The following is a 55,309-nucleotide window of genomic DNA, read 5'->3' on the forward strand; positions in this document are numbered from 1 at the left end:
AGTCGGACAGCGAGATGAAGTGCTCCGCGGAGCACTTCATCTCGCTGTCCGACTCCTACCGGCGCACCCGGCTGCGCGCGCAGCGCTACATCGCGCTGTACTTCCCCTTCGTCACCTTCCTCTCCGAGTTCGCCCAGGCGCTGGTGCTCGGCTTCGGCGCCACCTGGGTGGCCGGTGGCGGGCTCGCGCCCGGGGTGCTCGTGGCCTTCCTGCTCTACCTCGGCCAGTTCTTCGCGCCGATCCAGCAGCTGTCCAACGTGTTCGACGGGTACCAGCAGGCCGCGGTCGGGTTGCGCCGCATCGGGGAACTGCTGGGCACCCCGAGTTCGCTGCGCGAGACCGAGCATCCCGTGGCGGTGCCCGCCAAGCTGCGCGGCGAGGTGTCCTGCCGGGATCTCGGCTACACCTACACCGAGGCGCCCGAACCCGCGCTCGCGGATGTGCGCGTGGACATCCCGGCCGGGAACAGTGTCGCCCTCGTCGGCGCCACGGGCGCGGGTAAGTCCACCCTGGTCAAGCTGCTCGCGCGGTTCTACGACCCGACCGAGGGGGCGGTGCTCGTGGACGGGGTCCCGGCCAGCGACTACGAACTGTCCGGGTACCGGGGCAGGCTCGGCGTCGTCCCGCAGGAGGCGCACCTGTTCACCGGCACCATCGCGGACAACATCCGCTACGGGCGCCCCTCGGCCAGTGATACAGAGGTCGAGCGCGCCACCCGCGCGGTCGGGGCGCTGACCATGGTCGCCTCGCTGCGCGGCGGGTTCACCCATGTCGTCGGCGAGCGCGGACAGGGACTCTCCGCCGGTCAGCGCCAGCTCATCGCGCTCGCCCGCGCCGAGCTCGTGGACCCCGATCTGCTGCTGCTCGACGAGGCCACCGCGGCGCTCGATCCGAGCACCGAGGCCACCGTGCTCGAGGCCAGCGAACGCCTCGCGAACCGGCGCACCACGGTGATCGTCGCGCACCGGCTGGCCACCGCGGCACGCGCGGATCAGATCCTGGTGCTCGACGGCGGACGGATCATCGAGCGCGGCACGCACACCGAACTGCTCGAGGCGGACGGTTCCTACGCCCGGCTCTGGCGGCACGGCGCCACCGAACCGGTCAGCTGATGGAGTTCATCGAGCACTGCGCGCAGATCGGCGCGCAGACCGAACGAGTGCGGGCCGCGCTGCACGGCGCGGATCCGACCGTTCCGGTGCCCAGCTGCCCGGGATGGAACCTCGGCCAGCTGATCCGGCATCTCGGCGGGGCACACCGCTGGGTGGAGGCGACCGTGCGCACCAGGGCCCGGGAACCGCTGCCCGAGGAGGACTTCGCGTTCCGCGACCTCACGGCGTTCGCGCACGAGGATCCCTCGGTACTCGGCCCCTGGCTGACCGAAGGCGCCGAGCGGCTCACCGGAACCCTGCTGGCGGCCGGGCCGGAAAGCCCGGTGTGGGTGCCGATTCCCGGAGTGCCGAGGACGGCCGCGTTCTTCGCCCGCCGGATGGCCTTCGAGACCCTGATCCACGGCGCCGACGCACTGCTCGCTCTCGGACAGCCGGTCACCATCGAACCGGACATCGCCGCCGGGGCACTGGCCGAATGGCTCGAATCGATCACCTACCCGTTCCAGCTGGAGCGCTCACCCGAGCTCCGCGCGCTGCTCGGCAACCGGCACGCGGTGCAGCTTCGGGCAAGCGATACCGGCGGGCGGTGGTACATCGAACTCGGCGCCGAACGGATCACCGTGCGCGAAGGGGACGGCCCCGCGAGCGTCGGCCTGCACGGCCCGATCACCGAGCTGCTGCTGGCGCTCTACCGCCGCCGCCCGATCGAGTGCGTCGAGGTGCGCGGTGACCAGGCCTTCCCCGAACGCTGGCTGGATCTCCTGGCCTTCGGCTGAGCGGCCGGTCGGACACGCGAGCAGCGGCTAGTTGGACACGTGGGTGGCTCTGACCCGAACGGGTCCACAGCCTGGCTCCACGTACTACCCTGTGCACGTGGCGGATGAACTGGAGAAACGCGAGCCGAACGGGATGCGTGCCTCGGACGCGGACCGGGAGAAGGTCGCGCAGGCACTGCACAAGGCGATGGCGGACGGCCGGATCGACGTTTCCGAGCTGGATGAACGGCTGGCCACGGTGTACAAGGCGAAGACGATCGGGGAACTGACCCCGGTGACCGCGGATCTGCCGATCGAGGCCCCGCTGGCCGCGCAGCATCAACCCGCCCTGCCGAACCGGACCGGGGGCACCCCAGGCTCGCAGGTCTCGGTGGGCGTGCTGAGCGGCTTCGAGCGAAAGGGCGTGTGGACGGTCCCGCCGACCCATACGGCGGTGGCGTTCATGGGCGGCGGGGAGCTGGACCTGTCCCAGGCGAAGTTCTCCGCGGCGCACACCACGATCACCTGTGTCGCGTTCATGGGCGGGATCGAGGTGCGGGTTCCCGAGGACGTGAACGTGCACGTGAACGGGATCGGCTTCATGGGAGCCTTCGACAACAAGATCCACGAGCCGGACGCGGGCGATGACCGGCCGACCGTGAAGATCACCGGGCTCGCGTTCATGGGCGGGGTGGACGTGAAGCGCCCGAAGCGCCGCAAGCGCGACCGGGACGAGCTCGAGTCATGACGGCTCTGGAGGACGTCACCCGGGACGAGGCGAGCCTGACCCGGTTCCTGCACGGGCTTCCCGGGGTGGACGCGGTCGGACTCGAGCAGCGCGCCGCGGGCCTGGCCACCCGCAGCATCAAGAAGGCGAGCAAGCGCACCGCGATCGATCTGGCCATCTCGATGGTGGACCTGACGACGCTGGAGGGCGCGGACACGGTCGGCAAGGTGCGCACGCTGTGCGCGAAGGCGCGCCGCCCGGACCCGGACTATCCGGATGTGCCGAGCGTGGGCGCGGTCTGCGTGTACCCGGATCTCGCCGGGCTCGCGGTCGGCGAACTCGAAGGCACCGGCGTCGGCGTGGCCTCGGTGGCCACGGCGTTCCCCGCGGGCCGCGCGGCGCGGGCGGTCAAGCTCGCCGATGTGGCAACCGCGGTGGACGCCGGCGCGACCGAGGTGGACATGGTCATCGACCGCGGCGCGTTCCTGTCCGGGAACTATCGCCTGGTGTTCGAGGAGATCCTGGAGGTGAAGCGGGCCTGCGGGACGGCGCACCTGAAGGTGATCCTGGAGACCGGGGAGCTGGCCACCTACGACAACGTGCGCCGCGCGTCCTGGCTGGCGCTGCTCGCCGGGGCGGATTTCGTCAAGACCTCCACCGGCAAGGTCTCGCCCGCGGCGACCCTGCCGGTCACCCATGTGCTGTTGCAGGCGGTCGCCGACTGGCACGCGCTCACCGGGCAGCTGCGCGGGGTGAAACCGGCGGGCGGGATCCGGGACACGAAGACCGCGATCCGCTATCTGGTCGCGGTGCGCGAGGTCGCCGGGGAGCAGTGGCTCGATCCCGCCCTGTTCCGCTTCGGCGCCTCCAGCCTGCTCAACGATCTGCTCATGCAGCGGCGCACCCAGCTCGACGGGCACTACAGCGGCCCCGACTATGTGACGGTGGACTGAAATGGAATGGGAATACGCGCCCGCGCCGGAGAACCGGGACATCGCGCGACTGAAACCGGATTACCGGATGTTTGTCGACGGGGAATTCGTCGAGGGAGCCGGGCCCGGACTGAAATCGATCAACCCGGCCACCGAGGAAGTACTGGCCGAGGTGTCCACCGCCGCACCGTCCGATGTGGACACCGCGGTCGCGGCGGCGCGGCGGGCCCAGGAAAAGGTGTGGGGGCCGATGCCGGGCGCCGAGCGCGCCAAGTACATCTTCCGCATCGCGCGGATGATCGCCGAACGTTCCCGGGAACTGGCCGTGCTGGAAACCCTGGACAACGGTAAGCCGATCAAGGAATCCCGGGACTCCGACATCCCCACCGCGGCCGCGCATTTCTTCTACCACGCCGGCTGGGCCGACAAACTCGACTACGCGGGATTCGGCCCCGATCCGCGCCCGCTCGGGGTCGCCGCCCAGGTGATCCCGTGGAATTTCCCGCTGCTCATGGCGGCCTGGAAGATCGCGCCCGCGCTCGCCTGCGGGAACACCGTGGTACTCAAGCCCGCCGAGACCACCCCGCTGTCCGCGCTGGTGTTCGCCGAGATCTGCGCGGAGGCCGGACTCCCGCCCGGAGTGGTGAACATCCTGCCAGGGGCGGGCGATATCGGCGCCGAACTGGTCGGGCACGCGGGCGTGGACAAGGTCGCGTTCACCGGTTCCACCGAGGTGGGCAAACAGATTCAGCGCACCCTGGCCGGGACCGGCCGCAAGCTCACCCTCGAACTGGGCGGCAAGGCGGCGAACATCGTGTTCGAGGACGCCCCGGTCGATCAGGCGGTCGAGGGCATCGTGAACGGGATCTTCTTCAACCAGGGGCATGTGTGCTGCGCCGGATCCCGGTTGCTGGTGCAGGAATCGGTCGCCGATGAGGTACTCGGCAAGCTGCGCACCAGGATCGGGCGGCTGCGCATCGGGGACCCGCTGGACAAGAACACCGATATCGGGGCGATCAACTCCGCCGAGCAGCTGGCCAGGATCCGCGAGCTCACCAGCAGCGGGGAGGCCGAGGGCGCGGACCGCTGGACGAGCCCGTGTCCCTTGCCGGACAAAGGTTTCTTCTTCGCGCCGACGGTGTTCTCCCAGGTTTCCCAGTCGATGCGGATCGCCCGCGAGGAGATCTTCGGACCGGTGCTCTCGGTGCTGACCTTCCGCACCCCGGACGAGGCGGTCGCGAAGGCGAACAACACCCCGTACGGGCTCTCCGCGGGGATCTGGACCGAGAAGGGATCCCGGATTCTCTGGGCCGCGCAGCGGATGCGGGCCGGAGTGGTCTGGGCGAACACCTTCAACCGTTTCGATCCGACCGCCCCGTTCGGCGGCTATCAGGAATCCGGGTTCGGCCGCGAGGGCGGGCGCACCGGACTGGAGGCATACCTCGATGTCTGATCGGGTGACCGTGGCGAAGACCTACAAGCTCTACCTCGGCGGGTCCTTCCCGCGTTCGGAATCCGGCCGCACCTACGCGGTCACCGACGCCCAGGACCGGTTCCTGGCGAACGCCGCGCAGGCCTCCCGCAAGGATGTGCGGGACGCCGTCGCCGCCGCGCGCAAGGCGTTCCCCGGCTGGTCCGGGGCCACCGCGTACAACCGCGGCCAGGTGCTCTACCGGGTCGCGGAGATGCTGGAGGGCCGCAGGGAACAGTTCGTCTCCGCGGTGCGCGATTCGGAGGGCGCGCCGGACGCTGCGTCCATTGTGGACACAGCGATCGATCGCTGGGTGTGGTACGCGGGCTGGACGGACAAGATCGCGACCGTGCTCGGTGCCGCGAATCCGGTCGCCGGACCGTATTTCTCGTTCACCGTGCCCGAACCGACCGGCGTGGTCGGGGTCTTCGCCCCGCAGCACTCCTCGCTGCTCGGACTGGTGAGCGTGCTCGCCCCGGTGCTCGCCGCGGGCAACACCGCGGTGGTACTGAGCAGTTCCGCGCGCCCGCTTCCCGCGATCACCCTCTCCGAGGTGCTGGCCACCTCCGATGTGCCCGGCGGGGTGGTCAACGTACTCACCGGGGACACCGGAGAGCTCGCCGGGCATCTGGCCACGCACGCCGATGTGAACGCGCTCGATCTGTGCGGCGCCCCCGCCGATCAGGCTGGCGAACTCGAACGCGCCGCCGCGGAGACGGTCAAACGGGTGCTGCCCGCCCCGGCGAGCGAACCGGACTGGTCCAGGCGCCCGGACATCAAGCGGCTGCGCACCTTCACCGAGGCGAAAACGGTCTGGCACCCGACGGGGACGTAGCGGCGAACAACTCGTCCACATAACCCGGCCGCCCCTGCACGAGGGCTTCCGGGGCGCGGTACCGGCCGACCTCGAAGTGCCAGTCGAAATTACCGCGCACGAGCGCGCGCAGCCCCGCGATTCCGGTGCGGGTCTCGGCACGTACCGGTTCGCCGAATCCGGCCGTCTCCAGATGATCGAGCAGTATCCGCGCGGACGCGTCCAGCATCTCGATGCGTTCGGTGAGCAGCACGTTCACCGCTTCGACCGCCTCGCTGGTGCTCATTCCGGAATGCTTTTCGTGCAACAGCACCGAATTGTGCGTGTAGCCGAGCCTGCGTTCCTTCTCGCCGGAGAGCACGTCGTTGAACAGGCCGATGTGTTCGGCCGCCGCACCGCACAGCGCGCCGAATTCCGGGAGCTGGTGCACCGCGGCCGGAAGCTCGATACCGAGGGCGGCCTCCATGAGATCCACGCACCACAGGGTGCCCACCGTGTGCCGCCGATGCGCCAGATACTCCGGGATCGCCGGGAATTCCTCGCGCGATCGCTGCACGGTCTCGGTGTGATAGGACCACAGCCAATCCCGCAGGTTCACCTCGAACCGCAACCGCCAGCCGCCGGACCGGCCGCGCGTGGTGCGCTCCCACAGTTCGGCGAGCGCCACGGCGAACCCGTTGCCCGGATCCGGATTCCCCTCGACGGCGGCGAGCAGCCCCTCGATCGCCCCGCGACAGCGCGCCGCGTCCCGCCCTGCCGGTCCGTCGTCGAGCTCGTCGTCCACGATGAACGCCCAGGCGAGCCAGCGACACAGCAGGCCGAACCAGTCCGGGTGTGCCGCGGGGAAGCAGCGGGCCACCATCAGCTCCGGCCGGGTGCGCTCGACATGCTGTTCGCGCGCCGCGGCCGAGCGCAGCAGCCGGTGCCCGTCGACCCAGTCCCACAGTGGCACCGATTCCTCGCGTAGCGCGGGATGCACGGCCGGGCGATACGGCATCACGAATGCGGGCAATCCCTCTCGTGCTCTCATGTCCGGCAGCGTGACACGGGCCACGGCCGCGCGTACACGCGACGTTCCACCGCACGGAACAACGCGATACCTACGCCGGTCCCGCCGATCTTGACGCGCTGTTGAGGCCGCGCGGGCGCGCGCGAACCTAGCGTTTCCGGTGTGAGTGAGAATCGGCATCGGCTGACCGCGCTGACCGGGACCGTGGCACTGGGACTGGACGCGCTCGCTTCGGTTTCCTACGGACCGGAGGCGATCGTGGTCGCGCTCGCGGTCGCGGGTTCGGCGGGTCTGGGCTGGACGCTCCCGGTCACCGGATTGATCGTGTTGCTGCTGCTCGTGCTCGTGGCCTGCTATCGCCAGGTGATCGCGGCCTATCCGGACGGCGGCGGGGCCTACTCGGTCGCCAAGCACAATCTCGGCACCACGGCCTCCCTCGTCGCGGCGGCCTCACTGGTCGTGGACTACGTGCTCAACGTCGCCGTCTCGGTCTCGGCCGGGGTGGCCGCGCTGACCTCGGCGATCCCCGGGCTGCTCGCCTGGACCCCGCAGCTGTGTCTCGCCGTGCTGTTCGTGCTGACCCTGGTGAACCTGCGCGGGGCGGCCACCAGCGCCCGGCTGTTCATCCTGCCCGCGGCGCTGTTCGTGTTCGCGCTCGGCGCGGTGATCGTGACCGGTCTGCTGCGCGGCGCCCCGGTGCCTTCCGCACACCTGCCGAGCCAGCCGGTCACCGTGGGCTCGGTCGGGCTGCTGCTCGTGGTGACCGCCTTCGCGAACGGCTGCTCCGCGCTGACCGGGGTGGAGGCGATCGCGAACGCCGCACCCGGATTCCGCAAACCGCGCGCGAACCGGGCCCGCCGCGCGGAGGCCGGGCTCGGTGCCACGCTCGGACTGCTGCTGATCGGGCTGGCCCTGCTCATCGAACGGTTCCACATCCACCCGGTGCCCGGCCGCACCGTGCTTTCCCTTGTCACCCAAGGATCTTTCGGGGACGGCTTCGGGTATCTCGCGGTGCAGTTCGTGACCGTGGTGCTGCTCGCGCTCGCCGCGAACACCTCCTTCGGCGGGCTCCCGGTGCTGGCCGCGCGGCTGGCCGGGGACGGTTTCGTGCCGCACATCTTCGGGCTGCGCGCCGACCGGCTGGTGTACCGCTACGGGGTCGTGGTGCTCGCGGTGCTCGCCGGGCTGCTGCTGGTGTTCTCCGGTGGCGTGGTGAACGTGCTCGTGCCGATGTTCGCGGTCGGCGTGTTCATCGGTTTCTTCCTGTGCCAGATCGGCATGGTGCGGCACTGGCGCGCCGAACGCGGTGCCCGCTGGCGCCGCAAGGCCACGGTGAACGGGATCGGGGCGGTGCTCACCGCGATCGCGGCGATCGTGACCACGGCCACCAAGTTCCTCGAGGGGGCCTGGCTGATCGTGCTCGTGATCCCGTTGCTCGCCTGGGGATTCCTCCGGGTGCGCGCCGCCTACGACCGCATCGGCGCGCAGCTGGGCAGCGGGGCGCGCCCGGAATCCCCGCGCAGGCACGAAACCCTGATCGTGCTGCCCATCGTGGCGATCGACCGGCTCGCCTGCGAGCTGGTGTCCACCGCGCTGGCCATGGGGAACCGGATCGTCGCGGTGCACGTGAGCCACCCCGGCGAGTTCGAATCGGCGCGCGCGATGGAACGCGCATGGCACGCCTGGCGCCCGGAGATCCCGTTCACCCTGCTCGCCTCGGAGCGCAGGGAGCTCGGCGCACCGCTGGCCAGGTACGTGCGCGGTGCCGACGCCGAACGGGTGGTGGTGCTCATCGGCGAGGTCTCGCCGCAGCGCCGATGGGAGCGGCTGCTGAAGAACTACCGGGGCGCGGTGATCGGTCGGCGGCTGTCCCGCAGCACCGATGCGGTGGTGTGCCGGTACCGGATGCCACTGGCGCCCGCACCGGTGCCGCGGGAATCACGGGAGTACGCGCATGCTGGCGATCAGTGAGTGCCCTACCCCGAGCCCGGAGCGGTTGTCCCGTTCACAGCGCAGTAGTTCCTCGGCGAGCGCGGTGCCCGGCTGCTCCTGATCGATGGCCGCACGCACGATGCCGTTCCACCGCGAAGCCAGCTCCGTGAAGAACTCGAGCACGGCCGGTGGCGCGCCCTTGCGCGGCGGATCGAAGAACAACCGCTCGAATCCACCGGTCTCCGTGCCGGAATGCAGGTCGTTGACCAGTTTCCGGTACGGCGGGATGTGCGGATTGAAGGTGCGGGTCGCGGTGTGCCTGCCCAGCAGCACCGAACGGTCGGTGAACCGGGTGTCCGCGAGCCGCACCCCGGCCGAGCTCGCCGCGTTCCGCACCACGGCCGCGAAATCCTCACCCGCGAGGAAGGTCATCGGTTCCCCGGCGGGCGCGCTCTCCCCCTCGAAGAAGGTCATCGCGTAGTCCCAGCGAGTGCGCCCCCAGTTCGGCAGCCATTCGATCGAGTACCGCCCGAGCACATCGGCGAGCAGCGCGGCCGGTTTCCCGGTTTCCCGGACGCGCTCGAAAATTCCCCGCAGCGCCTGCTCGATCTGGTCGGCAGGCAGATGCGAATAGGGCACCCCGGAGGACATGTACAGCTCGAATTCACCCTCGGGCAGTGGCCCGCGCAGATCCCCGCGCACGAACCGCGCGTCCGGATGCAGTTCGGCCGCGGTGTGCACCATGTCGGCATCGCTGTCCAGCCCGGTGTACTGCACCGCGTGGGGTACCCCGGAGAGCAGATCGAGCCCGTCTCCGGTGCCACAGCCCAGATCGAGCACCCGGACCGGCCCGTGGTGTCCCAGTCCGGCGACCGCCTCGCGCAGCAAGGTGCGGGAGACCGGTTCCTCGGCCAGCCGCTTGACGGGATCACGCCGCTTCGGGGACAGGTAATGCGCCCGAGCACCAGCGTAAACGGATTCACGTTTGCCCATGTGACAACCGTAGCCTCAGTTGGACAGGCCACAGCGCAGCGACCTAGAGTACAAGTATGGACAGGCGTGAACAAGGGCTGTTCGGGAAACGAAACCGGCTGATCGCCGATCTCACCGAACAGATCCACTCCGGCCGCCTCAGCAAGGGCGACCAGCTGCCGGGGGAACACCAGCTCGCGCAGCGCTACTCGGTGAGCAGGGGGACCGTGCGCGGTGCGCTCGACGAGCTCAAACGCCGCAGGCTGATCGCCACCGAGATGGGCGTGGGCTCCTTCGTGGCCTTCGACGGGGTGCCGCTCGACCAGGACCTCGGCTGGGCCACCGCGCTCGCCGACTCGGGCTTCAGCATCAGCACCGAACTGCTCGGCATCGAACGGGTCACCGATGCCTCGTTGACCGACAGGTTCGGTATCCAGGAATTCATCGCGGTGCGCAGGCTGCGCCGGGAGCAGGGGGACGGGCCGGTGTCCCTCGAGCACTCCCTGGTGCCCGCGCAGGGCGCGCTCGCCGAACTGCCCGAACGCGGACTGCGCGGGGATTCGCTGACCGCGAGCCTCGCCGAGGCAGGGCTGCGCGCGGACATGGGCGAGCAGTGGATCGACACCGCACCGCTGGACGAGGAATCCGCGGAACTGCTCGAGCGCGCGCCCGGCGAGGTCTTCCTCCAGTCGGTGCGGTGCAGCACCATGGTGAACGGCCGATTCGTGGAACACGTGACGAGCCTGCTCGACCCGCAGAGATTCCAGTTCCACCTCACCTTCGGAAACAGATGAACAGCTATGAGCGGGCGCTTGGCGCCTTTTACGGGCTCGCGCTCGGGGACGCGCTCGGCATGCCGACGCAATCCCTTTCCCGGCAACGGATCGCGGAACTCTACGGCACCGTGGACACCCTGCTCCCGGCGCGGCCCGAGCAGCCGATCGCGCCCGGCCTGCCCGCCGGAACGATCACCGATGACACCGAACAGGCCGTGCTGCTGGCCCGCCTGCTCATCGACGGCGGTGGCCAGGTCGATCCGACCGTGTTCGCGAAAGCCTTGCTGGACTGGGAATCCGAGATGATCCGGCGCGGTTCGGCCGATCTGCTCGGCCCGTCCACCAAACGCGCGCTCGAGGAACTGAACGCGGGCGTCGGACCGGAGGAAACCGGGCGGTTCGGCACCACGAACGGCGCGGCCATGCGCATCACCCCGGTCGCGATCGCCACCCCGCCCCGGCTCAATCCGATGCTCGACGCGGTCGTGGCCACCAGCAGGATCACGCACAACACGAACATCGGGATCGCCGCCGCGGCCGCCGTGGCCACCGCGGTCTCCTCCTCGATCGAGGGCACCGAACCGAAGGCGGCACTGGACAGCGCGGAACTCGCGGCGACCCACGGCGCGGGACTCGGCGTGTGGAGCGCGGGCGCGGACATCGCGGCACGCATCCACTGGGTGCGGAAACTGGTGCGCGGCTTGGGAACCACCGCGCTCGTCGAGACGATCGCCGAACTGGTCGGCACTTCCGTTGCCGCGCAGGAATCGGTGATCGCCGCGTTCGCGCTCGCCGAGGCGCGGGGCGAGGAACCGCTGCAGGCACTGTGTCTTGCCGCACAGCTCGGCGGGGACACCGACACGATCGCCGCCATCTGCGGTGCGATACTCGGCGCGCGACACGGTGTCGCCGGGCTGCCCCGCGAACTCGTGGATACGGTGCGCGAGGTGAACGTCTTGGAACTGGAACCGCTGGTCACCGGGCTGCTCGAAGTGCGAGAGGAGGCGGATGAGCGTCGCCGAGACCGCCGCTGAACCGGGTGGCGCGCTCGAGACCCGGGGCATCGAACCGGTCCCGGACAGCGAGCGCACCGGACGGCCGATGCAGCTGTTCTGGGTGTGGTTCGCGGCGAACGTCTCCATTCTCGGCCTCCCGCTCGGCGCCACGCTCGTCGGCATCCAGCGACTGACCTTCTGGCAGTCCGCGATCGTCGCGGTGCTCGGCGCGGTCGGCTCCTTCGCCATCGTCGGCGCGGTATCGGTCGCCGGACGCCGCGGCGGGGCACCGGGACTGACGCTGTCCCGCGCGGTTTTCGGGGTGCGCGGGAATGCGGGACCGACCCTGGTCTCGCTGCTTTCCCGGCTCGGCTGGGAGACCGTGAACACCACGACCGCGGCCTTCGCGCTGCTTTCCCTGTGCGCCATCGTGTTCGGCACCCCGACCGAGGCGAAGTCCGCCCCGGCGCTGACGATCTGCTGCATCACCGTGTTCATCGGGCTCACCGTGATCGTCTCCGGGCTCGGGCACCGGGTACTGCTGGCCGTGCAGCGGATCGCCACCTGGATCTTCGGCGCGCTGAACATCGTGGTCGCGGTGAACCTGATCGCCACGATCGACTGGCACGCGGTCGGTTCGGCGCGCCCCGCCTCGATCGGCGCGATGATCGCGGGAATCGGCACCATCGCCGCGGGGACCGGGATCGGCTGGGTGAACGCGGCCGCGGACATGTCCCGGTACCAGTCCAGGAGCGCGCGCACCGGGGCACTGATCGCCTCGGCCGCTGCCGGTGCCGGGATCCCGCTCGTACTGCTGATCTCGCTGGGCAGCCTGCTTTCCGCGGGGGACCCGAGCCTGGCGAACGCGAGCGATCCGGTGGCCGCGATCCGTGCCATGCTCCCCACCTGGATGGCCGCGCCGTATCTGATCGCGGCGTTCGGCGGGCTGCTGCTTTCCAATCACCTCTCGGTGTATTCCGCCGGGCTGACCACGCTCACCCTCGGCATCCGGATCAAGCGGGTGTACGCGGTGATCGTGGATGTGGTCGTCACCTTCCTCGGCGCGATCTATCTGATGCTGCTCGCGCACAGCTTCTATCAGCCGTTCGTCGCGTTCATCACGCTGCTCGCGGTGCCCAGCACGGCCTGGGTCGGCGTGTTCACCGTGGACATGATGCGGCGCAAGGATTACGACGCCGCGGCCCTGATGGACACCGGCCGCACGAGCGCCTACTGGTACCGCGCGGGCTGCGCACCCCGTGCGGTGCTCTCCTGGGCGATCGGCATCGTCGCCGGTTATCTGTTCACCACCGATCAGTGGTTCACCGGCCCCTTCGCGCACACCTGGCCCGGGGAGAACGGGCTCGGCTGGGTGATCGCCTTCGCGGCCGCCGCCGGGTTGTACGCGCTGCTCGGGTGGAAGCGCCGATGAGCGGGCGGCTGCTGCACACCGGGCAGGTGGTGGTGGATCTGGTGCTGCGCGTGCCAACCCTTCCGCAACGCGGTGGTGACCTGCTCGCCGAGGGCACCGAACTGCTGGTCGGCGGCGGATTCAACGTGATGGCCGCCGCCGCCCGGTCCGGGGCGGAAGTGCTCTACGCGGGCGCGCACGGCACCGGGCGGTTCGGCGAGCAGGTGCGCGCGGCGCTGCGGGCCGAGGGCATCGCGGTCGCGCGCGCACCGAGCTCGGAAGCCGATACCGGGGTGTGCGTGGCACTCGTGGAACCCGACGGGGAGCGCACCTTCGTGACCGGGACCGGCGCGGAGGGCGGGCTCGGGCCGGGCGCGCTGGACGGGATCACCGCAGGACCTGCCGATCTGGTCTACGTCAGCGGCTACAGCCTGCTGCACGAGTCCAATCGGGACACCCTGCTGGATTGGTTACCACGGAACGGATCCGCGCGGACACTGTTCGACCCCGGGCCGCTCACCCCGGACATTCCCCCGGAAACGCTGCGCGCCGTACTGTCCACTGTGGATATCGTGAGCTGCAATGCGGAGGAATCGGCCCCGTTGACCGATTCGGTGCGCGAATTCCCCGAGTGCACCTTGCTCGTCCGGGACGGCGCGAACGGCTGCACGATCCGGCGCGGGACCACGGCCACCCAGGTTCCCGGATTCCCGGTCACCGCGGTGGACACCAATGGCGCCGGGGACGCGCACTGCGGGGTGCTCTCGGCCGAGCTGCTGCGCGGTACCGAGCTGGAGACCGCGGCACGCAGGGCAAACGCGGCCGCCGCCATCGCCGTTTCGCGCACCGGTCCGGCCACCGCACCGGAACGCGCGGAAATCGACCGGTTCCTTGCCGCCCGGCAAGGTTGACGTGCCCGGCAGGTCCCGAGAGCATGAACGGGTGACCTTCTCCTCGATCACCGCGCTCACCACCGCGTTCCGCACCGGGGAGCTGAGCCCTGCCGAACACCTGCGCTTCCTCACCGAGCGGGCCGATCGCCTCGAGCCGCAACTGCGCGCTTATGCCTGCCGCACCGGGGAAATCGCCACCGAACAGGCGCGCGCGGCCACCGAGGCATACCGGCGCGGCGAGACCGGGGAACTGCTCGGCGTCCCGCTCTCGGTCAAGGACTGTTTCCATCTGGCCGGTGCGCCGACCGGGCTCGGTTCGCTGCTGCACAAGGATGCCCGCGCGCTCACCGATTCCGGAGTGGTGCGCCGCCTGCGCGAGGCAGGCGCGGTCATCACCGGGAAAACGAACATGGCGGAGTTCGGTCAGGCGGCCACCTCGGAGAACCTGCTCGGCCCGGAAGCGGCGAATCCCTGGGACACCGAACGCACCCCAGGTGGTTCCAGTGGTGGCAGCGCGGTCTCGGTCGCCGCGGGCCTTGCCACGGCGAGCATCGGCAGCGACGGCGGCGGCTCGGTGCGCATTCCCTCGGCCTTCTGCGGGCTCGTCGGGGTGAAGCCGAGTCAGGGACTGTGCGCCGATGAGAACGGTTTCCGCGCCATGACACCGTTTTCCGGGCCCGGTCCGATCACCTCGAGCGTCGCGGACGCGCGGCTGCTGCTCGGCGTGCTCGCCGACCGGGTCTATCCGCGCAGCGCCACCGGCCGGAAGCGGATCGCGGTTTTCCCCGCACCACAGGGAAGGCCGGTGCACGAGGGCGTGGCGAAGGCGGTGCACGGCGCGGTGACACTGCTCGAACAGCAGGGGCACGAATTCCTGGAGAGCCCGCTGCCGATCGAGGGCTGGGCCGAGATCTTCGGTCCGCTCGTGCTCGCCGAGGAACACCAGGAACGCGGGCATCTGCTCGGCACCTTCGACGATCGGCTCACCCGCTACGAACTGGCCACCCTGCGCGGCGCGGCCCGCCTGGAACCCGCCGCGGTGGCCGAGGCCGAGCGCGCGCTACGGGAGTACCGATCCCGGTTCGCCGAACTGTTCGGCGAGGTCGATCTGCTGGTCACTCCCTCGGTCGCGGTTCCGGCTTTCCCGCACGGGCAGCGGCCGCGGTCGATCGGCGGGACCGAGGTGGACGCGCTGTGGGGCGCCTATCCGTTCTCCGTGCCGTTCAACGTGGCCGGTGCCGCCGCGGTGAGCCTGCCGTGCGGCCTGGTCGAGGGGCTTCCGGTCGGCGTGCAGCTCGTCGCCGCACCGGGGAACGAAACGGTGTTGCTGGATGTCGCCGAGGAACTCGAGGAAGCCATCGCGTTCGACCGGTCCGCCGTGCGAGCATTGTGGCCATGAGCGGATTCCGTACCGACTCGGCCCGGCGCTGCTTCGAGCGCCGGTACGCCGAGCTGGCCGCTCAGTGGCCGGTACCGGCCGAGGAACTCGACGTGGAGTCCGGCTTCGGCACCACCCGGGTTCGCCGCTTCGGGCCCGAGGACGGAACCCCGCTCGTGCTGCTGCCCGGGGCCAACCTGACCTCGCTCAGCTTCGCCAGGCACGCCCCCGCACTCGGTGCGCGGCACCGCGTCCATGCGATCGATCCGCTCGGCGAGCTCGGCAGGAACACCCAGCGCGCCCCGCTGCCCGACCCACCGACCACCATGCGCTGGCTCGCCGAAACCCTGGATTCCCTCGGGATCGAGTGCGCCGACTTCGCCGGGGTCTCCCGGGGTGGCTGGCTCGCCGCGAGTTTCGCCCTCGCGTATCCCGCACGGGTGCGCACCCTCACCCTGCTCGACGCCCCGGTGTTCGCCCCGCTCGGCGCGCGGTTCTACGGCTGGCTGTTCGGCCTGCTTCCGTTCGCCTTCGCCCCGGAAGCTCTGCGCACCCGCATCGGGCCGCTGCGCGCCACGGATCCCGCGCTCAGCTTCGCGCTGCGCGCCATGCCGCTGTTCCGGCTCGGCGCCTGTGCCCCGGTTCCGTTGCGGGACAACGAACTGCGCTCGCTCGGCGCACCGACGACCGTGCTGGCCGGCGCGCGCAGTGCGTTGTGCCCACTGCCGGTAGCCGAACGCCGAGCCGCCCTCATCCCGGACTGCCGGTTCGAGGCCGTTCCCGGCGAAGGGCACCTGTTCCCCGTGACGGCGACCGAACTGGTCACCACTCGGATCCTCGCCAGGACCGCCGGGTGACCCGTCTCGGTCTCCGTTCCGGGCAATGACTTGCCCGCGCAGCGTTTCCGGATTTCCCGCTGCCCGGAGCCAGGTTCGGTGCACGGGACTCACCGCTCCCCTCGCCGACGCCGTCGGCTACGCGAGGACCGGCACCTTCATCAGCATGTTCTCCGGTGCGCTCGGCGTTTCCCCGAGCGAGTACTACTGAGCACGCGGTCCGGAGTGGCACACTCTATAGTCATGACGGACTTCACCGCGCAGACCATTCAGGCCGAGTTCGACATCGAGAACTGGGAGGAGGTTCCCTATCACGAACCCGAGGACGGCCCGAGACTCACCAGAATCACGATCCGCAAGAACTATCGGGGAACGCTGGAGGGCACCGGCCTCGTCGAGGTGCTCACCGCCCAAGGCAATCTGGGCAGCGGCTACGTGGCCTCCGAACTCATCCGCGCAAGCCTGGACGGCCGCAGCGGCACCTTCGTCATCCAGCACGGTGGCCTTGCCGACAACGGAGCCCAGAACACCTTCGGCACCGTGGTGCCGCACTCCGGCACCGGCGAGCTGACCGGACTGCGGGGTGAAGCGACCGAGGCCACCATGGGCGTCCTGACCCTCACCTACTATTTCGACACCCAGCAGGATTTCGCCGACTGGCAACGGTGAACCTCACGTTCGCGAAACGGAGCATGCCGATGCGCCACGCCGCACTCGTAGCCGGTTTCCTCGCCATGACCGCCCTGTCCGGCGCCCAGCCCGCTTCCGCTGCGGCGCTCCCCAGCTACGAAATCTGGAAAGCCGATGTGCACAAAGCGATGCAAGGCGGGACGGATTACCTGAACAAGCGGGTCGAACAGGGCGGGAAGAAACTCGCGATCGTGACCGATATCGACAACACCGCCCTGGAGACGCATTATCGCCGCGGTCACGCAACCGCGGATGTGCTCGATTTCGCCGAGACCGGTCACCGGCTCGGAATCTCGATCCTGATCGCCAGCGCGCGGACCGACGCGGACGGCGCCCGCAAAGCACTGACCGATGTCGGTTATCGCGTCGACGGAACCTGCGTCCGGCAATCCGGCGACCAGCACGCCACCGATGTGAAACAGCGCTGCCGCCAGGAGTACGCACAACAGGGCTACACGATCATCGCCAATGTGGGAAACCGGCCCGGTGATATGACGGGCGGAAACTACGAGCGCGGATTCAAGCTGCCCGATTACGATGAACAGCTCTCCTGAATCACTGTGTGAGATAGCGGGTGAGCATGGCGACCAGTTCCTCCTCGAACCGGCCGACATCGATGGGATCGGGCGCCGCGACCAGCTTGTGCACGACGAGCTCGACCGTGGACACCATGAGCCGGGCGGCGGTCTCGGTGTCCTCGACCCGGACCTCCGGATGACTGCCGAGCAGTTCCCGGACATAGGCGACCCGGGAGCGCTCGTACTGATCGATCTTCGCCAATAGTTCGGGGGAGCGGGGAGCCTGCTCGATCAGCACCCGCAGCAATTGCGGATCATCCCGGTGATTCTCGATCACCGCCCGCACCTGCCCCCGGATGATCTCCTCCAGCGAGCCCTCGGGCGGGAGAGGACCGGAAGCCGCCGCGACGTCCAGATGCCGGAGCAGCAGCTCGCTCAGGATCGCGTCCTTGTTCGGGTAGTACTGATACAGCGAACCGATCGAGATCCGCGCCTGCTCGGCGATCCGGTTGGTGGTTCCCGCGGCGTAGCCGTGCTCGGCGAAAACGTGAGCAGCCGCGGTGAGGATGCGCTGCCTGGTGAGCTCCGCCCGCACCTGACGCGGCCGTTTACGTGGTTGAAGTCGCCTGCTGTCCGCCGTCATGACACCTCCGGATGCGCCGCGCGAAAGCGAGTAGCGCCAAACACAAGTTATTGCTCATAATATTCTCATGAGCTGCGGATATGCCGATGAAGGGGCGATGTGATGCTTCCCAAAGTGCGGATGCCCGACACCCGGAAGATGATCACCCTCGAAGTGCTCGCCACCGCCAGGCGCAGCGCCGGCTTCACCACCATCACCCTCGGCGGCCCCGAACTCGACCAGTTCAAACCCTCGGGCGACGACCAGACCGTGCGCCTGTTCTTCCCGCGCGAAGGACAGGACCGGCTGACCATGCCGACGCTGTCCAACGAAGCGTGGATGGCACAGGTGCTCATGATGCCCAAGACACGTCGCCCCTGGGTGCGCAACTACACGATCCGGCGAGCGCGCCCCGAACGCGGCGAGATCGACATCGACTTCGCGCTGCACGGCGACGCCCCCGCATCCACCTGGGCCCAGCACGCCAAGCCCGGTGATCCCGCGGGCATCTTCGACATGGGCGTGACCTACCTGCCGCCGGCCAGGGCATCCTGGCAGCTGCTCGTCGGCGAGGAGAGCGCGGTGCCCGCGATCCTGGCCATCCTCGAGAACGCTCCCACCACACTCATCGCCGAGGTATTCCTCGAAGTCCCGGAAACCGCCGATATCCAGCACGATTTCCGCGCCCCCGAAGGAGTTCGCGTGCACTGGCTCCCCCGCGAGCGCGCGGACACCCTGCCCGGAGAACTCGCACTGCAAACCGTGCGAAATGCCCAGCTACCCCCGGAACCCTTCTACACCTGGGTAGCGGGCGAGGCGAAACTGCCGACCGGACTACGCCGCCACCTGGTCAACGAACGCGGTATCCCCAAAGCCGATATCGCCTTCTTCGGCTACTGGCGCCACGGCCGGTCCAGCCCCGGTTGATTCGGCGCGGATCACACCACAGAAAAGATGCGGATTCCGAGGAATCCAGGTAGCCTATGGCGAGAGGGCTTCCGGAGCGCACCATCCGGGAGCCCTCAATGCATTTCGTCAGCGGCCACCGTAACCGAACTCATTACCGTCCGGATCCCGGAAGATCACCTTACGCATACCCCCGTCGTAGGTTTCCCGCTTCTCCGGCTCGATACCGCGTTCGGCGATCCCGGAGACCACCGCGTCGAGATCATCCACCAGCACCGTATTCATCGCGTGGCCCGCGTGCTCCGGGTTCGCCACGACATACACCCAGCTGTTCTCGCCGAGCTCCCACACCGATTCGGTCTCGGTCGCCGCGAACGAGGCGGGCCGCCCGAAAAGCCGCTCATACCAGGCGACCGCGGCCGCGTGGTCGCTCACCGGAATTCCCGCGAACAGTGCGAGGGACACAGTGCAAGTCTAACCCGTCAGGCGAGCACGCAGACCGTCGAGTTCGGACTCGGAAAGACCGTTGCCCAGGAGGAAACCGGGCATCGCCAGCGAACCGATCGTCGAAAACAGCGAATCCTCGATGGTCGTGCCATGACTCGCCAGGAGCTCGCGCACCGCAACGAGTTGATCACCGATACCGAGCTCCGCCAACAGCTGCCGCATACGCTCATAACTGAGCAGATAATCCGCGAGGATATCCTCGGGTTTCGCCCCCGCCAAAGTGAGCAACACCAGAGCAAGCAGCCCGGTACGGTCCTTACCGCCGGAACAATGGAACACCACGCATCCCGGAGCCGCATCGGCGATCGCCCGTACCGCCGTGATCACCGGTTCCGGATACTCCGCCAACATCGCCGGGAAATACAACGGCGAGGCAAAATTGTCGATCCTGCTCCAGCGCTCATAGAACGGCGTTCCCACCGGATCCAGCGGAACCCGCACCGTCGTGATCCCCGGCGGCCGCTGCGCCTCATCCGGTACACACTCATCGGCATTGCGCAGATCCAGCACCGTGCGAACCCCATAGTCCCAGGCCGCCGTCCAGCCCGCCGCACTCAGCCGCGTCGGCGCCTCCATCCGGACCACCGCACCCCGCCGGATTCGTCCCAGCCCGCCCAGATCACGAGCATTGACACAGCCCTCCCAAGAGAGCTCCCTGCTGTCGGTCACATCCGTAGGACGCATCGCCGCAGGTCTGGTTCAGCGCTACAAGTAGGTGACCGTCGGATCCGCATTGCGGTAGACGTGCATCCTGTCCCAGTCACCTTCGAGCTTATAGTGACCCTCGTGGTAAACCAATGAGTCGATGTTGCCATAGTCGATCTCATCATTGGCATCCACACTCGGCCGAAAGATACGCTCGATCCAGTTCGTGGCACTAATCTCTGTGAATGAGAGCACTACATCCGCATAGCAAATGCTACTCACCGGGTTTCGGAGAATATCGCAGGTTTTCCGGGGTGAGTACGGCGTCCACCTTGAACGACAGGCTCCCCGGCTCTTCGTGGGCATCGAGCACGGAGCTGTCCTCGAGGTAAAGCTCCGAAAGATCCGGGAATTCTGTGTAATCGCGCACCACTTCTGCTCACCAATCCCATTCGATCGGAGTATTGTTACCGTCGCTCTTCTCCCTCTCGTCCTGGCATCGCTCATCGAGCTTGCTGACCTCGACATGCTGTCCTAACCTATCGAGCCAGTCACACGGTCCACGAAGCGTCACCCGCTCGCGCCCTGACCAAGAGACCCGGTCCAGGCAGATTTGACGGAACCAGCATGTCACCCCACTCCATACATCGGGTGAGATCGAAACCAAGCTGGCGGACCTTGTCCTCCTTCGCGCCAACTGCCACCACATGATCCACCGTGGAACCCCATGGCTGACGCCTGATCAGCCGCGGGAACTCATACGTTGATCCATGCCCCCTTGTCCTTGCCACTTACTCCGACTCACGGAGATCGCATCCAGAGCGCGCTGCCGATCACTCATCAGCAACCAGCGACAATCAGACACATGGTCGCCTGGATAGCACTTGTCATTGCGGCACTGTCACTGCTCGGAACTACCTACCAGACCTACGCACGATGGAGAGACGAGCAGGAGAAAGATCTTCCTACTACCGTTGATGCGCGACTCTTCTTCGGGATCAACGGTCTCCTCAAGATCAAAATAGCGGTTCACAATCCGTCTACCTCTGGCGTTCAGCTAACAGCCATTGGAATTGAGCGAATGGAAGACGACTGCGATCCGATGTGGTTCGAACTTGATGGTGCACTGGAACCTCATAGGGCCGTTCAGCAGGATCTTACGGCTCAGTGGTTGTACAACTGGATCAAGCACCTCGGCCTGACCGATGGCAGACTCTCTTGTAGAGCTCATGCCGAAGGATACTCACGGTACGGTCGTCACCGTGCATGGCATTCAGATCCGTTCACGATCGAGCCCGATATGTTCCCGACCACTTCTGACGTGAGCAACCGTTAGACACACACTAACGGTCGTCACTACCGTGAATCCGTGGACCTGGTGAGGTGGGCGCGAAAAAAGGCGCAGACCAAGCTGGAAACGATGCTGCCCCGGCGGTGGGCTCATGTGCAGGGCGTCGGTGCCCGAGCTGCGGTCGCGGGCGCGCTGTTCCCGGATGACGAGGCCGAGCTGTTGACGGCGGCCGGGCTGCTGCACGATATCGGCTACGCGCCCGAGCTGGCCCACACGCAGTTCCATCCGCTCGACGGTGCCCGCTATCTGGCGGCCACGGACGCCCCGGAACGGCTCGTGCACCTGGTCGCGCACCACTCCTGCGCATACCGCGAAGCCGAACTCCGCGATCTCGGCGGCGATCTGGCCGAATTCACCGACGAGACAACGCCATTGCGCGATGCCCTCTGGTGGGCGGATATGACCACGACACCGGATGGCAGGGTTACCACGGTCGACCAACGGCTGAACGAAATTCAGGCCCGCTACGGTCCCACCGACCTCGTGACGTCCTTCATCCACGCGGCGTGTTCCGAGCTCACCGCGGCCGTGAACCGCACCGAAGAACGGCTCACCGAGGCGGGCATCGTCTACGCGTAGTACGGAGACCCGGTGACCGAACTATCCCCGCAATTCCATGGTGCAGCATTTGGGCCCACCGCCGGATTTCCGCAATTCCGAGATGTCCACGTGCAGCGGCGCATAACCACGGGCGCGCAATTGTTCGGCGAGCGCGGTGGCCTCGGTCGGCAGCACGACGTGGTAGCCGTCGCTGACTCCGTTGAGGCCGAGGCAGGCGGCGTCCTCGGCGGTCGCGATGACGGCGTCGGGGAAGAGGCGGCGCAGTACTTCCCGCGATCCGGGGGAGAAGGCTTCGGGGTAGTAGGCGATGTTGGCCCCGGGTCCTTCGTTGAGCACGAACAGGGCGGTGTCGAGGTGGTAGTAGCTGGGGTCGATGAGGCGCAGGGAAACGACGGGCACGCCCAGCACTTCCTGTGCCTCGCCGTGTGCGCGCTCGTCGGTGCGGAATCCGGTCCCGGCGAGCAGCAGGCTCCCGGTCCAGGCGAAGTCGCCCTCGGCTTCGTTGATGGCGGTGGGCATGACGACGTCGGTGTAGCCGTTTTCGAGGAACCAGCGGCGGAAGTGTTCGGCTTCGGCGGCTCGTTGTGGCGCACGGAATCGGGAGCCGAGGACTTTGCCGCCGATGACGGTCCCGGAGTTGGCGGCGAAGACCATGTCGGGCAGTCCTGGCTGGGGCTGGATGCGGTGCACGTGGTGGCCGAGCCGTTCGTAGGTTTCGGCGAGCCGGGTCCACTGCCGCATGGCGAGCTCGGTGTCGACGCCCGCGGCCGGGTCCATCCAGGGGTTGATGGAGTATTCGACGGTGAAGAACTCCGGGGGGCACATCAGGTAGCTGCGCACGGTGGGTACGCGTTCGGCCATGAGCTGGCCGCCGGGGGACTCCAAGATCGTCATAACACCAAATCTATGTGCGTGATGACCAGCGAACAATGTCGCGATGTTGCGGATGGACATGCAGAATGTTGCGCATGGACGCCACGGATCAGCGAATCATTTCGGCACTGGTGGGCGATGCGCGCGCCAGCTATGCGGAGATCGGCAAGGAGGTGGCGCTCTCGGCGCCCGCGGTGAAGCGGCGGGTGGACCGGCTGCTCGAGCTCGGCGTGCTGCGCGGGTTCACGGCGGTGGTGAACCCGGAGGCGATCGGGCGGGGCACCGAGGCGTTCATCGAGGTGCACTGCCGGGGCAACATCACCCCGGCACGCATCCGGGGCGCGCTGGAGCCGTTCCCGGAGGTGGTCGCGGCGTACACGGTGACGGGTTCGGCGGACGCGATCGTGCACCTGCGCGCGGCGAGCATGCACCACCTGGAGAACGTGCTGGAGCAGGTGCGTGCGCTGGAGATCGTGGACACCACGGTTTCGACGGTGGTGTTGTCCACGCTGTTGGAGCGCCCGCCGATGCCGGAGCGGTAATCTCGCCGACCATGGCTGAGACCCGCGCTGAGATCCGCACCGAACACACCGGGGGCGTCGCCGTGCTCACCGTGCACGACCCGGACCGCCGCAATGCCCTGACCACAGACCTCTCCGCCGAGCTCGCCGAGGCAGTGACCCGCTGCGAGGCCGATGATTCGGTGCACGCGCTGGTGGTCACCGGCGCGGATCCGGCGTTCTGCGCGGGGGCGGACCTCGCCGCACTCGCGGACGCGAGTGAGGCGGCCGAGCAGGAGCGCGGGCTGCGCGCGGTCTATGCGGGCTTCCTGGCGGTCGCCGAGTCACGACTGCCCACGATCGCCGCGGTGAACGGGGCCGCGGTGGGCGCGGGCCTGAATCTCGCGCTGGCCGCCGATGTGCGCATCGCGGGCCCGAAGGCACGTTTCGACGCGCGGTTCCTGAAGCTGGGCATTCACCCCGGCGGCGGGATGACCTGGATGCTGCAGCGCGCCGTCGGCCCCCAGACCGCCCGCGCGATGGTGCTGTTCGGCCAGATCCTGGGCGCCGGGGCCGCGGTGGACGCCGGTCTCGCCCATTCCGTCGCCGAGGACCCGGTCGCCGCCGCGGTGGAGTTCGCCGAACCGGCCACCCAGGCGCCCCGGGAACTGGTACTCGCCACCAAGGCGAGCATGCGCACGACGGCCGCGCTGGACGCGCACGCCGGTGCGGTGGACATCGAGCTGACCCCGCAGGTGGAATCGCTGAACTCGCCCGCGTTCGCCGAGCGCCTTGCGGCCATGCGGGCGAAGATCAGCCATCGCTGACTATGTTAGTTTAGGCTAAGCTAACATAGTCAAGGAGCGCGCGATGACCTCGATCAGGCAGGAGATCCGCCGGATCACCCAGCACGGACAGGGCCCGTTCAGCTGCGAGGTCGAGGTCGAGCGCGTATGGCCGATTTCCCGGGGATTCCGCCGGGTGGCGGTGCACGGCCCGGGACTGGCGCAGTACCGCGACATCTGGCCGGCGGACGCGTTCAAACTGATGCTCCCGGGTAGCGAGCAACCGCTGCCCCGCGCCTACACGGTGCGCAGCTTCGATCCGGAACGCAATCGGATCGAGTTCGACGTCGCCGAGCACCGCGGCGGCCCGGGAATGGCCTGGCTGGAGCGCACCGGACCGGGCGAGGTCGTCGGGTTCGCCGGGATGCGCCACGAGTTCTCCTCGGCCGCCCCGGTCGACCGGCACCTCATCGTGGGCGATGCGAGCGCCCTGCCCGCGGCCGCCGCGATCCTCGAATCACTGCCCCCGGAAGTGCCCGCGCTGGTCTGCCTTTCCACCGCGGAGGAATCGGACAAGGCACTGCTTCCCGAACGCGCACGCACCAGCGTGCACTGGGCGATCGGGCAACCCCGCGAGGCGCTGGCCGAACTGGTGCGCTCGGTCGCCGCACCGCAGGGGCGCACCCAGGCATGGCTGGCCGCCGAGGCGGCGGTGGTGCGCGAGCTGCGCCGGTTCACCCTCGAGGAGTGCGGTGTGGACCGCCAGGACATGCAGGCCCGCGCGTACTGGAAGGCCGGAGTGGACAGTACGGCGATCGATGCGGACAGCATCGTGCGCTATCAGAAGGCCATGGCGGACGGTTTGGACGTCACCGACCCGGATGTGGTCGACCGGATGGAATTCGAAACCGCGGGAGGCTGAACCTCGAGCTAACTGAAGTTCCGTACGACGAAACACGCACGGCGTGATCTCCGACACACAGGTGCTTGTACGACACAATCGATGCAGCGGCACTGACATGCGCTTGGTAGTAGTCACGGCAGGCCCAGCGGGTGGTCACGCGATGATGCAGCACACGATGCGTTTTCCTGCGAAGTGGGAGCACCATGTGCACTCGGTGCGCCTCGAGCGAAGACGGTTAGCATCGACGGTGCGCAAGCAAAGGGTTGGCAACCCTGAGCAGCGGCCCGAGCGTGGAGAGAAGGTACGGGTAAGCGATGAGCCTGAGCGAGGTCGACGAGAAGGTCGGCGACAGTTCGAGCACCAAACTGAACCGGGTCGTGATCCGGTTCGCCGGTGACTCCGGGGACGGCATGCAGCTGACCGGGGACCGGTTCACCTCCGAGGCCGCCTCCTTCGGCAACGACCTCGCGACCTTGCCGAACTTCCCGGCGGAGATCCGCGCCCCACAGGGCACGCTGCCCGGAGTGTCCAGCTTCCAGCTGCACTTCGCGGACTACGACATCCTCACCCCGGGCGATCGCCCGGATGTGCTCGTCGCGATGAACCCGGCAGCGCTCAAGGCGAACCTCGCCGATGTGCCCAAGAGCGGGATCATCATCGTCAACACCGACGAGTTCAACAAGCGCAACCTGACCAAGGTCGGCTATGCCGCGAACCCGCTCGAAGACGGTTCGCTGGAGAACTTCCAGGTCTACGAGGTCGCCATGGGCACGATCACCCAGGGCGCGCTCGCCGAGACCGGGCTCGGCAAAAAGGACGCCGAGCGCTGCAAGAACATGTTCGCCCTCGGCCTGCTCTCCTGGATGTACCACCGTCCGACCGAGGGCACCGAACAGTTCCTGCGGGACAAGTTCGCCAAGAAGCCGGACATCGCCGAGGCGAACATCCTGGCCTTCCGCGCCGGCTGGAACTACGGCGAGACCACCGAGGCCTTCGCGGTCACCTACGAGGTCGCCCCCGCCAAGCTCGCGCCGGGCACCTACCGGCAGATCACCGGGAACACCGCGCTCGCCTACGGAGTGGTCGCCTCGGCCGAACTGTCCAAGCTGCCGGTGCTGCTCGGCACCTACCCGATCACCCCGGCCTCGGACATCCTGCACGAGCTGTCCAAGCACAAGAATTTCAACGTCACCACCTTCCAGGCCGAGGACGAGATCGCCGGGATCGGCGCCGCGCTCGGGCACGCATTCGGTGGCGGGCTGGGCATGACCACGACCTCGGGACCCGGTGTCGCGCTCAAGTCCGAGACCATCGGGCTCGCGGTGATGACCGAGCTGCCGCTGGTGGTGATCGACGTGCAGCGCGGCGGGCCATCGACCGGGCTGCCGACCAAGACCGAGCAGGCCGACCTGTTGCAGGCGATGTTCGGCCGCAACGGCGAATCCCCGGTCCCGATCGTCGCCCCGGCCACCCCGGCCGACTGCTTCGACGCGGCACTCGAGGCGACCCGGATCGCGCTGCGCTACCGCACCCCGGTGATCCTGCTTTCCGACGGCTCGATCGCGAACGGTTCGGAGCCGTGGCTGATCCCGGACGTGGACACGCTGCCCGATCTTTCCGTGCAGTACGCGAACGAGCCCAACGCACCGGACGGTTCCGGGGAGTTCTGGCCCTATCTGCGCGATCCGGAGACCCTGGCCCGCCCGTGGGCCGTTCCCGGGACACCCGGCCTGCAGCACCGCATCGGCGGCCTGGAGAAACAGGACGGCAAGGGCTCGATCTCCTACGACCCGGACAACCACGACGCGATGGTCCGCATCCGCCAGTCCAAAGTGGACGGTATCGAGGTGCCGGATGTGACCGTGGACGACCCATCCGGTGGCGAGGCGAAGATGCTCGTGCTCGGCTGGGGATCCACCTACGGCCCGATCGGCGCGGCCGCACGAAGGGTGCGCGCCAAGGGCATGCCGGTCGCGAGCGCGCACCTGCGCAACCTGAACCCCTTCCCCGCCAATCTCGGGGATGTCCTTCGCCGCTACGAACGCGTGCTCGTTCCGGAGATGAACGGCGGCCAGCTCGCCCTGCTGCTGCGCGGCAAGTATCTGGTCGATGTGCGCTCGTACACGAAGGTAGCCGGGCTGCCGTTCAAGGCAGAGGAACTCGAGCAGGTGTTCACCGACCACATAGGGGAGATCGCATGACCGCGACGGATCTGGGGCTACCGCAGCTCGGTGGGCTCGACCTCGTGCCGAGCACCGAAGAACCGCAGAAGGCCAAGGACTACAAGTCGGACCAGGAAGTGCGCTGGTGTCCCGGCTGCGGTGACTACATCGTGCTCAACACCATGCAGTCCTTCCTGCCCACGCTCGGGCTCAAACCCGAGAACATCGTGTTCATCTCCGGGATCGGCTGCTCCTCGCGGTTCCCGTACTACATGAACACCTACGGGATGCACTCCATCCACGGCCGCGCGCCCGCGATCGCGACCGGGCTCGCCGTCGGCCGCCCCGATCTCTCGGTCTGGGTGGTCACCGGGGACGGGGACGCGCTGTCCATCGGCGGCAACCACCTCGTGCATGCCTTGCGGCGCAACGTGAACATCAAGATCCTGCTGTTCAACAACCGCATCTACGGGCTCACCAAGGGCCAGTACTCGCCGACCTCGGAGACCGGGAAGGTCACCAAGTCCACCCCGATGGGCTCGCTGGACACCCCGTTCAACCCGGTCTCGCTCGCGCTCGGCGCGGAGGCCAGCTTCGTCGGCCGGGCACTCGACTCGGACAAGAAGGGGCTGACCGAGGTCCTCACCGCGGCCGCCAACCACCGTGGTTCGGCGCTGGTGGAGATCTACCAGAACTGCCCGATCTTCAACGACGGCGCCTTCGACATGCTCAAGGACCGGGATGAGGCCGAGCGCCGGATCATCCCGCTGCGCGAGGGGGAGCCGGTCACGTTCGGCCCCGAGTCCTCCGACGGCGAACGCGAGTACGGCGTGGTGCGCGATCCGGAGACCGGCGGACTCACCGTGCGCAAGCTGGCCGAGGTCGGCGTGGAGCAGGTGGTCACGCACAACCCGGCCGCGGCCGATCCCGCCCAGGCGTTCGCGCTCTCCCGGCTCACCGGTTCCGATCTCGCGCACACGGTCACCGGGATCTTCCGCAAGGTGCAGGCGCCGAGCTACGACGACCTCGCCCGCGAGCAGGTCCAGACGGCGATGACCAAGCGCCCTGGTGATCTGCAGCAGCTGTTGCGCGGCAACGACACCTGGACGGTCAGCTGAAGTCTCCGCGTTCCGGCAGCGGTTCCGCGATGCCGTGCATGAGCTGGCGCATCGCGGCCCGCAGCACGGTTCGCTGCTGCGGGCCCTCGTACCGCACCGCAACCCGGTAGGCGGCGGCGAGCGCGGCCGCGGCCACCGCCGGGTACAGCTCGTCCGGTTTGGTGCCGGTGCGTTCGGCGATCACCTCGCGCATCAGCATGCCCGGCTGTTCGAGCGCGGCGTGCAAATGCGGCAGTAGCCCCGGATTCGCGTTCAGCATCTCGGCGATCCCGAGCATCGAGGTCTCGCCCGTCGTTCCTTCCAGTACCGCGTCGAACGCCTGCTCGAGCGATTCGTGCGCCGGTCGCTCCCGCAGTTCCTCGACCGCCTGCCTGGTGGAGAACTGCACCAGCGCCACGATCGCGGCTTCCTTGGTCGCGAAGTAGTTGAAGAACGTGCGCGGGGAAACCCCTGCGGCGCGGGCGATCCCGTCCACGGTGACACCGTCCATGCCGTGTTCGAGCGCGAGCCGCCACGCGTGCTCGGCGATCGTGGTGCGGGTGGCCTGCTTCTTCCGTTCCCGCAACCCTTGCTGGGTCATGGGCGGCAGTTTACCTTTCAATAATATTGCAGTGTATGCAAGATTATCGCTACGGTGGAGGGGACGGATCGCGCGGCCACTGGAGGAGCCATGAGTGTTTCGACCTTCCCAGTACAGCGCGAGACCTTCTTCGATCCGCCACGCGAACTGCTCACCTTCCCGCCCGTGCAGGCGGTGCATCTGGCGGACGGCACCCGCAGCTGGGTGGTGACCGGGCACGCCGAGGTCCGGGCGGTGCTCGCGGATCCACGATTCAGCTCGGACCGCACCGGTGCGGTGACCGCGGACAATCCGGAGCGGGCCCTGCGGCTGCGGGAACTGCGTGAGCGGCGCGGGGAGAGCACCCCGCCCGGTTCCTTCCTCGGCATGGACCCGCCCGAGCACGGCCACTACCGCAAACTGCTGACCAGTCAGTTCACCCTGCGCCGGATGCGCGCCCTGGAGACCAGGATCGCCGAGATCGTCTCCGATCAGCTCGACGAGCTCGCGGGCAGCGGCCAGCCCGCCGATCTGGTCGCGCACTTCGCGATGCCGGTGCCCTCGCTGGTGATCTGCGAACTGCTCGGGGTTCCCTATGCCCGGCGCGCGGAGTTCCAGCACGCCACCAAGACCCTGCTGCGCCGGGATACCGATGTGGACGAGATGGAGCGGACCACGGGTGCGGTGCGCGAGTTCCTGCACGAGCTCGTGCGGGACAAGCGCGGGGCGCCGACCGACGACATTCTCGGCGGGCTCATCGCCCAGTCCGGGCTCAGCGACCAGGAACTCGTGAACATCTCGTTCCTGCTGCTCGCCGCGGGCCACGAGACCACGGCGAACATGCTCGGCCTCGGCACCTTCGCCCTGCTCTGCCACCCCGAGCAGCTGCGCATCCTGCGCGCCGATCCCGGCCTGATGCCGACCGCCGTCGAGGAACTGCTGCGCTACCTGACGATCATCTCCTCGCTCGTGCCCCGGGTGGCCACCGAGGACCTCAGCATCGGGGACACCCTCATCCGCGCGGGGGAGACGGTCGGGCTATCCCTTGCGGCCGCGAACCGGGACAGCGCGCTCACCGAGAACCCCGGCGAGCTGGACGTCAGCCGGGCCCGCACCCACCACCTCGCGTTCGGCCACGGCATCCACCAGTGCCTCGGCCAGCAGCTGGCCCGCTCCGAGATGACCGTCGGGTTCCGCGCCCTGCTCGACCGGTTCGCAACGCTGCGGCTCGCCGTGGCCCCCGAGGAGGTTCCGCTGCGTTCCGATATGACGATCTATGGCGTGCACGAACTGCCCGTCGCCTGGTAAACAAGAGACCTTCACACGAAAGGCATACCCACCACATGAAGATCATCGCCAACACCGAAGTCTGCATCGGCGCCGGGCAGTGCGTGCTGACCGCGGAGAAGTACTTCGACCAGAGCGAGGACGACGGCACGGTCATCGTGCTCAACGAGACCCCGGACGCCGGGGACGAGGGCTCCGTCGAGGAGGCGGTCAACATCTGCCCCTCCGGCGCACTCAGCATCGAGCGCTGAGTTGCGCGCCGCGTCCAGGTCCCTGGACGATCACCGATATCGAGGCGCTTCCGGAGAACGGCAGCCGCCACGAAATTCTGACTCCGGGGGCACTCACCGTGAGTCCTGCGGAAGGCGCGCGGCATCAACGCGCCGCGCGCCGTCTCGCTAACCTCCTCGAAGCCGCGGCGAACGCGGCAGGCGCAGGCGTCGACGTCATCGAAGCGATCAATGTGCGTCATTCGGACGAACGGCTGACCATTCCGGACATCGCCGTCGTCGACCGGGCCGCCGCAGGAAAAGATCCGACATACTTCGTGCCCTGACCCCAGACCATGCCTGCATGTGCAGCGGCTCGGCGGGGGAGCTACGAACAGGTCGCTGCCTACCTGGGCGGCACGGAGCACGCGGTCAACGGGCCGTTCCCGTGCACCTTCGATCCCGCTGACCTGATCCGCCAGGTGATCAGCTGACCCGGCTCAGTTCGGGCGGTCCCAGCTGGTGAATCCGGCCCGCGCGGCATCGTCCACATCGCGGAACCACACCTGCGGCAGCAGCCGGTCGAAGAACGGGGACTGCTCGGTGTGGAACACCATGGACGAGGTGCGCGCCTTCACCCGGAACTCGGGTGCGGGCGCGGAACCGTCCGGGCGAGGCAGGGCGGATCCGGGTCCGAACGGGCCGACCGGGGCGCTGCCCCCGGACTCCGCGTCGAGCTCGGCGGAAGGATCGAACAGCGATCCACCGCCCGCATTGGACGAGGCCGCGGCGAGCGGTCCACCGTCGACCGCAGCGGCGGCCGCTCCGGGGGTGCGCCGGGGCAGGGCTGGTTCGTCGTCCTGAGCGGGCTCCGCGACGGGTTCGGCTCGCTGCTGGGCGGGGAAGGGCTCGGGGAACCCGGTTGCGGCGGGCTCACGCGGCTCGTCAAGGAAGCTGAACGACTGGCCCTGGCTGGACTCTCCGGGCCGCGCCTGCTCGAACTCGCCGGGCTGCAGCCAGGTCATGGCGGAGCTGCCCGTCGGCTCGGGGTGCGCCTCCGGCTCGGGCTCGGGCTCGAAAACCGAGGGCTCGAAGCTCGACGGCTCGGAAGTCACCGGCTCGGCACTGCGCGGCTCGAGGTGCGAGGGCTCGGCGCCCGCGGGATCGAACATGCCCGGATCGCCCGGCCGCTGCTGCGGGGCCTGCGGCTCCGGTTGCGGGGCGCGCTTGGCCAGCTGGTCCGAGAGGCGATCGTTCGGATCGATCCGCACCTCGGGGCGCCACGGCTCCTCGTCCTCTTCCTCCTCGACCAGGTCCCGCGTCTGGCTGCGTGAATCGGGGCCGCCGAAGTCGAAGGCCTCGAGGACGACCGTCTGCTCCTCCGGGCGCTCCTCGGCGATCGGCTGCTTGGTGGCCGGGCGCGGCGGCTCGGGCGGCGTCTCGACCGGTTCAGCGGTCCGCGTCGGCTCGGCCGGGCGCGGCGCCTCCCCCTCGACCGCGGGCGCGGCGAGCGTGGCCACACCCTCGGAGCGCGCGGTCGACGGCCGGCTCACCTTGGGTGGCGCGGTCTGACCCTGCTCCGATGCGCGCCGCCGGGCCTCCCGGTTGGCTTCCTCGGTGCGCCGCGCGAGCTTCTTGCGCAGCGGCAGCACCCCGATCAGCCAGGTGAGCACGACGCCGACGACGAATCCGACAATGGTGAACAGCCATACCTGCACGAAGATCTCCCAGGACATCTCGCAAGTACCTCCTGCCTGAATAAGCAAGTGTGCCCCACCACATGCGTCACCACGATCGGGGTATCAGCCCTATCGGCAAGCACACTGACGGTATTAAGAGGTGAGTCTGCGCCGAATACCCACCGCGAACAGCCTGGACAACCGTCTATCCCGGCAGTTTTTCCCGGCGAATTCTCCCGGCTTACGCATCACGCCTGCTCACCGCTTCACCATCGGAATACGAGTACTAATTACGCCCGGTCGAGGGTAATGGATATCGAATACCCGGACTCGGGGCGGCCATTTTCAGGACGTCCGTTCCACTACGTAATGCGATATCCAGCGCAGCGCGGCGCGGGCGGGCACATCGGGAAGCAGTTCGAGCACATCGAGCGCTCGCTGTGAGTAGTTCTGCAGGGTCTCCTGCGCCCGCCGGATCCCGGAGCTGCCGCGCAGCAGCGCGAGCGCCTCCTCCACGGCCGCGTCCTCGGTGATCGGCCCGGAGAGCAGCTCGACCAGCCGCGGATCGGTGTCCTCGGCGGTGAGCGCGTACAGCATCGGCAGGGTGTGCACGCCCTCGCGCAGGTCGGTCCCGGGAATCTTCCCGGACTCGGTCGATGGCGAGAGGATGTCGATGATGTCGTCGGAGATCTGGAACGCGGCCCCGATGACCTCGCCGTACTCCCGCAGCGCCTCGACGTGCTTGCCCTCGGCACCCGAGCACATGCCGCCGAACCGGCCCGCGGTGGCGATCAGCGAGCCCGTCTTCTGCCCGATGACCGAGAGGTAGTGCGCGGTCGGGTCCTCCCCCTTCTCCGGCCCGATGGTCTCCCGCAGTTCGCCGGTGACCAGTTCGGAGAAGGTCTCCGCGATGATCCGCGCCGCGTCCGTGCCGAGATCGGAGACCAGCAGCGAGGCCTTCGCGAACAGGAAGTCCCCGGTGAGGATGGCCACCGTGTTGTCCCAGCGCGCGTTCGCCGATGCGGCGCCCCTGCGGATCTCGGCCTCGTCCACCACGTCGTCGTGGTACAGCGTCGCCAGGTGCACCAGTTCGACGGCGGCGGCCGCGGTGTAGACGTCCTCGCGGCCCGGTTCGCCGAACTGCGCCCCGAGCAGGGTGAGCAGCGGGCGGATCCGCTTGCCGCCGGCGTCGGCGAGATGGCGCGCCGATTCGGAGAGCAGCTCGACCTCGCTGGCCACGGCCTCGTGCAAGGTCTCCTCGATACGGACCAGCCCCCGCCGAATCGAAGCGGCGAGATCAGGGTCGATCTCGTCGAGCGGCAGCCGGTCGTCCGGGGTGGTCATCGTCGCGCGTCATCCTTACTAGTCAGCACCTCTTATCCCGATCATTCAGGACAAAATTGCTCGCGCCAACCGATGTGCCGCTACACACCCCTTAGATGGGAGGCGCGTCACACGACGAAACCACCGGTACCCGCCCAGTCGAGCATGAACGAGGGGTACACGCCGAGCAGCAGGGTCACGAGCGTGCCAAGCGTAATCGCCGCCGTCGTGTACATGCCAGGCAAGGTCACCGTGGGCCCGTCGGCGGCGGGCTCGGAGAAATACATGAGCACGATCACCCGCAGATAGAAGAAGGCGGCGATGGTGCTCGCGATCAGGCCGAGCACCACCAGCGGGGTGATACCCGCGCTCATGCCCGCGGAGAACACCACGAACTTGCTCACGAATCCACTCGTCAGCGGGATCCCGGCGAGGGCGAGCAGCAGGAAGGTGAAGATCCCGGCCAGCAGCGGGGACCGTTTCCCGAGCCCGGCCCAGGAGGACAGGCTGGTGGACTCGCCGCTGCCGTCCCGCACCAGGCTGACCACACCGAACGCGGCGATCGTGGTGAACCCGTAGGAGATCAGGTAGAACAGCGTGGCCCGGATCCCGCTCCCGTCCAGTGCGAGCACGCCGACGAGCAGGAATCCCGCGTGCGCCACCGAGGAATAGGCGATCATCCGCTTCACATCGGTCTGGGTGATCCCGAGTATCGCGCCGAGCAGCATGGAGATGCCCGCCACGACCCACATGATCGTCTGCCATTCCCAGTGCGTCGAGCCGAAGGCCACCATCAGCACCCGCAGGATCGCGCCGAAGGCGGCCACCTTGGTGCACGCGCCCATGAACGCGGTCATCGGGGTCGGCGCGCCCTGGTAGACATCCGGGGTCCAGGTGTGGAACGGCCCGACGGAACCCTTGAACAGCAGACCGATCAGCAGCAGCCCCATGCCGAGGAACAGCAGCGCGTCCGAACGGTTCGTGCCCCCGGCCGCGTTCGCGATATCGGCCAGCTTCACCGAGTTCGCGTAGCCGTAGAGCAGCGCGACCCCGTAGAGGAAGAAGGCCGAGGCGAACGCGCCGAGCAGGAAGTACTTCACCGCGGCTTCCTGGGAGAGCAGCCTGCGCCGCCTGGCGAGCCCGCACATCAGGTACAGCGGAAGGGAAAGCACTTCGAGCGCGACGAACATGGAGAGCAGATCGTTGGCCGAGCAGAAGATCATCATTCCGGCCAGCGAGAACAGCGCGAGCGGGAACACCTCGGTCTGCATGCTCGACCGGTTCGCCTGTTCCTTGTCCAGCAGGGTTCCCGGGCGGATCCCGGCCTGGGCGACGAAGGCACCGCCGGGTTCGACCACGCGGTCCGCGATGAGCAGGATCGAGCCCAGCCCGAGCGCGAGCAGGGTGCCCCAGAGGAACAGCGCGGGCCGGTCCACCGCGATACTTCCGGCGAAGGTCGAGGTGTTCTGCGGCCCGGTGTACAGATACGCGCCGAGCGCGATCGCGGCGACCACGATCGCCAGCAGGGACAGCACCACCTGGACCGCCCAGCGCTGGCTGCGCGGCACGAACGCCTCGAGCAGCACACCGATGCAGGCGGCACCGAGGATGATCAGGATGGGCGCGACGCCCGCGTAGTTGATATCCGGCAGCGATGCTGGCGCGGCAGCCATGAGGTCCCTCATTTTCCTTGCACCCCAACAGAACTCAATGTATCGGCCACCGCGGGCCCTACCTTGTCCAACAGCGGCTGCGGATAGAAACCGAGTCCGATCACGAGCACGAGCAGCGGGGCGAGCACCCAGCGTTCCCGAACACCGAGATCACCGAATCCCTTGCGTGCGCCCACATCCGGGCGCATCGCGGCACCCGGCCCGCCGGAGAGGCCGACCAGCGCGTCCCCGCGAACCGGCCCGGTGAACACCCGCTGGTAGAGCCAGAGCACGTACAGCGCGGCGAGCACCATGCCGACCGCGGCGAAGATCGTGAACGCGGGCTGGCTCGGATATGCCCCGAGCAGCACCAGGAATTCGGAGATGAACGAGTTCGTCCCGGGCAGCGAGAGCGTGGTCAGCCCTGCGATGAAGAAGGCACCCGCGAGCAGCGGGGTGACCTTCGCGAGCCCGCCGTAGTCCGCGATGCGCGCCGATTTCCCGCGTGCGGCGAGCATGCCGATCACGATCAGGAACATGCCCGTGGAGATCGAGTGATTGACCATGTAGGTCACCGAGCCGACCCCGGACTGCTGGGTGAACGCGAACACGCCGAGCGCGATGAATCCGAAGTGGGCCACCGAAACATAGGCGATGAACCGTTTCATATCGCTTTGCCCCGCGGCGAGCAGCGATCCGTAGAGCACCCCGATCACCGCGAGCGTGAGCACCAGCGGGGCCAGGGTTTTCGAGGCCTCCGGGGTGAGCGGGATCGAGTAACGCAGGAAACCGAACACTCCTACCTTGTCCAGCACGCCGACCAGCATCACGCCCGCCGCGACCGGCGCCTCCCTCGTCGCGTCCGGCAGCCAGGTGTGCAGCGGGACGAGCGGGGCCTTGATCGCGAACGCGGCGAAGAACCCGAGGAAGATCCACACCTGCACGTGCAGCGGGGCGTGCGAGACGATCGAGGTCAGCTTCATCCAGTCGAAGGTGCCCTGACCGGTCGCGGATTCCGCGTACACATAGGCCCCGATCGCGCCACCGAGCATGAGCAGCCCGCCGAGGAAGGAGTAGAGGAAGAACTTCACCGCCGCGTACTGCCGGTTGTTCCCGCCGAACCGCCCGATCAGGAAGTACATCGGGATCAGCATGATCTCGAAGAGCACGTAGAAGACGAACACGTCGGTGGTGGCGAACACCCCGATGGTCAGCGCCTCCATCAACAACAGCAGCGAGAAGAAACCCGAGTGGCTGCGGCCCTCGGCGAGCTTCTCGGTCCACGAGCCACCGATCACGATCGGCGAGAGCACCGCGATCATCAGCACCATCACCATCGCGATCCCGTCGATCCCGAAGGCGATGTTGATGTCGAAATCCGGGATCCAGGGCACCGAGAAGGCCATCTGGATCCGCGCCCCGTCCCCGTGGAAGGAACCCCACATGCAGGCCGCGAGCGCGAATTCCACCAGCGAGATCCCGAACGCGGTGAACTTCGCGGCCCGCTGGTCCCGGAGGAGCGCGACGATCAGGCTGCCCGCGAGCGGGATCAGCAGCAGCGCGATGAGCAGCCAGGAGTGCTGGGAGGAGGACTGAATCATGCGTACCTCACCATTAGCAGTGCGCCGATCAGAACTACTCCGCCGGCGAGCATGGAAAGCGCGTAGGAGCGCACGAAACCGGTCTGCAGCTTGCGTAATCGCCCGGAACTACCGCCGAACAGCGCGGCCGTGCCGTTGACCAGTCCGTCCACGCCCTTGTTGTCCAGCCAGACCAGGAACCGGTCGAGCCAGATACCCGGACGCGCGATGAGGGCTTCGTTGAGCGCGTTCCCGTACAGATCCCTGCGCGCCGCGCGCACGATCCCGGAGACGTTCTCCGGGCGCTCGACTGGGATGTCCTTGCTACGACCGAAGATCAGCCAGGCGACGAGCACCCCGATCGCGGCGAGCACCAGGGTTCCGATGGTGATCAGCAGTTCGGGGATCGGATGGGATTCCGCGGTGGACAACCGGCCCAGTGTCGGCGAGAGGTAGTTCACCACGCGGTCGCCGAGCACGAAGAACGCGCCCGCGCCGAGTGAGCCGATCGCGAGCAGCACCATCGGCACCCACATCACCGGTTTCGCCTCGTGCGGGTGGAATTCCCGGTCGTCCGCGGACCGCAGTTCCTTCCACCTCGACTTGCCGAAGAAGGTCATCAGCATCAGCCGGGTCATGTAGAACGCGGTGAGCGCGGCGCCGATCGCCCCGGCGAGCCCGAACACCCAGCCACGCCAGCCGCCCGCGCCGAAGGCCGCCTCGATGATCGCGTCCTTGGTGTAGTACCCGGAAAGGAAGGGGAACCCGATGAGCGCGAGATAGCCGAGCCCGAAGGTGACGAAGGTGATCGGCAGCTTCCGCCACAGGCCGCCGAACTTACGCATGTCCACCTCGTCGTTCATGGCGTGCATGACCGAACCCGCGCCGAGGAAGAGCCCCGCCTTGAAGAAACCGTGCGCGAGCAGGTGGATGATGCCGAGCGCGTAGCCGAACGGCCCGAGCCCGACACCGAGCATCATGTACCCGATCTGGGAGACCGTGGAATAGGCGAGCACCTTCTTGATGTCGTCATAGGCACAGCCCACGATGCACCCGAGCAGCAGGGTGAACGCCCCGATGAGGGTGACCACGAGCCTGCCGGTCTCGGTGAGATCGAAGATCGGGTTCGAGCGCGCGACCAGGTACACGCCCGCGGTGACCATGGTGGCCGCGTGGATCAGCGCGGAAACCGGGGTCGGGCCCTCCATCGCGTCCGGGAGCCAGGCCTGCAAGGGGAACTGGCCGGACTTGCCGCAGGCGCCGAGCAGCAACAGCAGCGCGATCGCGGTGGCCGTGCCCGGGGAGAGTTGACCGGCGCGGGCGAAGACCTCGGTGTACTGCGTGCTGCCGAGGTTGGCCCACAGCAGGAAGATCGCGATCGCGAGGCCGACGTCCCCGACCCGGTTCATCAGGAAGGCCTTCTTGGAGGCGGTGGCCGCGGAACGGCGATCCGAGTACCACCCGATGAGCAGGTAGGAGGCGAGCCCGACACCTTCCCAGCCGAGGTAGAGGGTGATGAAGCTGTTGCCGAGCACCAGGATCAGCATCGAGAACACGAACAGGTTCAGGTAGCCGAAGAACCGCCGCCGGTCCCGGTCGTCGTCCATGTACCCGATCGAATAGATGTGGATCAGCGCGCCGACCCCGGTGATCAGCAGCACGAACACCATGGACAGCGGGTCCAGCCGCATGCCGAACTCCACCTGCAGCGAGCCGACGTCGATCCAGTCGAACAGGTGCAGGTTCAGGGTGCGCTGATCCGGCGGAGCACCGAGGCTGGTGAAGAACAGCACCAGCCCGACGGCGAACGCGGCGGCCACGGTGAGCACACCGAGAATGTGGCCCCAGGCGTTCGTCCTGCGCCCACCGAGCAACAACACGAGCGCGCCGAACGCGGGCAGCGCGAACAGCAGCCACGCGAGCGACATGGTGCCGCTCGCCTGCTGCACCGTTTCTGATGCGGCGAGGTTCACGAAGGCTCCCTAGTACTTCAGCAGGTTCGAATCGTCGACCGAGGCCGAGCGCCGCGTCCGGAATATCGAGGTGATGATCGCGAGCCCGACGACCACCTCGGCCGCGGCGACGACCATCACGAAGAAGGCCATGATCTGACCGTCCAGCCCGCCGTTGATGCGGGAGAAGGTCACCAGGGTGAGGTTGACCGCGTTGAGCATGAGCTCGATGCACATGAACACGACGATCGCGTTGCGCCGCACCAGGACGCCGATCGTTCCGATGGTGAACAGCACCCCGGAGAGCACCAGATAATAGGTCGGCGTCATCCCTGCTCCCCCTTCTGCTTGTCGGCTGCCCCGGTGAGCGCGTGCGCGTCCGGATGCCGGTCGGCCAGCGCCTCGTCCTCCTCGATCTGGGTGACCGGGGTGGTCTCGATGATCCGGGAAAGCGATTCCTTGGCGATCGAGCCGTCCGGCAGCAATGCCGGTGTGGCAACGGAATCGGCGGTGGCGAAGACCCCGGGACCGGGTAGCGCGCCCGGCCGCGTGTTCTCCCGGAACCGCATGTTGACCATTTCCCGCTGCCGGTTCTTCCCGCCCTTGGCCTGTTTACGGGTGTGGGCCAGCACCATCGCCCCGATCGCGGCGGTGATCAGCAGCGCGGAGGTGAGTTCGAAGGGGAACAGATACCTGGTGAAGATGCTCTGCCCGATATTGGCCACGTTCCCCGGTCCACCGGAACCGTTCGCCGCGGGGTTGTCCAGTCCGGCCGGGGTCACGTCACCGAGCGAGCGGGCCACCCCGGCCACGATCAGCCCGGCGAGCCCGATCCCCAGCAGCGAGGCCCAGATTCGTTGCCCGCGAAGGACTTCCACCACGGAGTCGGAGGATTCCCGTCCGGCGAGCATGAGCACGAACAGGAACAGCATCATGATCGCGCCGGTGTACACGATGATCTGCACGATCCCCAGGAACGGTGCGTCCTGCACCATGTAGAGCACCCCGAGGGAGAGCATCGTGAGCACCAGCCACAGCGCCGAATGCACCGCGCTGCGGGAGAACAGCATGCCGAGCGCCCCGGCCAGCGAGAGCGGACCGAGTACCCAGAACGCGATCTCTTCGTAGACGCTGACGGTCATTCTTCCTCCGTTCGGCGCGCCAGCTCCGGCCCGTTCACGTAGTAGTCCTGCTCGTCCTCGCCGAGCCGCATCGGGTGCGGTGGCTGCTCCATCCCGGGCAGCAGCGGGGCCATCAGCTGTTCCTTGGTGTAGATGAGGTTCTGCCGGTCGTCGTTGGCGAGCTCGTAGAAGTTCGTCATGGTCAGCGAGCGCGTCGGGCAGGCCTCGATGCACAGGCCGCAGCCGATGCAGCGCAGGTAGTTGATCTGATAGTCGGCGCCGTAGCGTTCCCCTGGCGAGTACCGCTGTTCCTCGGTGTTGTTCCCGCCCTCGACGAAGATCGCGTCCGCGGGGCAGGCCCAGGCGCACAGCTCGCAGCCGACGCATTTCTCCAGCCCGTCCGGATGCCGGTTGAGCTGATGGCGGCCGTGATACCGCTGCTCGGTCGGCCGGTAGTCCTCCGGGTACTGCTCGGTGGCCACCTTGCGGAACATGGTGGCGAACGTGAGACCGAAACCCTTCAGTGGGTCAAGCACGCCCATCGGGAACTCCTTCCTCCTCGGCGCTGAGTTCCGCTGCCGGAGCCGCGGCCACGGGTTTGCGCTTGGGCACCTTCGGCACCTCGAGATCCAGCGGTGGCAGCGGATGGTCGCCGCCGGTCACCGGCACTTCCTCCACATCGGAGGCGGCCGGCCGGTTCGGCAGCAGCAGCACGATCGCGAGCACCACGACCACCACGATGCCGATGATGGTGAGCAGCTGGGCGGTGCCGACCCCGGTGTTGCGCATGGTCCGCACCGCGACGACGGCCACGATCCACACCAGGTTGACCGGGACGAGCACCTTCCACCCGAGCTTCATGAACTGGTCGTAGCGCAGCCGGGGCAGGGCACCGCGCAGCCACACGAAGACGAACAGCATGAACACGACCTTGAGCAGGAACCACAGCAGCGGCCACCATCCGGTGTTCAGCACCCCGCCGCCGACCCCGCCGAGCCAGAACGGGGCGTGCCAGCCGCCGAGGAACAGGGTGGTCGCGACGGCGGAGACGGTGACCATGTTGACGTACTCGCCGAGGAAGAACATCGCGAACTTGATCGAGGAGTATTCGGTGTGATACCCGCCGATGAGTTCGGATTCCGCCTCCGCGAGGTCGAACGGTGCCCGGTTGGTCTCGCCGACCATGGAGATCACGTAGATCACGAAGCTGACCGGGAGCAGGAAGGCGTACCAGACCCCGCCCTGTCCCTGCGCGTCCACGATGTCCCCTGTGGAGAGTGTTCCGGCGAACAGGATCACCGCGACGAAGGAGAGCCCCATCGCGATCTCGTAGGAGATCACCTGTGCCGCGCTGCGCAGTGCGCCGAGCAGTGGGTACGGGGAACCCGATGACCAGCCGCCGAGCACGATCCCGTACACGCCGACCGAGGAACAGGCGAGCACCACGAGCAGGCTCACCGGCATATCGGCCAGCTGCAGGGATGTCTGGTACCCGAACAGGTTCACCTGGCCGCCGAGCGGAATCACCGCGAACGCGAGGAACGCGGCACCCGCGGAGATCGCGGGTGCGAGGAAAAAGACCCAGTTGTCCGCGAGCTTCGGCCGAATGTCCTCTTTGAACGCGAGCTTGAGCGCGTCCGCGACGGTCTGCAGCAGCCCGAAGGGGCCGACCCGGTTCGGTCCCGGCCGGTGCTGCATCCGGCCGAGCACCCGGCGCTCGAACCAGATGAGCAGGATCGTGATCACCAGCAGCAGCGCGAAGATCAGCACCGCCTTGACAAGGGAGAGCCAGGTCGGATCGTTCGCGATCAGTTCCCGCGCACTCATTCGCCACCTCCGGCACGCACATCGACGAGGTCACCGTGGCCCACGCCGAGGCTGGCCCGCACCGTACTCGGGCCGGAGTTCGCGGGCAGCCACACCACGCCGTCCGGCAGATCCGCGATCTCGGCGGGCAGCTCGATGGCGCCCTGGTGGGTGCTGACCACGACCGGATCTCCCGCGCCGACCCCGATTCCCTGCGCGGTGGCCGTGGAGAGTTTGGCCACGACCTCCCGCGCGGTCTGGGCCAGATGCGGTTCGTTGTCCTGCAGTGATCCGTTGTCCAGCAGGCGATGCCAGGTGGCCAGCCGTGCTTTTCCGGTGCGCAGCGGGGTTTTCGGCGGCCCCTCGCCCTCGAACTCGATCGTCCAGCCCGGTTGCGCGTCCGGTGGCTCCACGGTGCCGAGCCGGTCCAGATCGGCGAGCGCGGCCTGCGGGGTCTGGGTGAACAGGTCGGTGTCCATCTCCACCGCGAGGGTGTCCAGCACCCGGCAGTCGGAGAGGATCCCGGTGTTCTCGATGGCGATGTCGAACGGGCGCCGCCTGCCCTCCCAGTTCAGGTAGGTGCCGGATTTCTCCACGGCCGCGGCCACCGGGAGCACCACATCCGCGTATTCGGTGACCGCGGTGCGCCGCAGTTCCAGGCTCACCACGAACTCCGCGCGCGCCAGGGCTTCGAGGGCCAGTTCCGGATGCGGCAGGTCGTCCGGGTCCACCCCGCCGAGCACGAGACCGTGCAGTTTTCCGTTCGCCGCCGCGGTGAGGATCGCGCTGGCATCCTTGCCCCGGTGAATCGGCCAGGTCTCCGCGTCCACTCCCCAGGCGGCGGCGACCTCGGCGCGGGCCTCGGCATCGTCCACCCGGCGCCCGCCGGGCAGCAGGCTGGGCAGGGCACCCGCTTCGAGTGCGCCCCGTTCCCCCGCCCTGCGCGGGATCCACGCCAGCTTCGCCCCGGTTTCCCTGGCCAGTCCGGCGACCGTGGACAGCAACCCGGGCACCTCGGCGGCGCGTTCCCCGAGCAGGATCACCCCGCCCTCACCGAGCTGGGCGTACACATCGGCGGCGTGCTCACGCAGGCCCAGCACCGCATTGGTCTCCTCGCCCGGTGTGCAGGCGAGCAGGGTGCCGAAGGTCTTGTCCACCGCGGGAGTGCTGAACTGCCCGATGTGCACGACCTTGGTTCCCGACTTGCGGGCGGCCTTGCGCAGCCGCAGGAAGACCGCGGGGGCTTCCTCCTCGGGCTCGAGCGCGATGCACAGCACCGTGTTCGCCCGCTCCAGCCCGGCGAAGCTCACCCCGTTCTCCGGGGTGCTGCCGAGCACGTTGGTGGCCAGGAATTCCAGTTCCTCCGCGGAATGCGGGCGGGCACGGAAGTCGATGTCGTTGGTGTGCAGGGAGATCCGCGCGAACTTGGCGTAGGCGTAGGCGTCCTCCATGGTCAGCCTGCCGCCGGGGAGCACGCCGACCCCGCCGTTGTCCCGCGCCTGCACGAGCCGGTCCGCGGCGATCCGCAGCGCCTCGGTCCAGGAGGCCTCGCGCAGCTTCCCGTTCTCCCGCACCAGCGGACGGGTGATCCGGTCATCCGCGGTGACATAACGGAACGCGAACCGGCCCTTGTCGCAGATCCACTCCTCGTTCACCTCCGGGTCCTCACCCGCGAGCTTGCGCATCACCTTGCCCCGGCGGAAATCGGTGCGCTCGGCGCAGCCGCTGGAACAGTGCTCGCACACGCTCGGCGCGGAGACCAGATCGAAGGGCCGGGAACGGAACCGGTACGCGGCACTGGTGAGCGCGCCGACCGGGCAGATCTGGATGACGTTCCCGGAGAAGTAGGACTGGTACGGCTGGCCGGCCGAGTTCAGGGTTCCCCAGCCCTCGGTGTCCGCGGTCTTCGCGGTGCCGATCTGCTGATGTGCCCCGCGTTCGAGCAGTTCGATGAACGGGTCCCCGGCGATCTCCGCGGAGAACCGGGTGCAGCGCTGGCAGAGCACGCAGCGCTCGCGGTCCAGCAGCACCTGCTTGGAGACCTCGATCGGTTTGCTGAAGGTCCGTTTCTGGTCCCGGAACCGGGATTCGGCGCGGCCGTGGCGCAGTGCCTGGTTCTGCAGCGGGCATTCCCCGCCCTTGTCGCAGATCGGACAGTCGAGCGGATGGTTGATCAGCAGCAGCTCCATCACGCCCTCCTGGGCCTTGCGGGCCACCTCGGAGCCGTGCTGGGTGTGCACCACCATGCCATCGGAAATGGTGATCGCGCAGGCCGGTTGCGGTTTGGGCATGGGGCGCCCGTTCATCTCCACCTCGACGAGGCACTGCCGGCAGGCGGCGGCCGGATCGAGCAGCGGATGATCGCAGAACCGCGGGATCTCGACACCCTCGCGCTCGGCGGTCCGGATGATCAACTCACCCTTGGGCGCGATGACCTCGCGCCCGTCGATGGTCAGCCGGACATGGCCTTCGGGCACCGGAGTCTGCGTGGTTTCCTCGACGGTGGTCATACGCGCGCTCCCGCAAGTTCACGTTCGGCCTTGTTCTGCTCGCACAGGGCGAGAAATTCGTCCCGGAAGTACTTGATCCCGCTCTGGATCGGGGAGACCGCGCCGTCCCCGAGCGCGCAGAAGGAGCGGCCGAAGATGTTGTCGCACACATCGAGCATGGTGTCGATGTCCTCCTCGGTGCCGTGCCCGTCCACCATGCGCTCGAGCACCTTCGCCAGCCAGAAGGTGCCCTCCCGGCAGGGGGTGCACTTCCCGCAGGACTCGTGTTCGTAGAACTGGGTCCACTTCATCACCGCCCACGGCACGGAAACCGTCTCGTTGAAGATCTGCAGCGCTGTGGTGCCCAGGATCGAGCCAGCCTCCACGGCGCCCTCGAAATCGAGCGGCACATCGAGGTGTTCGGCGGTGAACATCGGTGTGGAGGATCCGCCGGGAGTCCAGAACTTCAGCGGGATCCCGTCCTTCATCCCGCCCGCGAGATCGAGCAGCTGGCGCAGCGTGGTGCCCATCGGGGCCTCGTACTGCCCGGGTTTCTCCACGTGCCCGGAAAGCGAGAAGATCTTGGGTCCCGGGGACTTCTCCCGGCCCATCCGCTTGAACCAGGCCGATCCGGCGTTCACGATGAACGGCACGCTGGCGATGGTCTCCACATTGTTCACCGTGGTCGGCTGCGCGTAGAGTCCGGCGGCCGCGGGGAACGGCGGCTTGAGCCGCGGCTGCCCGCGCCGCCCCTCCAGCGAGTCGAGCAGCGCGGTCTCCTCACCGCAGATATAGGCGCCCGCGCCCGCGTGCACGGTGATCTCGATGTCGAACCCGCTGCCGAGCACGTTCTCGCCGAGGAACCCGGCGGCGTGCGCCTCGCGGACGGCGTTGTGCAGCCGCCGGTAGCAGTGCAGCGCCTCGCCCCGGACGTAGATGAAGCACCTGTGCGAGCGCATCGCGTAGGCGGCGATCACACAGCCCTCGATGAGCGAGTGCGGATCGGCCATCATCAGCGGGATATCCTTGCAGGTTCCCGGTTCGCCCTCGTCCGCGTTCACCACGAGGTAGTGCGGTTTGTCCTCGTCCTTGGGCATGAAGGACCATTTCACGCCCGCGGGAAACCCGGCACCGCCGCGGCCGCGCAGCCCGGAGTCCTTGACCAGCGCGACGAGTTGCTCCGGGCTCGCGCGCAGCGCCTTGGGCAGCGCGGTGTACCCGTCGAGGCGGCGGTAGGTCTCGATGCTCCAGGAGCCCGGCTCGGTCCAGCGCTTGGTGAGCACCGGGGTGAGCGGATCCGTCACCGGCTCGGTCATTTCGCGCCCTCCTCGACCTCGGGAATCGGGACGTCCTGCACTTCCGGTGCCGCCCAGCCGTGTTCGGCGGCGATCTGGGCGCCCCGCAGGGTTTCCACCGCCTGCGCGGAACCGTCCACAACGGACTCGAGCTCCGCTTCGCCGTCGAAGAACCCGGCGAGCTGGCGTTCCGCGGCCCGGAAGCCGCGCAGTCCCGGGCCCCTGCTCGGCTGCACCGCCTCGCCCGCGCGCAACCGGTCCACGAGTTCGGCCGCGGATTCCGGGGTCTGCTTGTCGAAGTACTCGTAGTCGACCTGGAGCACCGGGGCCAGATCGCAGGCGGCGAGGCATTCCGCGTGCTCCAGGGTCAGCGAACCCGGTTCGCCCGGTATGCCAACGGTTTCCTCATGGCCGACGCCCAGCTTCTCGCGCAGTTTCGCGTAGATCGCGTCCCCGCCCATCGCCGCGCACAGGGTGTTGGTGCACACGCTGACCAGATGCTGTCCGCACGGAGAGCGCTTGTACATCGTGTAGAACGTGGCCACCGCGGCGACCTCGGCCTCGGAGAGCTCCAGCTGCTCGGCGCAGAACCGCATCCCCTCCTGGGAGACGAAGCCCTGCACCGACTGCACCAGGTGCAGCATGGGCAGCAGGGCCGAACGCGAATGCGGATAGCGCGCGACGATCTCGGCGGCCTCGCGGACCGTCTCCGCGCCGAAGGTCTCCTGCGCTGCGTGCGTCATCGGTCAACCCCTCCGAGTACCGGGTCGATGGAAGCGAGTGCGGCCACCGCGTCGGAGAGCAGCCCGCCCTCGGACATGGCCGGAGTCCCTTGCAGGTTCACGAAACTGGGATCGCGCACGTGTACCCGCATCGGCCGGGTCCCGCCGTCGGAGACCACGTGGAACCCGACCTCGCCGCGCGGGGCCTCCAGCGCCTGGTACACCTGACCCGGCGGGACGGTGAACCCCTCGGTGACGAGTTTGAAATGGTGGATCAGGGATTCCATGGACTGGCCCATGATCTTGCGGACGTGTTCGAGCGAGTTGCCCATCCCGTCCGGTCCGATGGACAACTGCGCGGGCCAGGCGATCTTGGGATCGTCCACCACGACCGGGCCCGGTTCGAGCTTTCCCAGCACCTGCTTGATGATCCGGCAGGATTCGCGGATCTCGTCCAGCCGCAGCAGATACCGCGCGAAGCAGTCCGCGTCGTTCGAGGTGGGCACCTCGAAGTCGAACTCCTCGTAGCCGAGGTAGGGCTCGGTCTTGCGCAGATCCCAGGCAAGGCCCGCGGAACGCAGGATCGGCCCGGTCACCCCGAGCGCGATGCACGCGTCCACCGGGAGCACCCCGACGTTGCGCAGCCGGGCCTTCCAGATCGGCTGCCCGGTGAGCAGCTGGTCGTACCCGGGAAGGCGGCGGTCCATCAGCTCGAGAAATGCGCCGATCCGCTGCTCGTAGCCGTCCGGCAGATCCTGGGCGACCCCGCCGGGCCGGACGAAGGCGTGGTTCATCCGCAGCCCGGTGATGAACTCCAGCATCTTCAGCGCCTCGTCGCGCTCGCGCTGGCCGTAGCTCATCGCGGTGGTGGACCCCATGTCCATGCCACCGGTGGCCAGGGACAGGAAGTGCGAGGAGATCCGGTTCAGTTCGAGCAGCAGGATCCGGATCAGCTGGGCCCGCCGCGGAATCGTGACGCCGAGCAGCCGCTCCACCGCGAGGCTGTACCCGGTCTCGTTCGCGATCGGGGACAGGTAGTCGGCGCGGGTGAGGAAGGTGACCGCCTGGGTCCAGGTGCGGAATTCGCAGCTCTTCTCGATCCCGGTGTGCAGGTAGCCGACGACCAGCCGCAGCTGGGTGACCGTCTCCCCTTCCAGTTCCACGACCAGCCGCAGCACGCCGTGGGTCGAGGGATGCGAGGGGCCGAGGTTGATGACGATCCGCTCGTCCCCGGCACCATCGGATTCCGCATCCCAGTCGTCCGAGGTCACCGAGTAGACCCGGCCCTCGGTGGTGTCGCGGGATGCGGCGTACTCGCTTTCCTCGGTGACCTTGTCGAAATCGAAATCTGTCGTCATGAGTACGACCTCCGCTGGTCCGGCGGCGGGATCTCGGCTCCCTTGTATTCCACGGGAATCCCGCCGAGCGGGTAATCCTTGCGCTGCGGGTGGCCCTCCCAGTCGTCCGGCATCAGGATCCGGGTCAGTCCGGGGTGCCCGTCGTAGACGATCCCGAACATGTCGTAGGTTTCCCGCTCCTGCCAGTCCGCGGTCGGGTACGGCGCGACGATCGAGGGCACGTGCGGTTCCTCGACCGGCAGCGGCACATCGAGCCGGATCCGGCGCCGGTAGGTCATCGAGGTCAGGTGGTACACCGAATGCAGCCGATCGGGTACCTCCGGGCCGTAGTCCACCCCGGAGACCGAACTGCACAGTTCGAAGCGCAGCCCGGGATCGTCGCGCAGCGCCCAGCACAGGGCCAGCAGATGCTGCGCGCGCACGAAGAAGGTGATCTCCCCGCGGTCCACGGTCACCTGGCTGATCGCCTCGGCGGGAATCTCGCGCTCCCGCATCGCCGCGTACAGCTCGTCGGCGAGTTCGTCGAACCAGCCGCCGTAGGGCCGTTCGGCCGGTGGCACGGTCGCCTGCGGAACCGCGAGCCCGCCGAATCCCGAGGTGTCCCCGGAACCGGAGACGTTGAACATTCCCTTGCGCGCCTTGCCGACCCTCTGTTCCTGAGGTTGTTCGCCGCGCGGTTCGAGCTCGCTCATTTCTTCGCCCCTTCGACGAGCGGGACCCCGCCGGACGCGCCGTTCGGATCGCGCGGACCGGCGAGCTTGTCCGGGTCCTTCGCGTATTTCACCGAGGACGGGATCATCGGCGTCGTCTTACCGCTTTCGAGCTTGTCGCGCGCCCGCGCGGGCCCGAGCGGCTCGTCCATGATCTTGGCGTGCAGCTTGAGGATCGCGTCGAGCAGCATTTCCGGGCGCGGTGGGCAGCCGGGAAGGTAGATGTCCACCGGCACCACGTGGTCGACGCCTTGCACGATCGCGTAGTTGTTGAACATCCCGCCGCTGGAGGCGCAGACCCCCATCGAGATGACCCACTTCGGGTCCGACATCTGGTCGTAGACCTGGCGCAGCACCGGGGCCATCTTGTTGGTCACCCGCCCGGCGACGATCATCACGTCCGCCTGGCGCGGGGTCGCGGCGAACCGTTCCATGCCGAAGCGGGCGAGATCGTACGGCGTGGCCCCGGTCGCCATCATCTCCATCGCGCAGCAGGCGAGACCGAACTGCGCGGGCCACATCGAGCTCTTCCGCGTCCAGTTGACGAGTTTCTCCACACTGGCGAGCAGAATCCCGTTCGGGAGCTTCTCTTCCAGCCCCATGATGTCCTCCAGTGGTGGTGGTTCGGAGTCGGTTCGGGAACCGGGTCAGTTCCAGTCCAGCCCTCCCCTTCGCCACACGTAGGCGTAGGCGAATGCCACGGTCGCGATGAACAGCACGATTTCCACGAGGCCGAACACGCCGAGCGCGTCCGCGGTGACCGCGAACGGGTAGAGGAACACCATCTCGATGTCGAACAGGATGAACAGCATCGCCGTGAGGTAGTACGCGACCGGCATCCGCCCGCCGCCCACGACCGGCTGCGGAGAGGGCTCGATGCCGCACTCGTAGCCTTCCTGCTTCGCCTTGTTGAACCGGCGCGGACCGGTGACCTCGGCGATCGTGACGGAGAAGGTCGCGAACCCGAAACCGAGCAGAAACAGCAGCAGGATCGGGACGTATTCCACGCTCGCCTCCTCTTCGAGACCGGACACTCAGGCTTGTGAAACTCTTCACAAGCTCGGGTAGAGCTCTGTGAACTGTTTCACAAGATGCCCCTAGTGTATGACCTACCCCACTCTCGTACGCCACCCCCTACACTCATCCGGCACGCGTGATCCACGCCACGTGATGATGATCTTGCGGAAGAGACAAAAAGCCCCTCGTGCTGCGCACGAGGGGCGTGTGGGGGCGGTGAAGTCAGCGAGCCGCGGGGGCGAGCTTGGTGGCGAGCGCGATGACCCGGTCGTTGATGTCGCCGTCGCGCGGTTCGTAGAGCCCGGCGAGCAGCTTGAGCACGAGCCGCATCAGGCGCTCGCGCGGCATCCCGTGCCGGGTGGCCAGCCGCATGATGGTCGGGTTCCCGATCATCTTGGAGAAGATGTTGCCCAGCGTGTAGTAGGAGCCGAGCGCCTCACGGATGGCCTGCGGATACCCGTGCAGCGCGCGTTCGCGGGCGGGACCTTCGGCGCGGGCCATCGCCTGCACCACGTGCTCCGCGGCGATCTTCGCGGACTCCATGGCGTAGCCGATTCCCTCGCCGTTGAACGGGTTCACCATTCCGCCCGCGTCCCCGACGAGCAGCATCCCGTTCGCGTAGTGCGGGGTGCGGGAGAAGCCCATGGGCAACCCGGCGCCGAGCACCTTGCCGAGCGCGTTCTCCTCGCGCAGCCCCCATTCCTCGGGGGTGCCGTCCAGCCAGGTGCGCAGCAGGGCGCGGTAGTCGGTGTTGCCGAAGGCCTTCGTGGTGGACAGGATGCCGAGCCCGACGTTGGCGGTGCCGTCACCCATCGGGAAGATCCAGCCGTAGCCGGGCAACAGGATCGGGTTCGCCGGATCGGAGCGGTCCCAGAGCTCCAGGTGCGATTCGATGTAGTCGTCCTTGGACCGCGGGCTGGAGTAGTAGCGGCGCACCCCGACCCCGATCGGCCGGTCCTCGCGCTTGCCGATGCCCATCGAGAGGGCAAGCCGCGCGGAAACCCCGTCGCAGCCGAGCACCAGCGGCGCGCGGTAGGTGACCTCGGTCTTTTCCGGGCCGGTCTTCGCCTGCACGCCGACGACCCTGCCGGTCCGGTCATCGGTGACCGCACCGGTCACCGTGGTGCGCTCGATCAGCCGGGCACCGGCGCGCTGCGCGGTCTTGGCGAGTAGTTCGTCGAAATCGCGGCGGGTGCGGGTGACCCCGTAGGGCGGGAAGTTCGACAGCTCCGGCCAGTCGAGTTCCATGTTGTGGTGCGCGGTCACCACCCGGAGACCGCGGTTGTGCAGCCAGCCCGCTTCCTCCCGGGTGTCGATGCCGAGATCGATCAGCTGCTTGACCCCGCGCGGGGTGAGCCCGTCCCCACACACCTTTTCCCTCGGGAACTCCGTCTTCTCGAGCAGCAGCACATCCAGGCCCGCCCGGGCGAGATAGGTAGCCGCCGTGGAACCTGCTGGGCCGGCGCCGACGACGATGACCTCAGCGTCCTCGTTCGCCTTCCGGCGGCTTGGCGTGCTCATCAATACTCCTCGATTCGGTTCCCGTCGGCCCGCTCGATCGAGTGTACGTGCCCGCTCAGGCCTTCGGCTTCACCGCTCGATGCAGTGCCACCACCCCGAAGGTGAGATTGCGCCATTCCAGTTCCGACCAGCCCGCCTCGGCGAAGATCCGGGCCAGTTCCCGTTGCCGCGGCCAGGCCCGGATCGACTCCGGGAGGTAGGTGTACGCCGCCGGGTTCGAGGAGGCCATCCGCGCGATCACCGGGATCAGGCGCAGCGCGATACCGAAATAGGCCCAGCGGATCGGGGCGAACGGCGGGGTGCTGAACTCGCAGATCACCACCCGGCCACCGGGTTTGGTCACCCGCAGCATCTCCCGCGCGGCCGCCGCGGTGTCGGTGAAATTGCGCAGCCCGAACGACACCGTCACCACGTCGAAGGAGTCGTCGGCGAACGGCAGCGCCAGCGCGTCCGCCGCCACCTTCGGCACCGGCCGCCGGGCACCCGAGCGCAGCATCCCCAGCGAGAAGTCGGCGGCCAGGCACCACGCCCCGCTGCGCGCGTACTCCATCGTGGAGACCGCGGTGCCCGCCGCGAGATCGAGCACCCGTTCCCCGTGCTTCGACTGGATCGCCTTGCGGGTCGCCGAACGCCAGCGCTTGTCGAGCCCGAGCGCCATGATCGTGTTCATCCGGTCGTAGCGGGGCGCGACCTCGTCGAACATCGCCGCTACTTCGTGCGGTTCCTTGTCAAGGCTCGCTCGGGACATACGGAGAGCTTAACTCGCTGTAGTGATCGACAGGTCCCGGCGAGCCCGTTCACCCGTTCGCAGTCATCGGCGAGGCGTGGTTCAGGCCAGGTCCAGCGCACCGAGCATGCCGGTGACCGCGTTCGGCCAGGTGAACTGTTCCGCCCTGGTGCGCGCCGCGGTGCGCCGGGCCGGTTCGGGGGATTCGAGCAGTTCGCGCACCGCGGCGGCGAAGGCATCGGGCGCGTCGGGGACCGCGGCCCCGCAACCGGGCCGCACGATCTCGGACAGGGCACTGGACCGGGACACGACGACCGGGGTGCCGCTCGCGAGCGCTTCGAGCGCGGCGAGCCCGAAGGTCTCGTGCGGTCCGGGGGCGAGCGAGACATCGGCGCTGGCGAGCAGTTTCGCCACGGTCCGGCGGTCGTCCACGAACCCGAGGAAATCGATCGGTAACCCGCCCGCCCTGCGTTCGAGCGCGGAACGGGAACGGCCGTCCCCGGCGATCACCAGCCGGACATCCGCACCGGCATCGAGCAGCGCCGCGGCCGTGTCGATGCTGCGGTCCACGTGTTTCTCCGGGGAGAGCCGCCCGCAGTGCAACAGCAGGGTTTCGGCCCCGTCCGCGAGTTCGGCGCGCAACCGCTCGTCCCGGTTACCGGGGTCGAACATGGCCAGATCCACCCCGAGCGGGACCTGGCGCACGTTCGGCGCGGAGATCCGGTCGAACTCCTCGCGGGCGAACGCGGTGGTGCACACCACGGTGTCGTAGCTCGCCGCCATCCGCGCGTTGAGCCGGTCGGCGAGCGGGCGCGCGGCCGCGGACGGCAGCACCTGGCCGAGCAACCGATCGAGGCGTTCGTGCGAGATGAACACACTCGGGATTCCCCTGCGCGCGGCCCATTTCCCGAGCCCGCGCAGGGTGAGCCGGTCGGAGACCTCGATCGCGTCCGGGCGCAGCCGTTCGAGCACGGCGCGCACTCGCATCGGGTCGACCGCGCGATAACCGCCGGTTCCCGGGATCATCGGCGCGGGAATGGTGATCCGGCGGACCCCGCTCGGCAGATACTCGTCCGAGCGCGCCGGCCCGGGCACGATGAGCACCACCTGGTGGCCGTGGGCGCGATAGCCCGGGCCGAGGTGATTCAGCGCGGTGCGCAGGCCACCGGATCGGGGACCGTAGAAGTTGGCCAGCTGCGCGATCAAGGTCACGAGAGGCGGTCCTTTCCGAGCATCGCAGGGCCGCCCGCGGCCCGAGGAGCGGAAGAAAGGCCGCATCGGGCCAGCACCGTGGTCATGTGATCTCCGTGTAGTGCTCGACGAGGCGCGCGCACACCGCATCCCAGGTCCGGGGGCGCACCGAAGCGCGGGCCCGTTCGGCGAATCCAGCGCGCACCCGTGCGTCGCTGAGCTCGTGCACCACCTTGGGCAGCTGGCTGGCGAATTCCTCGTCATCGAGCAGATACCCGGTGACCCCGTGCTCGATCAGATCGCGCGGCCCGCCGATGTCCGGGGCGATCGCGGGCACCCCGGAGGCGAGCGCTTCCTGCACGGTCTGGCAGAAGGTCTCGTGGATACCGGTGTGCACGAACACATCCAGGCTCGCGTACGCCGTTGCCAGTTCGGCACCGGTGAGCTGGCCGAGGAACACCGCATCGGGCAGCTGGCGCTCCAGCTTCGCGCGGTCCGGCCCGTCACCGATGAGCACCAGCCGAACGCCGGGCAGCCCGGCGAGCGGGGCCAGCCGGTGCGCGGCCTTCTCCCTGGCCAGGCGGCCGACGAAGCCGACGAGCAGTTCCCCGTCCGGGGCGAGCCGGGCGCGCAGTTCGGCACTGCGCCGCCGCGGATGGAAGGTCTCCTGGTCGACCCCGCGGGGCCACAGCTGCACCCGCGGCACCCCGTTCTCCCGGAGGGTGCGCGCGGTGACCGTGGACGGGGCGAGGGTGCGCGCGGCCAGCCGGTGCGTCTTGCGGATCCACCCCCAGGCGGGCCTGGTCAGGAAACCGAGGTTGTACATCGGGGCATAGCCCGCGACGTCCGTCTGGTACACCGCCAGCACCGGGATATCCAGGCGGCGCGCCACCGAGGCGGCCCGCCAGCCGAGGAAGAACGGCGAGGCCAGGTGCACCACATCGGGCGCGAAATCGTGCAGCAAACGGTGCATCCGCATGGTCGGCCAGCCGACCGGGAGCGAATCGATCAGCGGAAAATCCACCGCGGGCACCCGCACCACCCGTGCACCGTCGTAGCTGACCGGGCCGTCGTCCGGGGCGATGATCAACACCTCGTCCCCGCGCCGATGCAGGTACCGGGTGATGCGCTTGACCGAGTTCGTCACCCCGTTCACGTGCGGGAGGAAACTCTCGGAAACGATCGCGATGCGCACGACTTCCACTATGACCTACGGCGATGTGAACTTGCTAAGAGCGGGTGTTTCGGCTGGGGACGAAACACAGAACCGAAGCGCGGTCCGATGCGTCCAAGGGGTTGAAGGGAGGCAATCATGACGAAACTGCGCAGATCGCTTTTCGCCGCGTTCGCCATCGCTGCGCTCGCCGCCTCGCTGATCGCCGGACCGGCCCACGCGCAGGCCCCGGCCGCAGGGACCGTCCTCGCGGCGGTGCGCTGAAACTTTCGCGGCCGGTTTACTTTCCGGTCGGTTGGCCGACACCGTGCGCGCGCACCATGAACGGCATGTCCGTCCTGCCAGCGCGGCCCGCAGATCAGGTGGTCGTCTCGCGCGCGCTCGAGATCGCCGGACGGCTCGCCAACGATGCGACCGATGTCATCACCGCGACCGCCGGACGCGGGGCGAGCCCGCCGTTCGACTGGGTCACCGACACCGGCCGCACCCTGGAACGGCACACCCGCAGGGTGCTGGCCGCGGAGTTCCCCGGGATCCCGGTCGCCACCGCGGACGCCCCCATCCGGGACGCGGTGCGCTGGGAACTCGCCGCGGTCGACGGCACCGCCAACTATCTGGCCGGGCTGCCGTGGTGCGCCTACAGCCTCGCGCTGCTCGACGCGGACGGTCCGGTGGTCGGTGTGGTCGCCGATCCCTACCGGGCACAGATCTACGCTGCCGCGCGCGGTCGCGGGGCACGGGCCAACGGGGTCGCCTTCACCCTCGCCGACCGGGCCGATGCCGCGGGCACCATCGTGTGCACCGAACTGCTCTCCGGTCAGGAGTGGCCGGGGATGACCGCGTTCTGCGGGTTCGCCGCCCGGGCGCACGCGCGCGTGCGGGTGCTGGGTTCGGCGGCGCTCGCGGTCACCGAGGTCGCGCTCGGCCACGCGGCGGCCACTGTGCTGCACGGATACCAGCGGGCCGAGGTCGCCGCCGCGCTCGCGCTCGCCGCCGAAGCGGGTGCCGAAGTACTCGACCCGTCCGGGGCCAGCATCGCGCTGCCCGCGGACGGGTTACTCGTCGCGGCGCCCGGAGTCACCGACCAGATCCTCGGCTGGTGGTTGCGCGCCCGGCTCGGCTGAGGGTCGCGTCCGGCGCAGCAGCCACACGCCGGGTCCGGCGATCACCCAGGTCACCAGCAGCGTGGTGCCGGTGGGTAACAAAGCGAGCCGCCAGTCCCGGCCAGCCACCCGCACCAGTTCGGGGTTCACCTTGTCGTATTCCACCCGCACCCGGTTGCCCGGTTCGAGCCTGCGCGGATAGAGCACCCCGGTCACCGGGACATGCACCTGGCCATCGGGGGTGGTGAACCGGATGATCGTGCGCCGGTAGCTGACGCTGAGCACATCCGCATCGGCCTTACCGGTTCGTTTGCCGATGGAGTAGTCATCGCGCATCGCGGCGAAGAAGGTGAGCACGGTCAGCGCGGAGAACGCGATGGCGAGCACGAGCAGTACCCGCGCGGTGATCTTGGCGGCCCTGGCCCGGTCGACACGGCGGAACCAGGCCGGTATCGCCCGTTCGCTGGCGCTCACTCGTGTCCTCACTCACTTGTCGCCACGGAACCGACGCTCGGCTCCTGCGCTCGCTGCGGGCCTCGTTCGCTGGCGCTCACTCGTGTCCTCACTCACTTGTCGCCTTCGTGACCCGTCCGCCCGCCATCGCCGCAGGGTACCGTGCGTTCGTGTTGACCGTGACCACGCGCCCCGTCGCCGACCCCGGCGCCCTGCTCGATCTGTT

59 protein-coding genes (1 of these 59 cut by a window edge) are annotated in these 55,309 nt (G+C 68.3%); 30 read left to right on the plus strand and 29 right to left on the minus strand.

What is annotated here, in order from left to right:
* From AD72_RS14425 to AD72_RS14450, 6 genes are all read left to right on the plus strand, one after another.
* The coding region (locus tag AD72_RS14425) for an ABC transporter ATP-binding protein (RefSeq protein ID WP_031467014.1) at nt 1–1,112 on the plus strand (1,112 nt) is incomplete at its 5' end.
* Nucleotides 1,112–1,888 carry a maleylpyruvate isomerase family mycothiol-dependent enzyme gene (locus tag AD72_RS14430; RefSeq protein ID WP_031467015.1) on the plus strand — a complete coding sequence of 259 codons (777 nt, stop codon included), beginning with the start codon at nt 1,112–1,114 and terminating at the stop codon, nt 1,886–1,888. The genes AD72_RS14425 and AD72_RS14430, both read left to right, overlap by 1 nt.
* A gap of 97 nt (nt 1,889–1,985) precedes the next feature.
* Nucleotides 1,986–2,615 (plus strand): DUF1707 SHOCT-like domain-containing protein, encoded by a 630-nt coding sequence (locus AD72_RS14435; protein WP_031467016.1) that lies wholly within the window; start codon nt 1,986–1,988, stop codon nt 2,613–2,615.
* On the plus strand, nt 2,612–3,547 hold the full coding sequence (gene deoC / locus AD72_RS14440) for a deoxyribose-phosphate aldolase (RefSeq protein ID WP_031467017.1): 936 nt from the start codon (nt 2,612–2,614) through the stop codon (nt 3,545–3,547). Before AD72_RS14435 ends, deoC begins: the two co-directional genes overlap by 4 nt.
* A 1-nt stretch (nt 3,548) precedes the next feature.
* Nucleotides 3,549–4,979, plus strand: coding sequence for an aldehyde dehydrogenase family protein (locus AD72_RS14445; RefSeq protein ID WP_031467018.1), 1,431 nt, complete (start codon nt 3,549–3,551; stop codon nt 4,977–4,979).
* A complete protein-coding gene (locus tag AD72_RS14450) occupies nt 4,972–5,832 on the plus strand; it encodes an aldehyde dehydrogenase family protein (RefSeq protein ID WP_031467019.1) in 861 nt (286 codons plus the stop codon). Before AD72_RS14445 ends, AD72_RS14450 begins: the two co-directional genes overlap by 8 nt.
* Here AD72_RS14450 and AD72_RS14455 read toward each other — a convergent pair.
* Complete coding sequence (locus AD72_RS14455) at nt 5,792–6,841, minus strand: terpene synthase family protein (RefSeq protein ID WP_156365188.1); 1,050 nt, start codon at nt 6,839–6,841, stop codon at nt 5,792–5,794. The two genes, AD72_RS14450 and AD72_RS14455, sit on opposite strands and share 41 nt — an antisense overlap.
* A gap of 141 nt (nt 6,842–6,982) precedes the next feature.
* Between AD72_RS14455 and AD72_RS14460 the strand changes: the two genes are divergently transcribed.
* Complete coding sequence (locus tag AD72_RS14460) at nt 6,983–8,791, plus strand: APC family permease (RefSeq protein WP_051898609.1); 1,809 nt, start codon at nt 6,983–6,985, stop codon at nt 8,789–8,791.
* Here AD72_RS14460 and AD72_RS14465 read toward each other — a convergent pair.
* Complete coding sequence (locus AD72_RS14465; protein ID WP_031467022.1) at nt 8,759–9,745, minus strand: class I SAM-dependent methyltransferase; 987 nt, start codon at nt 9,743–9,745, stop codon at nt 8,759–8,761. The genes AD72_RS14460 and AD72_RS14465 overlap by 33 nt on opposite strands.
* A gap of 56 nt (nt 9,746–9,801) precedes the next feature.
* Here AD72_RS14465 and AD72_RS14470 point away from each other — a divergent pair, with 56 nt between their 5' ends.
* Genes AD72_RS14470 through AD72_RS14505 form a run of 9 tightly spaced genes read left to right on the plus strand, consistent with a single transcriptional unit; the run spans nt 9,802 to nt 17,257 of the window.
* Nucleotides 9,802–10,518, plus strand: a complete 717-nt coding sequence (locus AD72_RS14470) for a GntR family transcriptional regulator (protein ID WP_031467023.1) — start codon at nt 9,802–9,804, stop codon at nt 10,516–10,518.
* Entirely contained in the window at nt 10,515–11,534 is a 1,020-nt protein-coding gene (locus AD72_RS14475; RefSeq protein WP_031467024.1) for an ADP-ribosylglycohydrolase family protein, read from the plus strand. Before AD72_RS14470 ends, AD72_RS14475 begins: the two co-directional genes overlap by 4 nt.
* Nucleotides 11,509–12,927 carry a purine-cytosine permease family protein gene (locus tag AD72_RS14480; protein WP_031467025.1) on the plus strand — a complete coding sequence of 473 codons (1,419 nt, stop codon included), beginning with the start codon at nt 11,509–11,511 and terminating at the stop codon, nt 12,925–12,927. The genes AD72_RS14475 and AD72_RS14480 overlap by 26 nt, the downstream gene beginning before the upstream one ends.
* A complete protein-coding gene (locus tag AD72_RS14485) occupies nt 12,924–13,817 on the plus strand; it encodes a PfkB family carbohydrate kinase (RefSeq protein ID WP_031467026.1) in 894 nt (297 codons plus the stop codon). Before AD72_RS14480 ends, AD72_RS14485 begins: the two co-directional genes overlap by 4 nt.
* Nucleotides 13,818–13,848: 31 nt before the next feature.
* Entirely contained in the window at nt 13,849–15,198 is a 1,350-nt protein-coding gene (locus AD72_RS14490) for an amidase (RefSeq protein WP_231644836.1), read from the plus strand.
* Nucleotides 15,195–16,034, plus strand: a complete 840-nt coding sequence (locus AD72_RS14495) for an alpha/beta fold hydrolase (RefSeq protein ID WP_051898610.1) — start codon at nt 15,195–15,197, stop codon at nt 16,032–16,034. Before AD72_RS14490 ends, AD72_RS14495 begins: the two co-directional genes overlap by 4 nt.
* A 25-nt stretch (nt 16,035–16,059) precedes the next feature.
* On the plus strand, nt 16,060–16,224 hold the full coding sequence (locus AD72_RS36535; protein WP_156365189.1) for a helix-turn-helix transcriptional regulator: 165 nt from the start codon (nt 16,060–16,062) through the stop codon (nt 16,222–16,224).
* A 32-nt stretch (nt 16,225–16,256) separates the two neighbouring features.
* Complete coding sequence (locus AD72_RS14500; protein ID WP_031467029.1) at nt 16,257–16,682, plus strand: DUF3224 domain-containing protein; 426 nt, start codon at nt 16,257–16,259, stop codon at nt 16,680–16,682.
* 29 nt (nt 16,683–16,711) lie between these two features.
* A complete protein-coding gene (locus AD72_RS14505) occupies nt 16,712–17,257 on the plus strand; it encodes an HAD family acid phosphatase (RefSeq protein ID WP_037345881.1) in 546 nt (181 codons plus the stop codon).
* A gap of 1 nt (nt 17,258) precedes the next feature.
* Here the strand turns inward: AD72_RS14505 and AD72_RS14510 are convergent, their stop codons facing one another.
* Nucleotides 17,259–17,864 carry a TetR/AcrR family transcriptional regulator gene (locus AD72_RS14510; protein ID WP_031467031.1) on the minus strand — a complete coding sequence of 202 codons (606 nt, stop codon included), beginning with the start codon at nt 17,862–17,864 and terminating at the stop codon, nt 17,259–17,261.
* Nucleotides 17,865–17,966: 102 nt separating this feature from the next.
* Here AD72_RS14510 and AD72_RS14515 point away from each other — a divergent pair, with 102 nt between their 5' ends.
* Nucleotides 17,967–18,770: a siderophore-interacting protein gene (locus tag AD72_RS14515; RefSeq protein ID WP_031467032.1), complete on the plus strand. Its 804-nt coding sequence runs from the start codon at nt 17,967–17,969 to the stop codon at nt 18,768–18,770.
* A 108-nt stretch (nt 18,771–18,878) separates the two neighbouring features.
* On the opposite strand, the gene AD72_RS14520 is transcribed toward AD72_RS14515, so the two are convergent.
* From AD72_RS14520 to AD72_RS36540, 3 genes are all read right to left on the minus strand, one after another.
* Nucleotides 18,879–19,214 carry a VOC family protein gene (locus AD72_RS14520; protein ID WP_031467033.1) on the minus strand — a complete coding sequence of 112 codons (336 nt, stop codon included), beginning with the start codon at nt 19,212–19,214 and terminating at the stop codon, nt 18,879–18,881.
* A 9-nt stretch (nt 19,215–19,223) separates the two neighbouring features.
* Nucleotides 19,224–19,940, minus strand: a complete 717-nt coding sequence (locus AD72_RS14525) for a tyrosine-protein phosphatase (protein WP_031467034.1) — start codon at nt 19,938–19,940, stop codon at nt 19,224–19,226.
* 235 nt (nt 19,941–20,175) lie between these two features.
* Complete coding sequence (locus AD72_RS36540; RefSeq protein WP_156365190.1) at nt 20,176–20,331, minus strand: hypothetical protein; 156 nt, start codon at nt 20,329–20,331, stop codon at nt 20,176–20,178.
* Between the two features lie 435 nt (nt 20,332–20,766).
* On the opposite strand from AD72_RS36540, the gene AD72_RS36545 reads away from it, so the two are divergent.
* Together AD72_RS36545 and AD72_RS14530 are read left to right on the plus strand one after the other, a co-directional pair.
* On the plus strand, nt 20,767–21,237 hold the full coding sequence (locus AD72_RS36545) for a hypothetical protein (RefSeq protein WP_156365191.1): 471 nt from the start codon (nt 20,767–20,769) through the stop codon (nt 21,235–21,237).
* 33 nt (nt 21,238–21,270) lie between these two features.
* The gene (locus tag AD72_RS14530) at nt 21,271–21,831 is read left to right on the plus strand and encodes an HD domain-containing protein (protein WP_031467035.1); all 561 of its coding nucleotides are present in this window, start codon (nt 21,271–21,273) and stop codon (nt 21,829–21,831) included.
* Between the two features lie 21 nt (nt 21,832–21,852).
* Here AD72_RS14530 and ddaH read toward each other — a convergent pair whose 3' ends face one another.
* On the minus strand, nt 21,853–22,707 hold the full coding sequence (gene ddaH / locus AD72_RS14535; protein ID WP_031467036.1) for a dimethylargininase: 855 nt from the start codon (nt 22,705–22,707) through the stop codon (nt 21,853–21,855).
* A gap of 74 nt (nt 22,708–22,781) precedes the next feature.
* On the opposite strand from ddaH, the gene AD72_RS14540 reads away from it, so the two are divergent.
* From AD72_RS14540 to AD72_RS14560, 5 genes are all read left to right on the plus strand, one after another.
* Nucleotides 22,782–23,228, plus strand: coding sequence for an Lrp/AsnC family transcriptional regulator (locus AD72_RS14540; RefSeq protein WP_031467037.1), 447 nt, complete (start codon nt 22,782–22,784; stop codon nt 23,226–23,228).
* Between the two features lie 11 nt (nt 23,229–23,239).
* Nucleotides 23,240–24,013, plus strand: coding sequence for an enoyl-CoA hydratase (locus AD72_RS14545; protein WP_031467038.1), 774 nt, complete (start codon nt 23,240–23,242; stop codon nt 24,011–24,013).
* Nucleotides 24,014–24,056: 43 nt separating this feature from the next.
* Entirely contained in the window at nt 24,057–24,893 is an 837-nt protein-coding gene (locus AD72_RS14550; RefSeq protein WP_031467039.1) for a siderophore-interacting protein, read from the plus strand.
* 296 nt (nt 24,894–25,189) lie between these two features.
* Entirely contained in the window at nt 25,190–27,076 is a 1,887-nt protein-coding gene (locus AD72_RS14555) for a 2-oxoacid:acceptor oxidoreductase subunit alpha (RefSeq protein ID WP_031467040.1), read from the plus strand.
* On the plus strand, nt 27,073–28,155 hold the full coding sequence (locus tag AD72_RS14560; protein WP_031467041.1) for a 2-oxoacid:ferredoxin oxidoreductase subunit beta: 1,083 nt from the start codon (nt 27,073–27,075) through the stop codon (nt 28,153–28,155). The genes AD72_RS14555 and AD72_RS14560 overlap by 4 nt, the downstream gene beginning before the upstream one ends.
* Here the strand turns inward: AD72_RS14560 and AD72_RS14565 are convergent.
* Nucleotides 28,148–28,735: a TetR/AcrR family transcriptional regulator gene (locus tag AD72_RS14565; protein ID WP_037345872.1), complete on the minus strand. Its 588-nt coding sequence runs from the start codon at nt 28,733–28,735 to the stop codon at nt 28,148–28,150. The genes AD72_RS14560 and AD72_RS14565 overlap by 8 nt on opposite strands.
* Nucleotides 28,736–28,825: 90 nt before the next feature.
* Here AD72_RS14565 and AD72_RS14570 point away from each other — a divergent pair, with 90 nt between their 5' ends.
* From AD72_RS14570 to AD72_RS14580, 3 genes are read left to right on the plus strand one after another with little or no spacing between them, the layout of a single operon-like run.
* Nucleotides 28,826–30,022 (plus strand): cytochrome P450, encoded by a 1,197-nt coding sequence (locus AD72_RS14570; protein WP_031467043.1) that lies wholly within the window; start codon nt 28,826–28,828, stop codon nt 30,020–30,022.
* 35 nt (nt 30,023–30,057) lie between these two features.
* Nucleotides 30,058–30,252 (plus strand): ferredoxin, encoded by a 195-nt coding sequence (locus AD72_RS14575; RefSeq protein WP_031467044.1) that lies wholly within the window; start codon nt 30,058–30,060, stop codon nt 30,250–30,252.
* A gap of 38 nt (nt 30,253–30,290) precedes the next feature.
* A complete protein-coding gene (locus tag AD72_RS14580) occupies nt 30,291–30,557 on the plus strand; it encodes a Uma2 family endonuclease (protein ID WP_255357156.1) in 267 nt (88 codons plus the stop codon).
* Between the two features lie 153 nt (nt 30,558–30,710).
* Here the strand turns inward: AD72_RS14580 and AD72_RS14585 are convergent, their stop codons facing one another.
* The 20 genes from AD72_RS14585 to AD72_RS14680 form a co-directional block, all read right to left on the minus strand.
* Nucleotides 30,711–31,946 carry a sunset domain-containing protein gene (locus AD72_RS14585; protein ID WP_031467045.1) on the minus strand — a complete coding sequence of 412 codons (1,236 nt, stop codon included), beginning with the start codon at nt 31,944–31,946 and terminating at the stop codon, nt 30,711–30,713.
* Nucleotides 31,947–32,234: 288 nt separating this feature from the next.
* Nucleotides 32,235–33,233 (minus strand): polyprenyl synthetase family protein, encoded by a 999-nt coding sequence (locus AD72_RS14590; protein WP_037345873.1) that lies wholly within the window; start codon nt 33,231–33,233, stop codon nt 32,235–32,237.
* Between the two features lie 107 nt (nt 33,234–33,340).
* Nucleotides 33,341–34,885, minus strand: coding sequence for an NADH-quinone oxidoreductase subunit NuoN (gene nuoN / locus AD72_RS14595; protein WP_231644837.1), 1,545 nt, complete (start codon nt 34,883–34,885; stop codon nt 33,341–33,343).
* Nucleotides 34,886–34,893: 8 nt separating this feature from the next.
* Nucleotides 34,894–36,465, minus strand: a complete 1,572-nt coding sequence (locus tag AD72_RS14600; protein WP_031467048.1) for an NADH-quinone oxidoreductase subunit M — start codon at nt 36,463–36,465, stop codon at nt 34,894–34,896.
* Entirely contained in the window at nt 36,462–38,372 is a 1,911-nt protein-coding gene (gene nuoL, locus AD72_RS14605) for an NADH-quinone oxidoreductase subunit L (protein WP_031467049.1), read from the minus strand. Before nuoL ends, AD72_RS14600 begins: the two co-directional genes overlap by 4 nt.
* Nucleotides 38,373–38,426: 54 nt before the next feature.
* Nucleotides 38,427–38,726 (minus strand): NADH-quinone oxidoreductase subunit NuoK, encoded by a 300-nt coding sequence (nuoK, locus tag AD72_RS14610; RefSeq protein ID WP_020499683.1) that lies wholly within the window; start codon nt 38,724–38,726, stop codon nt 38,427–38,429.
* Nucleotides 38,723–39,538: an NADH-quinone oxidoreductase subunit J gene (locus AD72_RS14615; protein WP_051898612.1), complete on the minus strand. Its 816-nt coding sequence runs from the start codon at nt 39,536–39,538 to the stop codon at nt 38,723–38,725. The genes nuoK and AD72_RS14615 overlap by 4 nt, the downstream gene beginning before the upstream one ends.
* Complete coding sequence (nuoI, locus tag AD72_RS14620; RefSeq protein ID WP_031467051.1) at nt 39,535–40,059, minus strand: NADH-quinone oxidoreductase subunit NuoI; 525 nt, start codon at nt 40,057–40,059, stop codon at nt 39,535–39,537. The genes AD72_RS14615 and nuoI overlap by 4 nt, the downstream gene beginning before the upstream one ends.
* Nucleotides 40,046–41,344, minus strand: a complete 1,299-nt coding sequence (nuoH, locus tag AD72_RS14625) for an NADH-quinone oxidoreductase subunit NuoH (RefSeq protein ID WP_031467052.1) — start codon at nt 41,342–41,344, stop codon at nt 40,046–40,048. The genes nuoI and nuoH overlap by 14 nt, the downstream gene beginning before the upstream one ends.
* Nucleotides 41,341–43,833 carry an NADH-quinone oxidoreductase subunit G gene (locus AD72_RS14630; RefSeq protein ID WP_031467053.1) on the minus strand — a complete coding sequence of 831 codons (2,493 nt, stop codon included), beginning with the start codon at nt 43,831–43,833 and terminating at the stop codon, nt 41,341–41,343. The genes nuoH and AD72_RS14630 overlap by 4 nt, the downstream gene beginning before the upstream one ends.
* Nucleotides 43,830–45,128 (minus strand): NADH-quinone oxidoreductase subunit NuoF, encoded by a 1,299-nt coding sequence (gene nuoF / locus AD72_RS14635; protein WP_037345874.1) that lies wholly within the window; start codon nt 45,126–45,128, stop codon nt 43,830–43,832. Before nuoF ends, AD72_RS14630 begins: the two co-directional genes overlap by 4 nt.
* Entirely contained in the window at nt 45,125–45,850 is a 726-nt protein-coding gene (gene nuoE, locus AD72_RS14640; RefSeq protein ID WP_031467055.1) for an NADH-quinone oxidoreductase subunit NuoE, read from the minus strand. Before nuoE ends, nuoF begins: the two co-directional genes overlap by 4 nt.
* The gene (locus tag AD72_RS14645; protein ID WP_031467056.1) at nt 45,847–47,187 is read right to left on the minus strand and encodes an NADH-quinone oxidoreductase subunit D; all 1,341 of its coding nucleotides are present in this window, start codon (nt 47,185–47,187) and stop codon (nt 45,847–45,849) included. Before AD72_RS14645 ends, nuoE begins: the two co-directional genes overlap by 4 nt.
* The gene (locus AD72_RS14650; RefSeq protein WP_051898613.1) at nt 47,184–47,879 is read right to left on the minus strand and encodes an NADH-quinone oxidoreductase subunit C; all 696 of its coding nucleotides are present in this window, start codon (nt 47,877–47,879) and stop codon (nt 47,184–47,186) included. The genes AD72_RS14645 and AD72_RS14650 overlap by 4 nt, the downstream gene beginning before the upstream one ends.
* Nucleotides 47,876–48,499 carry a NuoB/complex I 20 kDa subunit family protein gene (locus AD72_RS14655; protein ID WP_037345877.1) on the minus strand — a complete coding sequence of 208 codons (624 nt, stop codon included), beginning with the start codon at nt 48,497–48,499 and terminating at the stop codon, nt 47,876–47,878. The genes AD72_RS14650 and AD72_RS14655 overlap by 4 nt, the downstream gene beginning before the upstream one ends.
* A 45-nt stretch (nt 48,500–48,544) precedes the next feature.
* Nucleotides 48,545–48,931: an NADH-quinone oxidoreductase subunit A gene (locus AD72_RS14660; protein WP_031467059.1), complete on the minus strand. Its 387-nt coding sequence runs from the start codon at nt 48,929–48,931 to the stop codon at nt 48,545–48,547.
* A gap of 205 nt (nt 48,932–49,136) precedes the next feature.
* On the minus strand, nt 49,137–50,435 hold the full coding sequence (locus AD72_RS14665; protein ID WP_031467060.1) for a geranylgeranyl reductase family protein: 1,299 nt from the start codon (nt 50,433–50,435) through the stop codon (nt 49,137–49,139).
* 55 nt (nt 50,436–50,490) lie between these two features.
* Nucleotides 50,491–51,183 (minus strand): demethylmenaquinone methyltransferase, encoded by a 693-nt coding sequence (locus AD72_RS14670; RefSeq protein ID WP_031467061.1) that lies wholly within the window; start codon nt 51,181–51,183, stop codon nt 50,491–50,493.
* Nucleotides 51,184–51,264: 81 nt separating this feature from the next.
* Nucleotides 51,265–52,374 carry a glycosyltransferase gene (locus AD72_RS14675; RefSeq protein WP_031467062.1) on the minus strand — a complete coding sequence of 370 codons (1,110 nt, stop codon included), beginning with the start codon at nt 52,372–52,374 and terminating at the stop codon, nt 51,265–51,267.
* Between the two features lie 82 nt (nt 52,375–52,456).
* Nucleotides 52,457–53,548: a glycosyltransferase family 4 protein gene (locus AD72_RS14680; protein WP_197284972.1), complete on the minus strand. Its 1,092-nt coding sequence runs from the start codon at nt 53,546–53,548 to the stop codon at nt 52,457–52,459.
* 117 nt (nt 53,549–53,665) lie between these two features.
* Here AD72_RS14680 and AD72_RS37940 point away from each other — a divergent pair, with 117 nt between their 5' ends.
* Both AD72_RS37940 and AD72_RS14685 read left to right on the plus strand, forming a co-directional pair.
* The gene (locus tag AD72_RS37940) at nt 53,666–53,791 is read left to right on the plus strand and encodes a hypothetical protein (RefSeq protein ID WP_255357155.1); all 126 of its coding nucleotides are present in this window, start codon (nt 53,666–53,668) and stop codon (nt 53,789–53,791) included.
* A 56-nt stretch (nt 53,792–53,847) separates the two neighbouring features.
* Nucleotides 53,848–54,651: an inositol monophosphatase family protein gene (locus tag AD72_RS14685; protein ID WP_031467064.1), complete on the plus strand. Its 804-nt coding sequence runs from the start codon at nt 53,848–53,850 to the stop codon at nt 54,649–54,651.
* Here AD72_RS14685 and AD72_RS14690 read toward each other — a convergent pair.
* The gene (locus tag AD72_RS14690; RefSeq protein WP_197284973.1) at nt 54,583–55,104 is read right to left on the minus strand and encodes a DUF3592 domain-containing protein; all 522 of its coding nucleotides are present in this window, start codon (nt 55,102–55,104) and stop codon (nt 54,583–54,585) included. The two genes, AD72_RS14685 and AD72_RS14690, sit on opposite strands and share 69 nt — an antisense overlap.
* 149 nt (nt 55,105–55,253) lie before the next feature.
* Here AD72_RS14690 and AD72_RS14695 point away from each other — a divergent pair, with 149 nt between their 5' ends.
* Nucleotides 55,254–55,309, plus strand: the beginning of a protein-coding gene (locus AD72_RS14695; RefSeq protein WP_031467066.1) for an isochorismate synthase. The gene runs 1,147 nt beyond the window's last position; the window shows 56 of its 1,203 coding nt (coding positions 1–56); the start codon lies at nt 55,254–55,256; its stop codon lies beyond the right edge, outside the window.

Source organism: Sciscionella sediminilitoris, assembly GCF_000737195.2.
GTDB classification, from domain to species: Bacteria; Actinomycetota; Actinomycetes; order Mycobacteriales; family Pseudonocardiaceae; genus Sciscionella; species Sciscionella sediminilitoris.

Bases quoted from the DNA above. Each gene is read 5' to 3' on its own strand.
- AD72_RS14430 (WP_031467015.1), top strand. From the start codon at position 1,112: ATGGAGTTCATCGAGCACTGCGCGCAGATCGGCGCGCAGACCGAACGA.
- deoC (WP_031467017.1), top strand. From the start codon at position 2,612: ATGACGGCTCTGGAGGACGTCACCCGGGACGAGGCGAGCCTGACCCGG.
- AD72_RS14445 (WP_031467018.1), top strand. From the start codon at position 3,549: ATGGAATGGGAATACGCGCCCGCGCCGGAGAACCGGGACATCGCGCGA.
- AD72_RS14450 (WP_031467019.1), top strand. From the start codon at position 4,972: ATGTCTGATCGGGTGACCGTGGCGAAGACCTACAAGCTCTACCTCGGC.
- AD72_RS14455 (WP_156365188.1), bottom strand. From the start codon at position 6,841: ATGAGAGCACGAGAGGGATTGCCCGCATTCGTGATGCCGTATCGCCCG.
- AD72_RS14465 (WP_031467022.1), bottom strand. From the start codon at position 9,745: ATGGGCAAACGTGAATCCGTTTACGCTGGTGCTCGGGCGCATTACCTG.
- AD72_RS14470 (WP_031467023.1), top strand. From the start codon at position 9,802: ATGGACAGGCGTGAACAAGGGCTGTTCGGGAAACGAAACCGGCTGATC.
- AD72_RS14475 (WP_031467024.1), top strand. From the start codon at position 10,515: ATGAACAGCTATGAGCGGGCGCTTGGCGCCTTTTACGGGCTCGCGCTC.
- AD72_RS14480 (WP_031467025.1), top strand. From the start codon at position 11,509: ATGAGCGTCGCCGAGACCGCCGCTGAACCGGGTGGCGCGCTCGAGACC.
- AD72_RS14485 (WP_031467026.1), top strand. From the start codon at position 12,924: ATGAGCGGGCGGCTGCTGCACACCGGGCAGGTGGTGGTGGATCTGGTG.
- AD72_RS14495 (WP_051898610.1), top strand. From the start codon at position 15,195: ATGAGCGGATTCCGTACCGACTCGGCCCGGCGCTGCTTCGAGCGCCGG.
- AD72_RS36535 (WP_156365189.1), top strand. From the start codon at position 16,060: ATGACTTGCCCGCGCAGCGTTTCCGGATTTCCCGCTGCCCGGAGCCAG.
- AD72_RS14500 (WP_031467029.1), top strand. From the start codon at position 16,257: ATGACGGACTTCACCGCGCAGACCATTCAGGCCGAGTTCGACATCGAG.
- AD72_RS14505 (WP_037345881.1), top strand. From the start codon at position 16,712: ATGCGCCACGCCGCACTCGTAGCCGGTTTCCTCGCCATGACCGCCCTG.
- AD72_RS14510 (WP_031467031.1), bottom strand. From the start codon at position 17,864: ATGACGGCGGACAGCAGGCGACTTCAACCACGTAAACGGCCGCGTCAG.
- AD72_RS14515 (WP_031467032.1), top strand. From the start codon at position 17,967: ATGCTTCCCAAAGTGCGGATGCCCGACACCCGGAAGATGATCACCCTC.
- AD72_RS14525 (WP_031467034.1), bottom strand. From the start codon at position 19,940: ATGCGTCCTACGGATGTGACCGACAGCAGGGAGCTCTCTTGGGAGGGC.
- AD72_RS36545 (WP_156365191.1), top strand. From the start codon at position 20,767: ATGGTCGCCTGGATAGCACTTGTCATTGCGGCACTGTCACTGCTCGGA.
- ddaH (WP_031467036.1), bottom strand. From the start codon at position 22,707: ATGACGATCTTGGAGTCCCCCGGCGGCCAGCTCATGGCCGAACGCGTA.
- AD72_RS14540 (WP_031467037.1), top strand. From the start codon at position 22,782: ATGGACGCCACGGATCAGCGAATCATTTCGGCACTGGTGGGCGATGCG.
- AD72_RS14545 (WP_031467038.1), top strand. From the start codon at position 23,240: ATGGCTGAGACCCGCGCTGAGATCCGCACCGAACACACCGGGGGCGTC.
- AD72_RS14550 (WP_031467039.1), top strand. From the start codon at position 24,057: ATGACCTCGATCAGGCAGGAGATCCGCCGGATCACCCAGCACGGACAG.
- AD72_RS14555 (WP_031467040.1), top strand. From the start codon at position 25,190: ATGAGCCTGAGCGAGGTCGACGAGAAGGTCGGCGACAGTTCGAGCACC.
- AD72_RS14560 (WP_031467041.1), top strand. From the start codon at position 27,073: ATGACCGCGACGGATCTGGGGCTACCGCAGCTCGGTGGGCTCGACCTC.
- AD72_RS14565 (WP_037345872.1), bottom strand. From the start codon at position 28,735: ATGACCCAGCAAGGGTTGCGGGAACGGAAGAAGCAGGCCACCCGCACC.
- AD72_RS14570 (WP_031467043.1), top strand. From the start codon at position 28,826: ATGAGTGTTTCGACCTTCCCAGTACAGCGCGAGACCTTCTTCGATCCG.
- AD72_RS14575 (WP_031467044.1), top strand. From the start codon at position 30,058: ATGAAGATCATCGCCAACACCGAAGTCTGCATCGGCGCCGGGCAGTGC.
- AD72_RS14585 (WP_031467045.1), bottom strand. From the start codon at position 31,946: ATGTCCTGGGAGATCTTCGTGCAGGTATGGCTGTTCACCATTGTCGGA.
- AD72_RS14590 (WP_037345873.1), bottom strand. From the start codon at position 33,233: ATGACCACCCCGGACGACCGGCTGCCGCTCGACGAGATCGACCCTGAT.
- nuoN (WP_231644837.1), bottom strand. From the start codon at position 34,885: ATGGCTGCCGCGCCAGCATCGCTGCCGGATATCAACTACGCGGGCGTC.
- AD72_RS14600 (WP_031467048.1), bottom strand. From the start codon at position 36,465: ATGATTCAGTCCTCCTCCCAGCACTCCTGGCTGCTCATCGCGCTGCTG.
- nuoL (WP_031467049.1), bottom strand. From the start codon at position 38,372: ATGTCGCTCGCGTGGCTGCTGTTCGCGCTGCCCGCGTTCGGCGCGCTC.
- nuoK (WP_020499683.1), bottom strand. From the start codon at position 38,726: ATGACGCCGACCTATTATCTGGTGCTCTCCGGGGTGCTGTTCACCATC.
- AD72_RS14615 (WP_051898612.1), bottom strand. From the start codon at position 39,538: ATGACCGTCAGCGTCTACGAAGAGATCGCGTTCTGGGTACTCGGTCCG.
- nuoI (WP_031467051.1), bottom strand. From the start codon at position 40,059: ATGGGCGTGCTTGACCCACTGAAGGGTTTCGGTCTCACGTTCGCCACC.
- nuoH (WP_031467052.1), bottom strand. From the start codon at position 41,344: ATGAGTGCGCGGGAACTGATCGCGAACGATCCGACCTGGCTCTCCCTT.
- AD72_RS14630 (WP_031467053.1), bottom strand. From the start codon at position 43,833: ATGACCACCGTCGAGGAAACCACGCAGACTCCGGTGCCCGAAGGCCAT.
- nuoF (WP_037345874.1), bottom strand. From the start codon at position 45,128: ATGACCGAGCCGGTGACGGATCCGCTCACCCCGGTGCTCACCAAGCGC.
- nuoE (WP_031467055.1), bottom strand. From the start codon at position 45,850: ATGACGCACGCAGCGCAGGAGACCTTCGGCGCGGAGACGGTCCGCGAG.
- AD72_RS14645 (WP_031467056.1), bottom strand. From the start codon at position 47,187: ATGACGACAGATTTCGATTTCGACAAGGTCACCGAGGAAAGCGAGTAC.
- AD72_RS14650 (WP_051898613.1), bottom strand. From the start codon at position 47,879: ATGAGCGAGCTCGAACCGCGCGGCGAACAACCTCAGGAACAGAGGGTC.
- AD72_RS14655 (WP_037345877.1), bottom strand. From the start codon at position 48,499: ATGGGGCTGGAAGAGAAGCTCCCGAACGGGATTCTGCTCGCCAGTGTG.
- AD72_RS14665 (WP_031467060.1), bottom strand. From the start codon at position 50,435: ATGAGCACGCCAAGCCGCCGGAAGGCGAACGAGGACGCTGAGGTCATC.
- AD72_RS14670 (WP_031467061.1), bottom strand. From the start codon at position 51,183: ATGTCCCGAGCGAGCCTTGACAAGGAACCGCACGAAGTAGCGGCGATG.
- AD72_RS37940 (WP_255357155.1), top strand. From the start codon at position 53,666: ATGACGAAACTGCGCAGATCGCTTTTCGCCGCGTTCGCCATCGCTGCG.
- AD72_RS14685 (WP_031467064.1), top strand. From the start codon at position 53,848: ATGAACGGCATGTCCGTCCTGCCAGCGCGGCCCGCAGATCAGGTGGTC.